This is a genomic window from Ruegeria sp. BF6 (genome assembly GCF_056538665.1).
Map to the genome: position 1 here is coordinate 54,923 of NZ_JBQFTN010000004.1, position 56,678 is coordinate 111,600.

At 60.3% G+C, this 56,678-nt stretch carries 55 protein-coding genes (2 of these 55 running past the window's edge); 31 read left to right on the plus strand and 24 right to left on the minus strand.

The window, feature by feature from the left end; genetic code table 11:
- Positions 1-2,241, plus strand: the 3' portion of a protein-coding gene (locus tag ACR0IM_RS12875; RefSeq protein ID WP_480682158.1) for an ABC transporter permease. Its footprint begins 288 nt before the window's first position; only the last 2,241 of its 2,529 coding nucleotides appear in the window; its start codon lies beyond the left edge, outside the window; the stop codon is at positions 2,239-2,241.
- 2 nt (positions 2,242-2,243) lie between these two features.
- On the opposite strand, the gene ACR0IM_RS12880 is transcribed toward ACR0IM_RS12875, so the two are convergent.
- Positions 2,244-2,690, minus strand: coding sequence for an RrF2 family transcriptional regulator (locus tag ACR0IM_RS12880; protein WP_480682159.1), 447 nt, complete (start codon positions 2,688-2,690; stop codon positions 2,244-2,246).
- Between the two features lie 95 nt (positions 2,691-2,785).
- Here ACR0IM_RS12880 and ACR0IM_RS12885 point away from each other — a divergent pair, with 95 nt between their 5' ends.
- Complete coding sequence (locus ACR0IM_RS12885; protein WP_480596398.1) at positions 2,786-3,355, plus strand: gamma-glutamylcyclotransferase family protein; 570 nt, start codon at positions 2,786-2,788, stop codon at positions 3,353-3,355.
- Between the two features lie 54 nt (positions 3,356-3,409).
- Here ACR0IM_RS12885 and gltX read toward each other — a convergent pair whose 3' ends face one another.
- Positions 3,410-4,735, minus strand: coding sequence for a glutamate--tRNA ligase (gene gltX / locus ACR0IM_RS12890; RefSeq protein ID WP_480682160.1), 1,326 nt, complete (start codon positions 4,733-4,735; stop codon positions 3,410-3,412).
- A gap of 60 nt (positions 4,736-4,795) precedes the next feature.
- Positions 4,796-5,230: a DUF1801 domain-containing protein gene (locus ACR0IM_RS12895; RefSeq protein WP_480682161.1), complete on the minus strand. Its 435-nt coding sequence runs from the start codon at positions 5,228-5,230 to the stop codon at positions 4,796-4,798.
- Positions 5,231-5,346: 116 nt separating this feature from the next.
- Here ACR0IM_RS12895 and ACR0IM_RS12900 point away from each other — a divergent pair, with 116 nt between their 5' ends.
- Positions 5,347-6,279: an MBL fold metallo-hydrolase gene (locus tag ACR0IM_RS12900; RefSeq protein ID WP_480641840.1), complete on the plus strand. Its 933-nt coding sequence runs from the start codon at positions 5,347-5,349 to the stop codon at positions 6,277-6,279.
- A 4-nt stretch (positions 6,280-6,283) separates the two neighbouring features.
- On the opposite strand, the gene ACR0IM_RS12905 is transcribed toward ACR0IM_RS12900, so the two are convergent.
- From ACR0IM_RS12905 to ACR0IM_RS12915, 3 genes are all read right to left on the minus strand, one after another.
- Positions 6,284-7,612 (minus strand): NAD(P)/FAD-dependent oxidoreductase, encoded by a 1,329-nt coding sequence (locus ACR0IM_RS12905; protein ID WP_480641839.1) that lies wholly within the window; start codon positions 7,610-7,612, stop codon positions 6,284-6,286.
- A 160-nt stretch (positions 7,613-7,772) separates the two neighbouring features.
- Positions 7,773-8,006: a hypothetical protein gene (locus ACR0IM_RS12910; protein WP_480596387.1), complete on the minus strand. Its 234-nt coding sequence runs from the start codon at positions 8,004-8,006 to the stop codon at positions 7,773-7,775.
- A 314-nt stretch (positions 8,007-8,320) separates the two neighbouring features.
- The gene (locus ACR0IM_RS12915) at positions 8,321-9,979 is read right to left on the minus strand and encodes an NAD+ synthase (protein ID WP_480682162.1); all 1,659 of its coding nucleotides are present in this window, start codon (positions 9,977-9,979) and stop codon (positions 8,321-8,323) included.
- 145 nt (positions 9,980-10,124) lie between these two features.
- Between ACR0IM_RS12915 and ACR0IM_RS12920 the strand changes: the two genes are divergently transcribed.
- Complete coding sequence (locus ACR0IM_RS12920) at positions 10,125-11,573, plus strand: MORN repeat-containing protein (RefSeq protein ID WP_480682163.1); 1,449 nt, start codon at positions 10,125-10,127, stop codon at positions 11,571-11,573.
- A gap of 10 nt (positions 11,574-11,583) precedes the next feature.
- Here the strand turns inward: ACR0IM_RS12920 and ACR0IM_RS12925 are convergent, their stop codons facing one another.
- Positions 11,584-12,249 (minus strand): SDR family NAD(P)-dependent oxidoreductase, encoded by a 666-nt coding sequence (locus tag ACR0IM_RS12925; RefSeq protein ID WP_480682164.1) that lies wholly within the window; start codon positions 12,247-12,249, stop codon positions 11,584-11,586.
- Positions 12,250-12,537: 288 nt separating this feature from the next.
- On the opposite strand from ACR0IM_RS12925, the gene ACR0IM_RS12930 reads away from it, so the two are divergent.
- Entirely contained in the window at positions 12,538-14,112 is a 1,575-nt protein-coding gene (locus ACR0IM_RS12930; RefSeq protein ID WP_480596377.1) for a 2-isopropylmalate synthase, read from the plus strand.
- A gap of 162 nt (positions 14,113-14,274) precedes the next feature.
- Here ACR0IM_RS12930 and ACR0IM_RS12935 read toward each other — a convergent pair whose 3' ends face one another.
- A complete protein-coding gene (locus ACR0IM_RS12935; RefSeq protein ID WP_480682165.1) occupies positions 14,275-15,066 on the minus strand; it encodes a 23S rRNA (adenine(2030)-N(6))-methyltransferase RlmJ in 792 nt (263 codons plus the stop codon).
- 155 nt (positions 15,067-15,221) lie between these two features.
- Here ACR0IM_RS12935 and ACR0IM_RS12940 point away from each other — a divergent pair, with 155 nt between their 5' ends.
- The 6 genes from ACR0IM_RS12940 to ACR0IM_RS12965 are packed head-to-tail and all read left to right on the plus strand — an operon-like array spanning position 15,222 to position 21,788.
- Positions 15,222-16,268 (plus strand): rod shape-determining protein, encoded by a 1,047-nt coding sequence (locus ACR0IM_RS12940; protein WP_039523195.1) that lies wholly within the window; start codon positions 15,222-15,224, stop codon positions 16,266-16,268.
- A 58-nt stretch (positions 16,269-16,326) separates the two neighbouring features.
- A complete protein-coding gene (mreC, locus tag ACR0IM_RS12945; RefSeq protein ID WP_480592943.1) occupies positions 16,327-17,229 on the plus strand; it encodes a rod shape-determining protein MreC in 903 nt (300 codons plus the stop codon).
- A complete protein-coding gene (locus ACR0IM_RS12950) occupies positions 17,222-17,758 on the plus strand; it encodes a rod shape-determining protein MreD (protein WP_480592941.1) in 537 nt (178 codons plus the stop codon). Before mreC ends, ACR0IM_RS12950 begins: the two co-directional genes overlap by 8 nt.
- On the plus strand, positions 17,755-19,704 hold the full coding sequence (gene mrdA, locus ACR0IM_RS12955) for a penicillin-binding protein 2 (protein ID WP_480592938.1): 1,950 nt from the start codon (positions 17,755-17,757) through the stop codon (positions 19,702-19,704). The genes ACR0IM_RS12950 and mrdA overlap by 4 nt, the downstream gene beginning before the upstream one ends.
- A complete protein-coding gene (rodA, locus tag ACR0IM_RS12960) occupies positions 19,701-20,840 on the plus strand; it encodes a rod shape-determining protein RodA (protein WP_480592936.1) in 1,140 nt (379 codons plus the stop codon). Before mrdA ends, rodA begins: the two co-directional genes overlap by 4 nt.
- Positions 20,841-20,855: 15 nt before the next feature.
- On the plus strand, positions 20,856-21,788 hold the full coding sequence (locus tag ACR0IM_RS12965; RefSeq protein WP_480682166.1) for a 2-hydroxyacid dehydrogenase: 933 nt from the start codon (positions 20,856-20,858) through the stop codon (positions 21,786-21,788).
- Here ACR0IM_RS12965 and ACR0IM_RS12970 read toward each other — a convergent pair.
- The 6 genes from ACR0IM_RS12970 to ACR0IM_RS12995 all read right to left on the minus strand — a co-directional run bounded on the left by ACR0IM_RS12970 (position 21,785) and on the right by ACR0IM_RS12995 (position 28,325).
- Positions 21,785-23,800 carry a M3 family metallopeptidase gene (locus ACR0IM_RS12970; protein ID WP_480682167.1) on the minus strand — a complete coding sequence of 672 codons (2,016 nt, stop codon included), beginning with the start codon at positions 23,798-23,800 and terminating at the stop codon, positions 21,785-21,787. The genes ACR0IM_RS12965 and ACR0IM_RS12970 overlap by 4 nt on opposite strands.
- 57 nt (positions 23,801-23,857) lie before the next feature.
- Positions 23,858-24,904: a HesA/MoeB/ThiF family protein gene (locus tag ACR0IM_RS12975; RefSeq protein WP_480682168.1), complete on the minus strand. Its 1,047-nt coding sequence runs from the start codon at positions 24,902-24,904 to the stop codon at positions 23,858-23,860.
- Positions 24,904-25,359, minus strand: a complete 456-nt coding sequence (gene dut / locus ACR0IM_RS12980) for a dUTP diphosphatase (RefSeq protein ID WP_480682170.1) — start codon at positions 25,357-25,359, stop codon at positions 24,904-24,906. The genes ACR0IM_RS12975 and dut overlap by 1 nt, the downstream gene beginning before the upstream one ends.
- A 15-nt stretch (positions 25,360-25,374) precedes the next feature.
- Entirely contained in the window at positions 25,375-26,571 is a 1,197-nt protein-coding gene (coaBC, locus tag ACR0IM_RS12985; protein ID WP_480682171.1) for a bifunctional phosphopantothenoylcysteine decarboxylase/phosphopantothenate--cysteine ligase CoaBC, read from the minus strand.
- A gap of 63 nt (positions 26,572-26,634) precedes the next feature.
- Positions 26,635-27,450 carry a ChaN family lipoprotein gene (locus ACR0IM_RS12990; RefSeq protein WP_480641829.1) on the minus strand — a complete coding sequence of 272 codons (816 nt, stop codon included), beginning with the start codon at positions 27,448-27,450 and terminating at the stop codon, positions 26,635-26,637.
- Entirely contained in the window at positions 27,447-28,325 is an 879-nt protein-coding gene (locus ACR0IM_RS12995; RefSeq protein ID WP_480592920.1) for an RNA polymerase factor sigma-32, read from the minus strand. The genes ACR0IM_RS12990 and ACR0IM_RS12995 overlap by 4 nt, the downstream gene beginning before the upstream one ends.
- Before the next feature lie 100 nt (positions 28,326-28,425).
- On the opposite strand from ACR0IM_RS12995, the gene cobU reads away from it, so the two are divergent.
- From cobU to ACR0IM_RS13015, 4 genes are read left to right on the plus strand one after another with little or no spacing between them, the layout of a single operon-like run.
- On the plus strand, positions 28,426-28,947 hold the full coding sequence (cobU, locus tag ACR0IM_RS13000) for a bifunctional adenosylcobinamide kinase/adenosylcobinamide-phosphate guanylyltransferase (RefSeq protein WP_480641828.1): 522 nt from the start codon (positions 28,426-28,428) through the stop codon (positions 28,945-28,947).
- Entirely contained in the window at positions 28,944-29,522 is a 579-nt protein-coding gene (locus tag ACR0IM_RS13005; RefSeq protein WP_480682172.1) for a histidine phosphatase family protein, read from the plus strand. Before cobU ends, ACR0IM_RS13005 begins: the two co-directional genes overlap by 4 nt.
- A 58-nt stretch (positions 29,523-29,580) precedes the next feature.
- Entirely contained in the window at positions 29,581-30,465 is an 885-nt protein-coding gene (locus ACR0IM_RS13010; protein WP_480641878.1) for a glutathione S-transferase, read from the plus strand.
- 45 nt (positions 30,466-30,510) lie between these two features.
- On the plus strand, positions 30,511-32,025 hold the full coding sequence (locus tag ACR0IM_RS13015; RefSeq protein ID WP_480682173.1) for a YifB family Mg chelatase-like AAA ATPase: 1,515 nt from the start codon (positions 30,511-30,513) through the stop codon (positions 32,023-32,025).
- On the opposite strand, the gene gshB is transcribed toward ACR0IM_RS13015, so the two are convergent.
- The 3 genes from gshB to rsmI all read right to left on the minus strand — a co-directional run bounded on the left by gshB (position 32,022) and on the right by rsmI (position 34,246).
- Positions 32,022-32,954, minus strand: a complete 933-nt coding sequence (gshB, locus tag ACR0IM_RS13020; protein WP_480682174.1) for a glutathione synthase — start codon at positions 32,952-32,954, stop codon at positions 32,022-32,024. The two genes, ACR0IM_RS13015 and gshB, sit on opposite strands and share 4 nt — an antisense overlap.
- 61 nt (positions 32,955-33,015) lie before the next feature.
- A complete protein-coding gene (locus tag ACR0IM_RS13025; protein ID WP_480682175.1) occupies positions 33,016-33,387 on the minus strand; it encodes a YraN family protein in 372 nt (123 codons plus the stop codon).
- A gap of 1 nt (position 33,388) precedes the next feature.
- Positions 33,389-34,246 carry a 16S rRNA (cytidine(1402)-2'-O)-methyltransferase gene (gene rsmI / locus ACR0IM_RS13030; protein WP_480682176.1) on the minus strand — a complete coding sequence of 286 codons (858 nt, stop codon included), beginning with the start codon at positions 34,244-34,246 and terminating at the stop codon, positions 33,389-33,391.
- A gap of 88 nt (positions 34,247-34,334) precedes the next feature.
- Here rsmI and ACR0IM_RS13035 point away from each other — a divergent pair, with 88 nt between their 5' ends.
- Genes ACR0IM_RS13035 through murJ form a run of 3 tightly spaced genes read left to right on the plus strand, consistent with a single transcriptional unit; the run spans position 34,335 to position 39,824 of the window.
- Entirely contained in the window at positions 34,335-35,507 is a 1,173-nt protein-coding gene (locus tag ACR0IM_RS13035; RefSeq protein ID WP_480592906.1) for a penicillin-binding protein activator, read from the plus strand.
- A complete protein-coding gene (locus ACR0IM_RS13040; RefSeq protein WP_480592904.1) occupies positions 35,467-38,286 on the plus strand; it encodes a [protein-PII] uridylyltransferase in 2,820 nt (939 codons plus the stop codon). Before ACR0IM_RS13035 ends, ACR0IM_RS13040 begins: the two co-directional genes overlap by 41 nt.
- Complete coding sequence (gene murJ, locus ACR0IM_RS13045; protein WP_480682177.1) at positions 38,283-39,824, plus strand: murein biosynthesis integral membrane protein MurJ; 1,542 nt, start codon at positions 38,283-38,285, stop codon at positions 39,822-39,824. The genes ACR0IM_RS13040 and murJ overlap by 4 nt, the downstream gene beginning before the upstream one ends.
- Here the strand turns inward: murJ and ACR0IM_RS13050 are convergent, their stop codons facing one another.
- On the minus strand, positions 39,825-40,511 hold the full coding sequence (locus ACR0IM_RS13050) for a rhomboid family intramembrane serine protease (RefSeq protein ID WP_480682178.1): 687 nt from the start codon (positions 40,509-40,511) through the stop codon (positions 39,825-39,827).
- An 86-nt stretch (positions 40,512-40,597) separates the two neighbouring features.
- Here ACR0IM_RS13050 and trpS point away from each other — a divergent pair, with 86 nt between their 5' ends.
- The 13 genes from trpS to ACR0IM_RS13115 all read left to right on the plus strand — a co-directional run bounded on the left by trpS (position 40,598) and on the right by ACR0IM_RS13115 (position 52,200).
- Positions 40,598-41,626 (plus strand): tryptophan--tRNA ligase, encoded by a 1,029-nt coding sequence (trpS, locus tag ACR0IM_RS13055; protein ID WP_480592898.1) that lies wholly within the window; start codon positions 40,598-40,600, stop codon positions 41,624-41,626.
- A gap of 59 nt (positions 41,627-41,685) precedes the next feature.
- On the plus strand, positions 41,686-42,549 hold the full coding sequence (locus ACR0IM_RS13060) for a branched-chain amino acid aminotransferase (protein ID WP_480592896.1): 864 nt from the start codon (positions 41,686-41,688) through the stop codon (positions 42,547-42,549).
- Between the two features lie 61 nt (positions 42,550-42,610).
- The gene (locus tag ACR0IM_RS13065) at positions 42,611-43,066 is read left to right on the plus strand and encodes a universal stress protein (protein WP_480592894.1); all 456 of its coding nucleotides are present in this window, start codon (positions 42,611-42,613) and stop codon (positions 43,064-43,066) included.
- Positions 43,067-43,075: 9 nt separating this feature from the next.
- Complete coding sequence (locus ACR0IM_RS13070) at positions 43,076-43,669, plus strand: DsbA family protein (protein WP_480682179.1); 594 nt, start codon at positions 43,076-43,078, stop codon at positions 43,667-43,669.
- Between the two features lie 69 nt (positions 43,670-43,738).
- Positions 43,739-44,302: a NifU family protein gene (locus ACR0IM_RS13075; protein WP_480592889.1), complete on the plus strand. Its 564-nt coding sequence runs from the start codon at positions 43,739-43,741 to the stop codon at positions 44,300-44,302.
- Positions 44,292-44,876 (plus strand): tRNA (adenosine(37)-N6)-threonylcarbamoyltransferase complex dimerization subunit type 1 TsaB, encoded by a 585-nt coding sequence (gene tsaB / locus ACR0IM_RS13080; protein WP_480682180.1) that lies wholly within the window; start codon positions 44,292-44,294, stop codon positions 44,874-44,876. The genes ACR0IM_RS13075 and tsaB overlap by 11 nt, the downstream gene beginning before the upstream one ends.
- Positions 44,873-45,286 (plus strand): GNAT family N-acetyltransferase, encoded by a 414-nt coding sequence (locus tag ACR0IM_RS13085; RefSeq protein WP_480641817.1) that lies wholly within the window; start codon positions 44,873-44,875, stop codon positions 45,284-45,286. The genes tsaB and ACR0IM_RS13085 overlap by 4 nt, the downstream gene beginning before the upstream one ends.
- 159 nt (positions 45,287-45,445) lie before the next feature.
- Complete coding sequence (locus ACR0IM_RS13090; protein WP_480592883.1) at positions 45,446-46,444, plus strand: BMP family lipoprotein; 999 nt, start codon at positions 45,446-45,448, stop codon at positions 46,442-46,444.
- Positions 46,445-46,529: 85 nt separating this feature from the next.
- The gene (locus ACR0IM_RS13095; RefSeq protein ID WP_480641816.1) at positions 46,530-48,059 is read left to right on the plus strand and encodes an ABC transporter ATP-binding protein; all 1,530 of its coding nucleotides are present in this window, start codon (positions 46,530-46,532) and stop codon (positions 48,057-48,059) included.
- Position 48,060: 1 nt separating this feature from the next.
- Positions 48,061-49,155, plus strand: a complete 1,095-nt coding sequence (locus ACR0IM_RS13100; protein ID WP_480641815.1) for an ABC transporter permease — start codon at positions 48,061-48,063, stop codon at positions 49,153-49,155.
- The gene (locus ACR0IM_RS13105) at positions 49,155-50,165 is read left to right on the plus strand and encodes an ABC transporter permease (RefSeq protein WP_480592877.1); all 1,011 of its coding nucleotides are present in this window, start codon (positions 49,155-49,157) and stop codon (positions 50,163-50,165) included. The genes ACR0IM_RS13100 and ACR0IM_RS13105 overlap by 1 nt, the downstream gene beginning before the upstream one ends.
- Before the next feature lie 344 nt (positions 50,166-50,509).
- Entirely contained in the window at positions 50,510-51,430 is a 921-nt protein-coding gene (locus ACR0IM_RS13110) for a sulfite exporter TauE/SafE family protein (RefSeq protein WP_480592875.1), read from the plus strand.
- 2 nt (positions 51,431-51,432) lie between these two features.
- A complete protein-coding gene (locus ACR0IM_RS13115) occupies positions 51,433-52,200 on the plus strand; it encodes a TIGR02186 family protein (RefSeq protein WP_480592873.1) in 768 nt (255 codons plus the stop codon).
- 3 nt (positions 52,201-52,203) lie between these two features.
- Here the strand turns inward: ACR0IM_RS13115 and ACR0IM_RS13120 are convergent, their stop codons facing one another.
- The 6 genes from ACR0IM_RS13120 to ccrA form a co-directional block, all read right to left on the minus strand.
- Positions 52,204-52,932 carry an SDR family oxidoreductase gene (locus ACR0IM_RS13120; RefSeq protein WP_480641814.1) on the minus strand — a complete coding sequence of 243 codons (729 nt, stop codon included), beginning with the start codon at positions 52,930-52,932 and terminating at the stop codon, positions 52,204-52,206.
- Positions 52,929-54,461, minus strand: a complete 1,533-nt coding sequence (locus ACR0IM_RS13125; protein ID WP_480641813.1) for an ATP-dependent DNA helicase — start codon at positions 54,459-54,461, stop codon at positions 52,929-52,931. Before ACR0IM_RS13125 ends, ACR0IM_RS13120 begins: the two co-directional genes overlap by 4 nt.
- A 60-nt stretch (positions 54,462-54,521) precedes the next feature.
- Entirely contained in the window at positions 54,522-55,160 is a 639-nt protein-coding gene (locus ACR0IM_RS13130; RefSeq protein ID WP_480592867.1) for an acyl-homoserine-lactone synthase, read from the minus strand.
- 84 nt (positions 55,161-55,244) lie between these two features.
- Positions 55,245-55,964, minus strand: coding sequence for a helix-turn-helix transcriptional regulator (locus ACR0IM_RS13135; protein ID WP_480682181.1), 720 nt, complete (start codon positions 55,962-55,964; stop codon positions 55,245-55,247).
- A complete protein-coding gene (locus tag ACR0IM_RS13140; RefSeq protein ID WP_480592863.1) occupies positions 55,903-56,121 on the minus strand; it encodes a hypothetical protein in 219 nt (72 codons plus the stop codon). Before ACR0IM_RS13140 ends, ACR0IM_RS13135 begins: the two co-directional genes overlap by 62 nt.
- Before the next feature lie 205 nt (positions 56,122-56,326).
- On the minus strand, positions 56,327-56,678 hold the 3' end of the coding sequence (gene ccrA, locus ACR0IM_RS13145; RefSeq protein WP_480592861.1) for a crotonyl-CoA carboxylase/reductase. 935 nt of this gene lie beyond the right edge of the window; only the last 352 of its 1,287 coding nucleotides appear in the window; the start codon falls outside the window, past its right edge; the stop codon is at positions 56,327-56,329.

Here is a 56,678-nt window from a genome sequence, read left to right on the forward strand (position 1 = left end):
GTGCGTCGGGGGGGCAAAACCCAGCGTGCCCTGACGCAGGTGAAAGCCGTGGACGCGGCCTATCCGTTGTTGGGAACAGCAAACCTGAAGCCTGACCAATCGCTTTCCGCCGCATTGGACGGCCAGCAGGGCCTGCCCGGAGCGGTCATGGATCCGGTGCTGATGGACCGGCTGGGTCTGTCCATCGGAGACCGTTTTGCACTTGGCACGCAGGATTTCGTGCTGACGGCAGCATTGATGCATGAACCGGACGGCGCCGCGGACGGCTTTGGATTGGGGCCGCGCACTCTGGTCCGGACCCAGGATTTGCAGGCATCCGGCCTGCTGGCGCCGGGGACGTTGTTTGCCACCAAATACCGGCTGAAGCTGCCGCCGGGAACCGACCTCGAAACCCTGTCCGCCGCGGCCAGAAGTAGTTTCGACGGCACCGGAATGCGCTGGACCGATGCCCGCAACGGCGCGCCGGGGATTGCCGAGTTTGTCACGCGTCTCAGCGCCTTTCTGGTTCTGGTCGGCCTGTCCGGTCTAGCTGTTGGCGGCATAGGCGTGTCCGCTGCCGTACGCGCCTATCTGGCGCAAAAGACCGAGACAATTGCAACGCTGCGCACGTTGGGCGCGGATCGCGCGACGATCTTTCAGACATATATGATACAAATAGGGGTATTGTCAGGGCTCGGCATCGCGTTTGGGATTGCTCTGGGGGCGGCTTTACCGCTGCTGCTGGCCCCTCTGATCGAGGCCCGCCTGCCCGTCCCTGCCGTTTTCACGCTCTATCCCCGCCCTCTGGCCGAGGCTGCACTGTACGGAATGCTGACTGCGTTCCTGTTCACCCTCTGGCCCCTCGCCCGAACCGAGGAGGTTCGCGCCGCGACTCTGTTCCGCGACGCGCTATCATCGGCGCGCGCTCTTCCGCGCACTGCCTTCGTGGTCGCAACTGCCTTCGGATTGGCACTGCTGATCGCGTCTGCCGCTTGGTTCAGCGGCTCGATTCGCCTGACGCTCTGGACAAGCGCCGGGCTGGTCGGCGCGCTGCTGCTGCTGTCCTTTTCCGCGCTTGCGATCCGCAAACTGGCGCGCATCAGCACCAAGGCGGCTCGGGGTCGCCCCGCCATGCGATGGGCTTTGTCGGCGATCTCAGACCCGCGAGAGGGGGCTGCTTCGGTCGTGCTCTCGTTGGGGCTGGGTCTTTCGGTGCTTGCCGCTGTTGGCCAGATCGACGGAACCCTTCGAAATGCGATCTCGGGCAATCTGCCTGACGTGGCCCCGTCTTATTTCTTTGTCGACATTCAAAAAGACCAGATGCCCGGCTTTACCGAACGGCTGGACTCTGACCCCGCTGTCCGCCGCATCGAAAGCGCTCCAATGCTGCGCGGCATCATCACCCAGATCAATGGGCTGCCCGCGCGCGACGTCGCTGGCGATCACTGGGTTCTGGATGGTGATCGGGGCGTGACCTATTCCGCCACACCGCCCAAAAACGCCCGCATCACCGCGGGCGCATGGTGGCCCCAGGATTACTCAGGCATGCCGCAAGTCAGTTTCGCCGCGGAAGAAGCCGAAGAAATGGGTCTGGACCTTGGCGACGAATTGACCGTGAACATTCTGGGCCGCGACATCACCGCCGAAATCACTTCTTTCCGCGAGGTCGATTTTTCGACCGCTGGCATGGGGTTCATCATGTCGATGAGTCCCTCCGCCCTTGCCGGGGCGCCGCACAGTTTCATCGCCACGGTCTATGCCGAAGAACAGGCCGAAGCCGGCATCCTGCGCGATCTGGCGGGCCAGTTTCCTAACATAACCGCAATCCGGGTGCGCGACGCGATTGACCGCGTCTCGAGCCTGCTGACCGGGTTGGCCGCCGCGACTTCTTACGGAGCGGGGATATCCTTGTTGACCGGATTTCTTGTTCTGATCGGGGCCGCCGCCGCAGGAGAAACCGCGCGTCGTTACGAATCCGCGATCCTGAAAACACTGGGCGCGGATCGGCGACGCATATTGATCAGCTTTGCTCTACGCTCAGTCCTGCTGGGTGCAGCGGCCGGGGGCGTTGCCCTGCTGACCGGCATTCTGGGGGGGTGGGCGGTTGCCACCTACATCTTCGACATCAGTTTCTCGGTCATCTGGACTTCAGCGCTGAGCATCGTTCTGGCCGGCATTCTGGTGACCCTTGGCGCGGGGCTAGCCTTTGCCCTGCGCCCTCTGGCCGCACGTCCGGCCCGCATCCTGCGGGCCAGCGACTGATCTCAACGCACGCAGGCGACCGGTTGCAGGATTTGCAGCAACTGGTCGTTGTCGCACACAAGCGAGTCCAGTGTGATTTCGTCCAGCGAAGCATAGAACACCTCGGCCGCGTCTTGCAGCGCAAGCCGCAATCGGCAGGCATCCGTCAGGGGACAGGTGTTGTCGGCATCGGCAAAGCACTCGGCGATTGGCAAGTTACCTTCGACATGGCGAAACACCGAGCCGATCCGAATCTGATCGGCCGGACGCGCCAAAGACATGCCACCGTTGCGACCACGTTGAGTACTGAGGTAGTTCAGCTGGCTCAATTGGTTGATCACCTGCGCTAGGTGGTTTTCCGATATGTTGCACACATCGGCGATCTCGGCCTTTGTAACCAGCCGATCCTGATGCGCCGCGCAATACATCAGCAAGCGCACCGCGATATTTGTCCTTTTGGTAATCCTCATCGAGACCTCCCAAATTTCAAGATGCGATCTTATTGCATGTCCGACAAAAAAGCGGTTTGACATACATCAATCGCTCAAGAAGGACCTGACGGCGCATGGCAGACCCTTATTTCTTTGGCTATGGTAGCCTCGTGAACCTAGCGACGCACGATTTCCCCGACCCACATCCTGCGCGGCTGATGGGGTGGCGACGCGCCTGGCGACACACCGACCTACGCCCAGTAGCCTTTCTGACTGCAATCCCGGACCCTGAGTCCGAGATCGAAGGGATGATCGCCCATGTCCCGAAAAACGACTGGGTGGCGCTGGACGAGCGGGAATGGGCCTATGACCGGGTTCCCGCGACCCAAGCTGTCACACATCCTTTGACCCACGAGGTCGAAATCGCCGTTTACGCGGTACCGCAGGGCCGCCACGCCGTGCCCAGCAATCGTCATCCGCTGCTGCTCAGCTATATCGACGTGGTCGTGCAAGGGTATCTGCGCACCTTTGGTGAGGACGGTGCGGACCGTTTTTTTGCCACCACCGATGGGTGGTACGCGCCGATTCTGAACGACCGGGCTGAACCTCGATACCCGCGCCACCAGCATTTGAAACCGGCCGAGACCGAATTTGTCGATGATCGGCTGCGCCGCATTTCTGCGTCGATTGTCCATACTGCATAGAAAAAAGCGGGGCTGCATATCGGCCCCGCCTTTCGGATATCAGTGCTTTCGCGCTTAGCCGCGTGCCCGGATAACCTGCAGCAACGGCAGCAGGTTCGCCATTTCCGGCCCGCGCTCCATACCCGTCAGCGCCTTACGCAGTGGCATGAACAGGCCTTTGCCCTTGCGACCCGTGGCCTCTTTCACGGCTTTGGTCCAAGTGCCCCAGGTCTCGCCATCGAAAGGCCCTTCGGGCAGCAGAGCCACGGCCTCAGAGATGAACTCACGATCCTCGTCGGCGATCAAAGGCTCTGCCCCGTCACGGCACAGCTCCCACCAACCTTTGAGGTCACCCAGAGTGGTGATGTTCTCACGCGCCATCGCCCAGAACGGCGCGGCCAGTTCTGCCGGAACGCCCGCGTCAGCGACCGCATCGGCCACGTCCGCCAGCGGCAGCGACTGCAGATGCTTGGCGGTCAGCGGGAACAAGTCCTGCACGTCAAACTTGGTTGGCGCAGCGCCAAAGCGGTTCACATCAAAGCCTTCGATCAGTTCCGCCATGTCCGAGCGCAATTCTACCGGATCGGACGAACCCAGACGCGCCATCAGGCTCAGCAGCGCCATAGGCTGCACGCCCTGTTCACGCAGATCGCGCAAGGCCAGCGTGCCCAGACGCTTGGACAATGCCTCGCCCTGCGGGCCGGTCAGCAGCGAGTGGTGCGCAAAACGCGGGCAAGTGCCGCCCAGCGCTTCGATGATCTGGATTTGCGTCGCAGTGTTGGTCACATGGTCCGAGCCGCGCACGACATCGGTTACGCCCATCTCGGTGTCGTCCACCACTGACGCGATCGTATACAGAACCTGCCCATCGCCCCGGATAAGCACCGGATCAGACACTGATGCAGCATCAATCGAGATGTCGCCCAGAATACCGTCAGTCCACTCGATCCGCTGGTGATCCAGCTTGAACCGCCAGACGCCATTGCCACGTTCAACCCGTAGGGCCTCTTTCTCGGCATCCGACAGGTTCAATGCAGCGCGGTCATAGACCGGCGGCTTGCCCATGTTCAGCTGTTTCTTGCGTTTCAGGTCCAGCTCCGTCGGCGTTTCAAACGCCTCATAGAAACGGCCCATTTCGCGCAGCTTGTCAGCGGCTTCGGCATAGCGATCCAGACGGTCCGATTGACGCTCGATCCGGTCCCAGTGCAGGCCCAGCCACTCCATATCCTGCTTGATGGCATCGACATATTCTTCTTTCGACCGCTCAGGATCGGTGTCGTCGATACGCAAGATAAACGTGCCGCCCGCTTTGCGAGCGATCAGATAGTTCATCAGGGCGGTACGCAGGTTGCCCACATGGATGTAACCGGTGGGCGACGGGGCAAAACGGGTGGTGGTCATGGAGTTCTCCTGTTGGCGCGGCTCATGTCACAGGATGGGCCAATTGTCCAGCAAGGGCGTTCAGGTCGGCTCCACCGGCCAGTGCCGCTCCAAGCCCTCAAGCCCGGCACGGATCAGCTCGGCCAGGACATCCAGATCGATATCCGCCAGCTTGTTCACGTATAGACAAGATATACCCAGCTTGTGCTTACCCAGACGGGACAGAATGTCCCCGAAATCCGCATAGCCGGGCATGATGTAAATTGACAGCGCGGACTTGCGTGGCGAAAAGCCGGTGGCAAGGAAGTCGCCCTCGCGCCCGGATTTATAGCGATAGTGATAGCGGCCATAGCCCACAATCGAGGGCCCCCACATGACGGGCTCGAACCCGGTCGTCTTGCGGAAAAGCCCGTCCAGAACCTTCCCACTTTCGGCCCTGCCGAAAGGCTGCACCCTGGATAGAAAGCTCTCGACACTCTGGTCGGTTGGAACGGTCTTATTCTCAGATCGCGGCATAAACAAAATTTAACACGCATTGTTCATCCACGCAGCCCATATCTCCGGGGTATAAACTGGCAAGAGACTCGCGCCGACCTAACTCACCTACAGGTGTTCTGACAGGGAGAACCACAATGACCATTAAACTCACACGCCGCGCCGCTTTGGGTTCTGCGGCCGCTTTGCCATTTGCCACAGCCGCGGCCCCGCTTTTGGCCGCCGGGAGCGAGACCAAGGCCAATTCATCCATTGCCAAGTCCTTTACACTGGGCGATTTCACCGTCACCACGCTGCTGGATGGAAGCCTGCCGCGTGATGGCGCCCAAGAGATTTTCGGCGGCGGTGCTTCAGATGAGGATTTCGCCAAAGTCTCGGCCGAAAACTTCATCTCCCCGGATGTAGCGCAATTCTTCTTCACGCCGACGCTGGTCAATACCGGGTCCGAGCTGGTGCTGTTCGATACCGGTTTGGGCCAAGGTGGCATTCAGGCTGCACTGGCGGATGCAGGTGTCACTCCGGATCAGATCGACGTTGTTGTCATCACCCACATGCACCCCGACCATATCGGTGGCATGACCACAGATGATGCGCCGACCTTCCCGAACGCGCGTTATGTCACCGCGTCGCCCGAGTATGATTTCTGGGCCGCACAAGAGGCCGGAAACCGGGTCGGTGATCTGGTGGCCGCCAAGGTGACACCGCTGGCCGAGAAAATGACCTTTGTCGAAGACGGCGGCGAAGTTGCGTCGGGCATCACTGCCGTCGCCGCCTATGGGCACACACCCGGTCACACGGTCTATCATCTGGAAAACAACGGTCAGCGGTTGGTGCTGACCGCTGATCTGGCGAACCACTATGTCTGGTCCTTTGCCCACCCGGAATGGGAAGTGCGCTTTGACATGGACAAGGCTGCCGCTACCGCCTCGCGGCGCAATGTGCTGGGAATGCTGGCCGCCGACAAGGTACCGATGATCGGCTATCACATGCCCTTCCCTGCAGCCGGGTTCGTCGAAAGCCGAGGTGACGGGTTCCGCTTTGTGCCGGTCAGCTACCAGATGATGGGCTAGGCCCTCAGTACCCAGGATCCGGTCGCACCTTTGAGCCATCTGAAAAGCGGGAGAGGCGGAAGGCGGCCGGATCGACGCATGGCGTCGTTTCGGCGACCAGATCGGCCATCAGGCGGCCTGCTGCCGGGCCGATGCCAAACCCATGGCCCGAAAACCCGGTTGCGATGAACATTCCCGGCATCTGATCAACCCCCGAGATCACCGGCACCGCGTCCGGCGTAACATCAATAAGGCCCGCCCAGCTTTGTACAAGCTCGGCCTGTTCCAGCATCGGGAAACCTCTGCGCGCCGCTGCCCAAGCCTGTCGCAGCGTTTTGGGCGAAGGTTCGGGATCCAGCACGCGGCAATGTTCGAACGGGGTGACATCCGTGGGTAGCCAGGTCTGGTCCTGGCTTGCTTCGATGCTCCAGCGCTTTGACAGTCGAAACCGCAGCGATCTCCATTCCTGTGCGAATGCGGGTAAGAACTGCCGCGCCAGCCGAAAACTGTCAGGTACAATGTCCACCGTGTTTTCATGGCCCGAGGCGATGGAATAACCCCCGTCTGACCGTTTACGCATGGCAAAATCATCGGACCAAAGCGCCGCTTCCGGTCCATCAGCTGGAGAGGTCCGCAGGACCGTATTCAAAACCTTCAATTGCGGTAGTTCAATCCCCGCATTCCCCGCAAACAGACGCGACCAGGCACCACCGGCCAGAACCACGAAGTCACAGGCCACGCGGCCACGCTCGGTGAATACTCCGGTGATACGACCACTCCCGGCATCGACGCTGCGGACGGCACAATTGGTCGTCAGAACAGCGCCGCGATCCCGCGCTGCCTCGGCAATTGCTGGTGCAGCCTGTTGTGGTTCGGCCCGGCCGTCCTGTGGCATGTAAAGGGCGCAATCGTAGGAAGTCTGATTGCCCGGCAGCAGGGCGTGCAACTCGGCCCCCGAAACCAGCCGCGCGCCGGTTTGCAGCCCGTCCACGTGACGCAGCCACCGTTCCAGATTGCCGCTGTCGCGTTTGCCCGAAGCACCAAACAGAATGCCCGCGCGGGTATAGCCGGTTTCCCGCCCGATGCGCTGATCCAGCCCTTGCCATAGATGCAGCGATTCGATCATCAACGGAATCTCCCGCGGGTCGCGCAACCCCAGACGGACCCATCCCCAATTGCGAGAGCTTTGCTCGCCCGCAATCTGCCCCTTTTCGCACAACAGTACCGAGGCGCCTCGTTCAGCCAACTCCAGCGCGGTCGATGCTCCGATAATGCCGCCGCCAATGACAACGACATCCACGGTTTTGGGCAGGTGCAGATCGGGTTCAACGGGGGTTGGTTTGGGGCCGGGCATCAACCGCTCTTACTTCATGGCTCGGGTCGCAATGAAGGCGTGATGCAGGCGCTCAGGCAACATGTCTTCTGCTGCGGGACCTATGTTTTTTGACAGCTGTGGCGAACACGCCAACAGGCGCGAGAAAGCTCGCACCGTCCTGTTTCAAATCGCTTGGAGTTTACGCTGCGCCGCTCAGTTCAGCCCATTTCTGACGCAAGGTTGCCGCAAGGCCAGAATCGCGAGGTTCCACTTCTTCGTCTATTTCCGCCTGTTCGGGCAGGACCGGGAAGATCGCGTTGAGTTTAGTCGCTCCCACTACGGGCTCGGGGTCTTCGCTTTCTTCTTCGCGAAGAAGATCAGCAATCGCCGAGTCCAGCTTGGCCTCGTCCAGAACCCGTGCTTCGGATTCCATCGACTTATACCTTAACGGCGGGTGAAGCGGCTTGTCATATCCCTTATACATAATAGCACCAAATCGTTAACCCAGACATTCAACACGCGTGCGCCACAGATCCATACATCGAATTGAGGTCACACCGCCCCATGTGGGGCATCAATTAAGCCAAAATGTGGCAAAAAAATGTCTCAGTTTCAAGCAGTCAGTTCCCTGAGAGCTTGAAAAATCAGAGAGTTATCTACTATTCGGAAACAATAACAAAACAACCTGGCGTAATGGGTCTGATATCGAAACGCCGTTTTGACCCAGCTTCACGATTCCCCTTCGGCTCAGTCCCGATCCCGCCAGCGGTTCACAATCGGGTAACGGCGATCCAACCAGAATGCCCGGCTGGTCAGGCGCGTTCCGGGGGCGGACTGAAAGCGCTTGTATTCGCTGATATAAATCAGGTGCTCAACCCGCCGCGCGTCTACCTCGTTGAAACCGGCGGCCACGCAATCAGCGATCGAGCCCTCCTGATCGACCAGAATATCCAGAATCGCATCCAGAATCGGGTAATCGGGCAGGCTGTCGCTGTCCTTTTGATCTTCGCGCAGTTCGGCGCTGGGGGGTTTGTCAATGACCGAGGGGCGGATCACCTCGCCCGCCGGGCCCATCATCCAGTCGCGGTGATTGGTGTTGCGCCAGCGGCAGGTCTCGAACACACGCGTTTTGTACAGGTCCTTGATCGGGTTGTAGCCACCGTTCATGTCGCCGTAGATCGTGGCATAGCCCACCGCGACCTCGGATTTGTTGCCGGTGGTCAGCAACATCTCGCCAAATTTGTTCGAGATCGCCATCAGCAACAAACCGCGCAGGCGGGATTGGATGTTTTCTTCTGTCAAATCTTCATCATGACCGGCAAACAGCGGGGCCAGAGTATCTGTCACTGCCGCCCGACTGTCCGAGATCGGCACGTAGTCGTAGTACACGCCAAGTGCTTTGGCCACGGCCTCGGCATCGTCCAATGAAGCCTGACTGGTATATTCCGAAGGCAGCATCACGCAGCGAACATTCTCGGCCCCGATAGCATCCACGGCAATAGAAGCGACCAGAGCGGAATCGACGCCGCCCGACAGACCCAGCAGAACCTTTTTGAACCCGGTCTTGCCCATGTAGTCGCGCAGGGACTGCACCATGGCGCGATAGTCCTGCTCCCATTCATCGGGCTGCGGCACGATCTCGGCCGGTACGATGCGCCAACCATCATCGCCGCGCTCCAAGTCGATATGGGTCACGGTCTCATCGAAAACCGGCATCCGGAACGCCAGTTCTCCACCTGGGTTCAGGCCGAAAGTGGCCCCGTCAAAAACCTGATCGTCCTGCCCGCCCACCATGTTGAGGTAGATCACCGGCAGACCGGTCTCGACTACGCGGGCCACCATATGATTCAGGCGTATATCGTACTTGTTGCGAAAATAGGGCGATCCGTTGGGGATCAGCAAAAACTCGGCCCCGGTTTCCTCAAGCGTTTCGGCCACATCAGGGTGCCAACTATCTTCGCAGATCGGGCTACCGATACGTGTATTTCCGACTGCGTAAGGCCCGCCCAGCGGGCCAGAGTCGTACAGGCGCACCTCATCGAACACCGTTTCATTGGGCAGATGATGCTTCAGCACCTTGCTGCCGATCCGACCGCCCTTGAGGATCAGATAGGCATTAAACAGGCTGCTATCTTCAACCCACGGCCCGCCAATCGCCACCGCCGGGCCGTCGGCGCATTGTGCGGCCAGTTCTTCGACAGCCACCATCGCCGCCCGGTGAAAGGCGGGCTTCATCACCAGATCCTGCGTGTTGTAGCCGGTGATAAACATTTCGGGGAAAGCCACCAGGTCGGCCCCGGCATCGCGCGCCTGCTTCCACGCGGCTAACGCCTTGGCGGCATTGCCTTCGATATCCCCTACGATCGGGTTGAGTTGCGCCAGAGTGATGCGGAAACGGTCGGCCATGCTGCCCTCTTGCCCTCGTCGGTCTTATTGCCATTTAGCAGATCATTGCGCGAGTGAAAGGCAAATGCGGCAAAACCCGTTGCTCTGCCCCCGCGCGTGCCGTAGTTTTGCGCAAAAGATGAAAACCGGACAGGCAGGACCGATCATGAACGCTTTCTGCATTTCTATTGCCGCATCCGCGATGGCCCTGATCGCTGCGGGTGCCGCCGCACAGAACGGTCAGGTGATCACAACGGATGATGAGGTCGGGGGCGTCTACGAGGGCACCTTTGAAAACGGCCTGCGTCACGGCACCGGCACCTACCGCCTGCCCAACGGGTTCGAATACAGCGGCGAATGGGTTGAGGGCGAAATTAAGGGAATGGGCATCGCCCGCTATGTCAACGGCTCGGTCTTTGAGGGGATGTTCGCCAAGGGCCAACCCGAAGGAAGTGGCAAGATCACCTATGCTGATGGTGGCAGCTACGAGGGCGAATGGGCAAACGGTGCGATCAATGGCACGGGTGTAGCCGTCTACGCCAATGGCGTGCGCTATGAGGGCGGCTTCCAGAACGCCCGGCATCACGGTAAAGGCGTACTGAGCGACCCGGGCGGCTACAGTTACGATGGCGATTGGGTGGATGGCGTCAAACTGGGCAAAGGCAAGGTGACTTATGCCAATGGCGGTATCTACGAAGGTGACATCCGCAACGGTCAGCGCCACGGCCAGGGCAGCCTGACCCTGCCCGACGGGATGACCTATGCCGGCGATTGGGCCGAGGATCGCATCACCGGCACCGGGCGCATGTCTTTTGTCAACGGGGACGTCTACGAGGGCGAGTTGGTCGAAGGCCGACGGCAAGGCAAGGGCAAGATGACCTATGCCAAAGGCGATGTCTACGAAGGCGACTATTCCAACGACCTGCGGCATGGTCAGGGAACCTATACCGGCACGGATGGGTTCCTCTATACCGGTGAGTGGACCGACGGCCTGCTTGAGGGGGTGGGCGAACTGACCTACCCGGACGGCTCGGTCCATGTCGGGGATTTCAAGGCCGATCTGGCCGAGGGCAAGGGCCTTATCACCTACCCGGACGGTTCGACCTACGAGGGGGATTGGATCGCCGGGGTAATCGAAGGCGAAGGTGTGTCGACCTATCCTAACGGTACCGTCTACAGAGGCCAGTTTCGAAACGCCAAGAACCATGGCAAAGGCATTCTGACCATGGCCGACGGCTCCAGCTATGAAGGAGACTGGGTGGACGGCTTGCGGCAAGGCAAGGGCATGTCCACCTACCCGGATGGCACGGTCTATTCCGGAGAGTTTCTGACCGGCAAACGCCACGGGCAGGGCGAGATCATCATGGCAAACGGGTTCACCTATTCGGGTCAATGGACCGAAGGCAAAATTACCGGAGAAGGGATCGCAACCTATCCCAACGGTGATGTCTACGAGGGCAATTTCGTGGACGCGAAACGCCATGGCGCCGGCACCGTACGCTATGCCAACGGCGAAACGGAAACCGGCGTTTGGGACAACGGCGCACTGGCGACGGCTGATGATACTGCTCCCGAAGCGGCTCCCGAGACGCCCCCGTCAAACCCGGACGGCTGAAGCAATACCGCTACCATGGCACCGGTTTTCCCGCCCAGTCGAAGAACCCGCCGGTATCGGTCGGGGTCAATTGCGCCATCACGTCCAATAAATTCGACGCGGCCTCGTCCGGGGCAACAGCAGGATATCGGCCGAGGTATTTCCGGGTGACGTCCGTTTTGACAGTACCGGGATGCAGCGCGACACAGATCGCCTGTTTGTGGGTGCGGGCCAGTTCGATTGCTGCCGTGTGAACAATCTGATTCACCGCCGCCTTTGCCGCCCGATAGCTAATCCAACCACCCAGCCGGTTATCCCCGATCGAACCCACACGAGCCGAAAGCACGGCAAAAACCGCGCGGCGGTCGCGGGGCAACAGACGTGCCGCGTGACTGAGGACCAGAGCCGGGCCCACGGCATTCAGCGCAAACTGATCCATCATTGCCTGCCCAGATACAGCGCGGACGGTCTTTTCCGGTGCAGTGCCGTTGATCTCCAATGCCCCGGACGCAACAAGGATCAGGTCGAACACTCCGGGGATCGCGCCCAGCACGCGATGCACGCCATCAGGGTTCGTCAAATCAAACCCGTCGGCTGAGCGTGACAAGCCCTTCACAGCCACCCCCTGCCCGCTCAGGCGCTGACAGACTGCCTGTCCGATGTCTCCTGATGCGCCAATGATCAGTGCTTTTTCCATGGCGAACCACCTAGCCGCCTGTCTGCGCGGATCAATGCGGCGCGGAAAAGAAACCGCTCAACTGCAGTTACGTCGCAAAATGGTCTTTTCATTCCGGGACGGCTCTGTATAACCTCGTTCCCATGATCAACCGCGCAGATATCCTTGTTGCCGACACCGCCATTCGCGGTGCGTCTCTGCGCGGCCTACTGATCCTAATCCGCCTCTGAGCGTGCCATCCGGCGCGCCCGCTCAGAGGAGGACGCCCGCGCGCCATAGGCTTTAGGACAGAAGAAGAAAGAGAATCCCATGACCAACGTGACCGACCAAGACCGCGTCTTGATCTTCGATACCACTTTGCGCGACGGCGAGCAGAGCCCCGGCGCCACCATGACCCACGCCGAAAAGCTCGAGATTGCCGAGTTGCTGGACGAAATGGGTGTCGACATCATCGAAGCCGGTTTCCCCATCGCCTCGGAAGGTGACTTCAAAGCGGTTTCGGAAATCGCTCAACGATCCAAAAACAGTCGCATCTGCGGTCTGGCCCGCGCCAATTTCGCCGATATCGACCGCTGCTGGGAGGCCGTGAAGCACGCCGGGAAGAACCGGATTCACACCTTCATCGGCACCTCTCCGCTGCACCGCGCGATTCCGAACCTGACCCAGGACGAGATGGCCGAGAAGATCCACGAGACCGTCAGCCACGCGCGCAATTTGTGCGAAAACGTGCAATGGTCGCCGATGGATGCGACTCGAACGGAATGGGATTACCTGTGCCGTGTAATCGAAATTGCGATCAAAGCCGGTGCGACCACGATCAACATTCCTGACACCGTTGGCTATACCGCTCCGGTGGAAAGCGCGGACCTGATCAAGCGCCTGATCGAGACCGTGCCCGGTGCCGATGAGGTGGTTTTTGCCACCCACTGCCACAATGACCTTGGTATGGCGACCGCAAACTCTCTGGCGGCAGTCGCAGGCGGTGCGCGCCAGATCGAGTGCACCATCAACGGTCTGGGCGAACGTGCGGGCAACACAGCGTTGGAAGAGGTCGTGATGGCTCTGCGAACCCGCAACGACATCATGCCGTGGAACACCGGCATCGACACGACAAAGATCATGCATATCTCGCGCCGGGTGGCGACGGTCTCGGGCTTCAACGTGCAGTTCAACAAGGCCATCGTCGGCAAGAACGCTTTTGCCCATGAAAGCGGCATCCATCAGGACGGCATGCTGAAGAACCGCGAAAACTTCGAAATCATGCGCCCCGAGGATATCGGCCTTTCGGGCACGTCTTTGCCGTTGGGCAAGCACTCGGGCCGCGCGGCGTTGCGCGACAAGCTCGAGACACTGGGCTACGAGGTCGGGGACAACCAGCTCAAGGATATCTTTGTTCGGTTCAAGGATCTGGCCGACCGCAAGAAAGAGGTATTCGACGACGACCTCATCGCGTTGATGTCGCTGGACGATGACGAAAGCAACGACCACCTGCAACTGGTATCGATGAAGGTCACCTGCGGCACCGGTGGTCAGGCGGAATCGACCGTCGAACTGGAAGTAGACGGCAAGGACGTCATCGCAACCGAACACGGCGACGGGCCGGTGGATGCGACGTTCAAGGCGATCCGCGTGATCTATCCGAACACCGCCCGGCTTCAGCTCTATCAGGTGCACGCGGTGACCGAAGGCACCGATGCGCAGGCCACGGTTTCGGTGCGCCTGGAAGAAGACGGCATGATCGCCACCGGTCAATCCGCCAACACCGATACGGTGGTGGCCTCGGCCAAGGCATATATCCACGCCCTGAACCGCCTGAAGGTGCGCCGCGAGAAAACCGGTCCCGGTGCCGACGCGCGTGAGATCAGCTACAAAGACCTGACCTAAAACGACGGGAAGAGGCTCCCGCACCCGCACCGGCCCGACTTCGCCGACCTTCTTGGGTTTTGGGCCCGGCAGCGCGCCGCAGGCGCGCTGCCGGGCCCAACTCGGTTGGCTGCATCTTTGATGCGGGCAAGCGAGGCGGGAGCCTTTCACCGTCTTCGAAGACTATGTATTGAGCTCTTTGAACAGCGCCGTCAGGCGAGCCATTTCATCCTCAAGCCCATAGGGCGCATTGATGATGAACATACCCGACCCCACCATGCGATGCCCCTCGCGCACAGGGTCGAACCTGACTTCGTGGCAGAAGGTTTTCGGCAAGTTCTGAGATTTCAGGGCGGAAATCATTGCACCATGTCGATTATCCGACAGAATCGGATACCACAGAGCGATTACGCCCACGTTCCATTTCCGATGCAATTTGCCGATGATACCTGGCAGACGGTCGTATTCAGATTTCACCTCGTAGCTCGGGTCGATCAGCATCGCTCCACGCCGTGGTGTCGGGGGCAGCAGAGATTGCGCCAACTCGTACCCGTCCTGCTGGTACACCTTGGCCCCATAAGCTGACATCGCCATGGCCAGCGCGGAATGTTCCTGCGGGTGCAGCTCGGCAAAATGCAGGCTGTCCTGATCTCTCAGCAAATTGGCGGCAATCAGTGGCGATCCGGGGTAGGCCTCAGCCCCATGCCTTTTCTGAACAGCGCGGATCGCCTGTTCCAGCGGATGATCCGCGTCAAACCACTTGGCCCGCTGGACGCGCCGGATGCCGGCCTCGGCCTCGCCCGTGCGCACCGCCTCTGCCGCATCCAGCTTGTACAAACCTCGGCCCGAATGGGTTTCCAGGTAGGTCAGCGGTTTGTCTTTACGGGTCAGATACTCCAGCACAATTGCCAATAAAGCGTGCTTTTGCACATCAGCCAGATTCCCAGCGTGGTAAATGTGTTGATAAGAGAGCATGTTGCCTTCTAAAGTCCCTCTCAATAAGGCGGAAAGGTGCTGATTATCGCGGAATCAGCCCTTTTACCGGGCGTGCTGGCACCCTATAAGTCATCCGTCCCGGAACCGTCGAGTCGCGGGCAGTAGAAAAACCGACATACAGGATCAGGGGAAACATGGGGATCTTTGGCAATCTGGGCGGCCTGTTCACAGCGGACATGGCTATCGACCTTGGGACGGCAAACACCCTGGTGTATGTCAAGGGGCGTGGCGTGATCCTGTCTGAGCCATCCGTGGTGGCCTACCACGTCAAGGACGGCGTGAAAAAAGTTCTGGCCGTTGGCGAAGACGCCAAGCTGATGCTGGGCCGAACCCCCGGTTCGATCGAAGCGATCCGCCCAATGCGTGAAGGTGTGATTGCCGATTTCGACACGGCCGAAGAGATGATCAAGCATTTCATCCGCAAGGTGCATAAACGCTCGACCTTTTCGAAACCCAAAATCATCGTCTGCGTTCCCCATGGCGCAACCCCGGTCGAGAAACGTGCGATCCGTCAATCGGTTCTGTCCGCTGGCGCCCGTCGCGCGGGTCTTATTGCTGAACCTATCGCTGCGGCCATTGGCGCAGGGATGCCAATCACCGATCCGACCGGGAACATGGTCGTCGATATCGGCGGCGGCACCACCGAGGTTGCGGTTCTGTCGCTGGGCGACATCGTATATGCCCGCTCGGTCCGCGTTGGTGGCGACCGGATGGACGAGGCCATCATCTCATACCTGCGTCGTCAGCAGAACTTGCTGGTGGGTGAATCGACTGCTGAACGCATCAAGACCACCATCGGCACCGCGCGTATGCCCGACGATGGCCGTGGTCAGTCGATGCATATCCGTGGCCGCGACCTGCTGAACGGTGTGCCGAAGGAAATCGAGATCAGCCAGGCCCAGGTGGCCGAGGCGCTGTCTGAACCTGTCCAGCAGATTTGCGAGGCGGTGATGACCGCGCTGGAAACCACTCCGCCCGATCTGGCTGCGGATATCGTGGACCGGGGCGTGATGCTGACTGGCGGCGGTGCGCTGCTGGGCGATCTGGATCTGGCGCTGCGCGAACAGACCGGTCTGGCCGTGTCGATTGCCGACGAAAGCCTGAACTGTGTGGCATTGGGCACCGGCAAGGCCTTGGAATACGAAAAACAACTGCGCCACGCGATTGACTACGAAAGCTAAGGCGCGCACCCTTTGCAGATAGGGTAAACTCGGCACGAGCAGCACGGGAAGGAGTCCTGTGGCAAAAGACCGATCACAGCGCGATGAATACACCACCCCCCTGCGCCGCTTGCTGTTGGGGATCGTGGTGCTGTGCCTGCTGGGGATCTTTCTGGTCTGGCGTATCGACAGCCCGCGGGTGGAACGGTTCCGCGCCCAGGTCGTCGACCGGGTCGTGCCGTCGATGGAATGGGCCATGGTACCGGTCACCGCTGTGGTCAACCTGGCCCGCGATTTCCAAAGCTATCAACGCCTGAGCGAACAGAACCAGGAATTACGCAGCGAGTTGCGCCTGATGCGGGCCTGGAAAGAGGCCGCGCTGCAGCTTGAGCAGGAAAACGCCCGGCTGCTGGATCTGAACAACGTTCGGCTCGATCCACGCTTGACCTATATCACCGGGGTTGTGATGGCCGACAGCGGCTCTCCGTTCCGGCAGTCAGTTCTGCTGAATGTCGGCGAGCGGGACGGCATCACCGATGGCTGGGCCACGATGGACGGAATCGGCGTGGTCGGACGGATCTCGGGTGTGGGCCCGGACACGGCGCGGGTGATCCTGATGACAGATGCCTCCAGCGCGATCCCGGCGACCATTCAACCTTCGGGCCAGACCGCCCTGATCACGGGTGACAATACTCCGGCCCCCGCCGTCGAGTTTCTTGAAAACCGCGAACTGGTCCGCCCTGGCGACCGCGTCGTGACCTCGGGCGATGGCGGAGTGTTTCCGGCCGGGTTGCTAATCGGACAGATCACGGCCGATCCCGGAGGCCGTCTGCGGGTGCGTCTGTCGGCGGATTTCGAACGGCTCGAATTCTTGCGGGTGCTACGATATCAATCGGCGCCTACCATTCGGGACCCGGGCAGCATCGTTGGCCCCACACAGCCTGAAGCAGCTCTGCCGCCGGTGGAGGTTGGCGATGGATAGTCAGACTTCACAGCTTTGGTCCAAGCGTGTCCTGTACCTGTTTCTGGCCGCGCTGATCCTGTTTTTGCACCTGTTGCCTCTGGATACAAAACCGAACCGCTGGCCGTTTCCGGACTTGTTGATTGCCCTGACCTTCGCCTGGGTGCTTCGGCGGCCTGAATTCGTGCCGATCTTGTTGGTCGCAATCGTGATGCTGATGGCGGATCTGTTGCTGCAACGTCCGCCCGGCCTGCTGGCGGCGCTGGTGGTTCTGGGGGCCGCTTATCTGCACTCGGCCGCGTTTGGCTTGCGGGACTCGGGATTTGTCGGCGAATGGTCAACCGTTGCCGTGGTAATCACAGCTGTTTTTACGCTGAACCGCGTCATTCTTGCTATTCTGTCAGTGCAACAGGCAGCATTGGGGCCGGTGGTGATCCAAGTGGTTCTGACAATTGCGGTTTATCCACTGATTGTTCTGCTCAGCCAGAACGGATTCGGTGTGCGGCGCAAATCCACGGCTGAAACCGGCGCATTGGGAGCGCGCGCATGAAGCAACGCAAACCCAAAGCCCAAGGCCTTGCCTATAAACGCCTGCCGCGCAGAGCGCTGGTTTTGGGTGGATTGCAAGCCGTCTTTATCGGCGGGCTAGCCGCCCGGATGCGATTCATGCAGGTGGATCAGGCCGACGAATACCGCCTGCTGGCCGAGGAAAACCGGATCAATATCCGCCTGATCCCACCGACCCGGGGCCGAATCTATGACCGGAACGGAGAGATTATCAGCCAGAACTCGCCATCGTACCGGATCGTCATGGTGCGCGAGGATGCGGGCGATGTGGACGAGGTGATCGCCAAACTGTCCCAGTTGATCCCCCTGACCGAGGACGAGATCGACCGGGCCAAGACCGAAATGCACCGCTCGGCCCCGTTTCTGCCGGTGACACTGGCCGATCAGGTCACATGGGAAGATATCTCGAAGGTTGCCGTCAACGCCCCTGCGCTGCCCGGCGTGATCCCCGAAGTCGGGCAGACCCGGCAATATCCCCGATATGAAGATTTCGCCCATGTGGTCGGCTATGTCGGCCCGGTCAGTGACTATGATCTGAGCCAGATCGAAGACCCCGAGCCCGTGTTGCGCATTCCCCGATTTCAGATCGGCAAGGTCGGGCTGGAAGCCAAACAGGAAATCACCCTGCGCGGCAAGGCCGGGGCCAAGCGGGTCGAGGTCAACGCCACCGGTCGCGTGATGCGCGAACTGGACCGTCAGGAAGGTACCGCCGGGGCGGATCTGCAACTTTCGGTGGACGCCAACCTGCAACAATACGCGCAGGCGCGGCTGGCCGGTGAAAGCGCCGCTGCCGTGGTGATCGACTGTGAAAGCGGCGATATCCGCGCCATCAGTTCGGCGCCAAGTTTCGATCCGAATCTGTTCGTGCGCGGCATCTCGGTCGCCGATTACCGAGCATTGACCCAGGACAATTATCGCCCTCTGTCGAACAAGACGGTGCAGGGCACCTACCCCCCAGGGTCGACCTTCAAGATGATCACCGCCATGGCCGCGCTTGAAGCCGGTGTAATCGGGCCCTCGAACACCGTTTACTGCCCCGGCCACCTGAAGGTGGGCAGCCGCCGTTTCCACTGCTGGAAACGGGGCGGGCATGGAACGGTTGACCTGGAAACCTCGCTGAAACGCAGTTGCGATGTTTATTACTACGACGTGGCGCTGCGGGTGGGAATCGACAAAATCTCGGACATGGCGCGCACCTTCGGGCTGGGCGTAAAGCACGATATCCCGATGTCTGCCGTAGCCGCGGGGCTGGCGCCGAACCAGGAATGGAAACAGCGTGTGCACGGGCAGGACTGGTTGGTGGGTGACACCGCGAATGCCTCGATCGGTCAGGGTTTCATGCTGGCCTCGCCATTGCAACTGGCGGTGATGACGGCGCGTATTGCGACTGGTCGCGCGGTGAAGCCAAGGCTGGTGCGCTCGGTGAACGGGATTGAACAGCCCTCGGGCGCGGGGGAACCTTTAGCGGTGAACCGCAACAATCTGGAGCAAGTGCGTCAGGCGATGTTCTCGGTCTCGAACGACCGGCGCGGCACTGCCTATCGCAGCCGCATCATCGCGGATGAGTTCCGCATGGCGGGCAAGACCGGCACCAGCCAGGTGCGCAACATCACCAAAGCCGAACGTGCCGCGGGAGTGATCCGCAACGAAGACCTGCCGTGGGAACGCCGAGACCACGCGCTGTTCGTTAGCTTTGCGCCGTATGACAATCCGAAATACGCCGTGGCCGTCGTGGTGGAACATGGCGGCGGTGGCTCGAAAGCGGCTGCCCCGGTGGCCCGCGATATCATGTTGCAGGCGCTCTACAACGGAACGCCCCCGCTCGAGGCTTATCCGACCGCCGATCGGGACGGCATCAAGGAACAGCAAAAACGGCTGGAAGGCGACCGTCGCCCCAAAGCGCGACCGTCCGAAAAGGACCGCGCATGAGCTATCTTGAGTACGCCGTCAAATCCACGCCCTCGGGGTTCCGCAAATTCCTGTACATGAACTGGGCGCTGACCCTGCTCTTGATCAGCGTGGCCAGCACCGGGTTCCTGATGCTGTATTCCGTGGCGGGTGGATCGTGGACCCCATGGGCCGAACCGCAAATGGAACGCTTTGGGCTGGGTCTGGCCGTCATGTTCATCATCGCACTGGTTCCCATCTGGTTCTGGCGCAACATGTCAGTGCTCGCCTATATCGTATCGATCCTTCTGCTTATCTATGTGGAACTGTTTGGTACGGTCGGCATGGGCGCCCAGCGCTGGATCGACCTGAAATTCATGCGGCTGCAACCCTCGGAACTAATGAAAGTGACGCTGGTGATGCTGCTGGCGGCCTATTACGACTGGTTGCCCTCGCACAGGACCTCGCGGCCTGTCTGGGTGATCATCCCGGTCCTGCTGATCCTGATCCCGACCTTTCTGGTGCTGCGCCAGCCTGACCTTGGCACTTCGATCCTGCTGTTGGCGGCGGGCGGCGGGCTGATGTTCCTGGCCGGGGTACACTGGGCGTATTTCGCAGCCGTCATCGCGGCGGTGGTGGGCCTGATTGCCACGGTATTCAACAGCCGAGGGACCGATTGGCAGCTACTCAAAGATTACCAGTTCCGCCGGATCGACACCTTCCTCGACCCCTCGACCGATCCGTTGGGGGCGGGGTATCATATCACCCAATCCAAGATCGCACTGGGATCGGGAGGCTGGAACGGGCGCGGGTTCATGCAGGGCACCCAGTCCCGTCTGAACTTCCTGCCCGAGAAACACACCGATTTCATTTTCACTACTTTGGCCGAGGAGTTCGGTTTTGTCGGGGGCATCACCCTGCTGACCCTCTATGGCCTGATACTGGTCTTCTGTCTGGTTACCGCGCTTTCAACCAAGGACCGGTTCTCGTCTCTGGTGACGCTGGGCATCGCGTTGAACTTCTTCCTGTTCTTTGCCGTCAACATGTCGATGGTGATGGGCCTGGCCCCGGTTGTGGGTGTGCCGCTGCCGATGGTCAGCTATGGCGGCTCAGCAATGCTGGTTCTGATGGCCGCCTTCGGCATCGTCCAAAGCGCCCATATTCACCGCCCCCGCTGATCTGAAAGGCCTGCTATGCCCGTGAACATCCTGTTTTCCGCGCGCCCTGCCCTGTGGCCTGTTTACGAACCACTGCTGACCAAGTACCTGACACAGGTCAGGCTGGACTTTCGCCTTGCCACCGAATTCGAACCGGACCAGGTGGACTATATCGTCTATGCCCCGAACGCAGGCCTGCTGGATTTCACCCCCTACGCGCGATTGAAGGCCGTGCTCAGCCTCTGGGCCGGGGTCGAGAAGATCGCGGGCAATGGGACCCTGACCGTCCCGCTGGCGCGGATGGTGGATCACGGCCTGACGCAAGGCATGACGGAATGGGTCGTCGGCCACGTGCTGCGATATCACCTTGGAATGGATCAGCATATCATCGCTCAGGATGGTGTCTGGGCACCTGACGCACCGCCTTTGGCCACCGAACGCCGGATTTGCATTCTGGGGCTTGGCGCGTTGGGCGAGGCTGCGGCTCGCGCTTTGTCCGCGTTGAACTTTGACGTCACCGGCTGGAGCCGCTCAGCCAAAGAGATTGCTGGCGTCACATGCCTGTATGGCGACGATGGGTTGCGCGTTGCGCTTTCACGGGCAGAGATCGTGGTTCTGCTGCTGCCGGACACGCCCGCTACGGTAAATACCCTGAATGCCGAAAACCTGGCCCTGCTGCCCAAAGGCGCACGCATCATCAACCCGGGCCGGGGGCCACTGATTGATGACGACGCCCTGTTGGACGCGCTGAACTCCGGTCAGGTCGGCCACGCCACGCTGGATGTGTTCCGGGTCGAACCGTTGCCTGCGGATCATCCCTATTGGGCGCATCCGAATGTGACGGTGACCCCGCACATCGCCTCGGAGACGCGGCCGGTGACAGCGGCGCAAGTGATTTGTGAGAACATCCGCCGCGGTGAGGAAGGCAAACCTTTCCTGCACCTCGTCGATCGCGACTTGGGGTACTAGGGCGCGATCAAACCACGCCCTTTCAACAAAGCCTCAACCCCCGGCAACCGGCCACGGAAGGCGAGGTATAGCTCCTCGGCCTCACGTGAGCCACCAGTGGACAAGATGTTTGCCTCTAACGCTTTGGCTCGTTCCGGGTCGAATGCGCCGCCCGCCTCTTCGAACGCCGCAAACGCGTCGGCATCCATCACCTCGGACCACATATAGCTGTAATAGCCCGAGCTATAGCCATCGCCCGCAAATACATGCGAAAAGTGCGGCGTCGCATGACGCATTCCGATTGCGTGTGGCATCCCAATCTCGGCCAGCACCTCGGCCTGTTTCGCCATCGGATCGGTCGGAGCCGCACCGTCATGGAACGCAAGATCGACCAGCGCCGAGGCGACGTATTCCACCGTTTGGAACCCCTGATCGAAATTAGCTGCCTTCAGCAGTTTATCCAGCATCTCCTGCGGCATTGCTTCTCCGGTCTCGGCATGGGTCGCGAACTCGGCCAGAACCTCGGGGACCTCCAGCCAGTGTTCGTAAAGTTGGCTGGGCAGTTCTACGAAATCCCGCGCAACCGACGTACCCGAGATGCTTTCATAGGTCACATTTGACAGCATCTGGTGCAGGGCATGGCCAAATTCATGGAACAACGTGCGCGCATCGTCATAAGACAACAGTGCCGGATCGCCCTTGGCGAAATTGCAGACATTGATCACGACCGGCGCCTGCATCTTGGGGAACTTTGCCTGCGACCGCATCGCGCTGCACCACGCGCCCGAGCGTTTCGATCCCCGCGCGAAGTAATCGCCGATGAACACTGCTATATGCCGCCCATTGCGCGTAACCTCCCACGCCCGGCAATCGGGGTGATAGAGCGGTACATCCAGCGGTGCGAATTCCAGTCCGAACAGGCGATTGGCGCAGGCAAAGGACGCCTCGATCATACGGTCCAATTGCAGATAGGGCTTCAGCGCCGCCTCATCCAGATCATGCTCGGCCTTGCGGCGTTTCTCGGCGTAGTAGCGCCAGTCCCAAGCCTCCAGCGGACCATTGACGCCGTCTTCCTGCATCATCTGCGTCAGGATTTTGGCGTCCGCATCGGCACGGGTCTTGGCCGGCTCCCACACCTGCATCAGCAGATCCCGGACCTTGTCCGGTGTGCGGGCCATCTCCGTTTCCAGCTTGTAAGCCGCGAAACTGTCATAGCCCAGCAGCTCGGCCCGTTCCTCGCGCAGCTGCAGGATTTCGGCGGCGCTCTCGCGGTTGTCAGTCTCTTTGCCGTTAGCACCCCGTGCGGTCCAGGCGCGATAGGCCTTTTCCCGCAGATCGCGGCGGGGTGAGAATTGCAGGAACGGTACGATCAGGGACCGCGACAGGGTTACCACCGGTCCCGCCGCGCCCTTTTCCTGCCCTGCGGCACGGGCGGCATCCACCACGAAACCCGGCAGACCTTCCAGATCACCCTCTGACAGGTCCATGAACCAATCGCGTTCATCAGCCAGCAGATTTTGAGTAAAGGAGGTCCCCAGCGAGGCCAGCCGCGCCTTGATCTCTTGCATCCGGGCGTCCTTATCGCCCTCAAGCGCCGCACCGGACCGTACGAACCCCCGATGGGTCAGCATCAGAACCCGCGCCTGCTCGTCGGTCAGGTTCAGTTCGTCCTTGCGCGCCCACAGATCGGCCACGCGCTGAAACAGCGCCTTGTTCGACGAAATCCCCGAGAAATGGGCCGCCAGCTTGGGTGAGAATTCACGCTGCAACTTCTCGCGCGCCGGGTTGCTGTCCGCCCCGACGACGGTGAAGAACACCGACAGAACCTTGTCCATTTCCTCACCCGCGGCTTCGAGAGCCTCGATCGTGTTGGCAAAGGTGGGGGTGTCCGGGTTACCCGCAATCGCGTCGATCTGAGCGTTATGGGCCTGCATCGCCTTATCCAGAGCGGGAGCGAAATCGTCATCCGCAATTTCGGCAAATGGTGCGATTTCAAACGGTGTGGTCCAGTCGGACAGGATCGGATTGGTCATGCGTGTCTCCTTTGACCACAGAGTTAGGAACGGCAGGCCGGATGATCCAGAGCGGGGTTACGCCCCCGAGCCACAAATCGGACAATCGGCACGGCGCGACAGGGTGATCTTGCGGCTTTCGCCATAAAGCGCGTCATATATCAGCATCTCGCCGCGCAGGGCCTGCCCGGCCCCGGTGAGCACCTTGATTGCCTCAACCGCCATCATCGAACCGACCACGCCGGGCAAGGGGCCAATCACACCCGCCTCGGCGCAGGAGGGCGCCAAGCCGGGGGCCGGTGCCTCGGGGAAAATGCACTGATAGCAGGGCGCATCATTGGCGGGGTCAAAGACACTCAGTTGTCCTTCCCATTGCGACAATGCGCCCGAAATAAGGGGTTTGCCCAATGCTGTCGCGGTGCGGTTGGCCAGATAGCGGCTTTCAAAATTGTCGGTGCCATCAAGGATCAGATCGAAATCGGCGAAAAGATCATGAGCGATCTCATGGGTCAGGCGACGGTGATAGGGAAGAACCGTGACATTGGGGTTCTGCGCCTCCATCGCCTGCTGCGCCGAAAAGACTTTGGGCATCCCGATATCGGCGTCGCGATGAATCACCTGCCGTTGCAGGTTGGCGTTTTCAACCTCATCATCGTCGATCACGCCGATGGTACCCACTCCGGCAGCAGCGAGGTATTGCAACGCAGGCGCGCCTAGGCCCCCGGCGCCAATGACCAGCACACGGGCCTTTTTCATCTTTTTTTGACCGGGTCCGCCCAGTTCTCGCAGGACGATGTGGCGGGCGTAACGTTCCAGTTCGATCTCAGAGAATTGGTCGGATGGCATCGTGGGCTCCTTGGTGGCGGCAGGTGCTGCGCGGTTTCTCAGCGCTTTCAGAAACCTTCCGTAAACCAGAACCAGAATGGCCGCGCCACCCAAGATCAGCCACAGCGCCGCAGAGCCGCCAGTCGCCTCACGCAACGGATTACCATCTGGCAGAACCAGCTGGGCTGTAATCACGCCCAGCAGCAGAACCCCGACCGAGGTCATGCGAGCCGCCCTGGACACTCCGGCCAGATAGCCGATCCCCCAGAGACCCGCAGCCAGAATCAGGACCAGCAGCATCAGCCGCGCCCGGTCGAGCCGAAGCCACCTGCGCCGCGGATTGTGTCGCTGAGCGCCTCCACCGGCTCGAACGCGGCCTGCACTACGGGGGCAACCACCAGTTGGGCAATGCGCTCACCATGGGTGACTTCGAACGTCTCTTGCCCGGCGTTCAGGACGATCACGCCGAGCGGGCCGCGATAGTCACTGTCAATCGTCCCCGGAGTGTTGGGCAGGGTGATGCCGTGTTTCAGCGCCAGACCCGAGCGAGGACGCACCTGAACCTCAAAGCCCTTCGGAATCTCGATCCGCAAGCCCGTTGGCACCAAAGCGCGCTGGCCGGGTTCCAGCGTGATCGAGGCCCCGTCCGGCAGATTCGCCCGCACATCCGCCCCGGCTGCCCCGGAGGTTTCATAAGATGGCAGCGGGACTGACGGATCAGACCCTTCCTCTCGGATCACACGAATAGCAACCATCACTGCTCCTTTGGTTTAGCTGGTCAACGCGTCGGCGATCTTTCGTGCCAGACGCTTGGCCACTTCATCCTTGCCCATGCGCGGCCATTCCTCGGCGCCGTCGTCTGAAATCAGGATCACCGCATTCTCGGACCCGCCCATGATCCCCGTCGCCGGGCTGACATCATTGGCTACGATCCAGTCACAGCCCTTGCGCCCTCGTTTGGCGGTGGCGTGTTCGACCACATTGTCGGTTTCAGCCGCGAACCCAACGACCAGCGCGGGGCGGCCTGCGTCCATATGCGAGACACGCTTCAGGATGTCCGGATTTTCGGCAAACTCCAGCACGGGCAATCCGTCGCGGCTTTTTTTCAGTTTCTTGTCCGAGGCACTGGCCACGCGCCAGTCGGCAACAGCCGCCGCAAACACACCCGCATCGACAGGTAGCGCCGCATCAACCGCGTCGGACATCTGTTGCGCGGTTTCCACCGGCACAACTTGAACCCCGTCTGGCGGCGGTACATCTGCAGGGCCGGTTACAAACACCACCTCAGCCCCCAGCGCAGCCAGCGCACGGGCGACCGCCGCGCCCTGCGCCCCGGACGAGCGGTTGGCGATATATCGTACCGGGTCGATGGGTTCATGCGTCGGCCCCGAGGTTACAAGCACGCGTTTGCCGTTCAGCGGGCCGTCACCCAGCTCCGTCTCGATCGCCGCGACGATCTCCAGCGGTTCCGACATACGGCCAGGGCCGAATTCGCCGCAAGCCATGTCGCCCTCGTTCGGGCCGACAAAACGGACGCCATCCGCTTGCAGTTGTTTCAAGTTGCGCTGCGTGGCGGGATGATCCCACATCCGCACATTCATCGCTGGTGCACAAAGAACCGGCGTATCGGTCGCCATCAGCAGGGTCGAGGCCAGGTCATTGGCCAGCCCCCCGGCCATCTTCGCCATCAAATCAGCAGTCGCCGGGGCCACAACGATCAGATCAGCCGAACGGGACAATTGAATATGCCCCATCTCGGCCTCATCCGTCAGGTCGAACAGGTCGCGATAGACTTTCTCTCCAGCCAAGGCAGACACCGACAGAGGCGTCACGAATTCCTCGGCCGCACGGGTCAGCACGGGTTTCACAGACGCGCCACGTTCCCTCAGGCGCCGGATCAGATCCAGCGACTTATAAGCCGCGATCCCGCCACCGATGATCAGCAGAATGCGTTTCGATGCCAGCATGTTGTGCCCTTCTCGTCCCGGTCGGCCCAGACATTAGGCAAGCGGGCCGGACAGTTCCAGCGGTTAATTGGATGTTTGAAACGCCAAGCAAGGGTCTTCGCGCTCAACACTTGGGCTATCGATCACGGCATCGAATTCCCCATTCACCAACCCGTCCTCGGACTGGCCCAGCACGAACACTTTCAATCCAGGGCGCATTCGAGACAGAAAGGTCGGAATGCCCCGGTCCTTGCGAGCGTGGCCGTTGCCCGTAATCACCGCGACCGGTCCGCCGGTCTCATCCGTCGCGCGCAGGATGGCACGGGTCAACACCGCATCGCGCAGCCTTTGAATGGCGACCAACTGCGGCAAAGCGCTTTCCGGGATCGCATTGCAATGAGCGGCCAGTTGATCGGCCTCTCGCGCGGCCTGTTCGTCAGCCGGTAGCGGAACGGTCAGACCAAACCGCGCCGCATCCGCCCCCAAGGCCGTGGCTGCGCCCCGCTCCATCGCCGCACGGGCGGCTGTACGCGGGACCATTGCGCCATAAACCGGCGCGTCCGAGGCCTGAAACACCGGGTAATACATGCTGAGCGGCGGCCAGCCGGATTCGATCCACTTTAGAATACGCGCGAGCTCCTCGGGGTCGGATACAGCCTTGTCCGCAAGGCGCTGCGCGCCTTCCTCGGTCACCATTTCCCATACAACGGCTGATGGGTTTATGGCCTTCAACGCCTCGGCCTGAACAACGTGGTGCTGAGGGTTGTCGTGAACCTCACCCAGAATCACCACGTCCGCTTCAGTCATCGCGGCCAGAACATCATACGGTATCAGATTTTCGGCATGGCCAGGTCGGGCCATAACCACAAGTGCACAAAGCAGAATCGCAAGCTGTCTCATGCGATGAAGTGTTGCACCTCACGCGATTGAGCTTCAAGGTTCTTGCGCATTTTCACGAAGGCCGCGGCCTCAAGCTGACGTACACGTTCCTTGGACAGGCCAAGCTCCTGCCCCAGACTTTCCAGCGTACGGGACGGTTCACGCAGCTTGCGTTCGCGCACGATAAAGCGTTCGCGATCGTTCAGTGCCTGCATGGCCATCACCAGCCATTCGCGCAGCTGTTCGGTGTCATGGTTATTCTCGACCATCTCGGCGGCCTGAGCACGTTCATCTTCCAGCGCGTCGATCCACTCGCGCCCGTCCTCATCAGCCGACTGCACCGCGTTCAGCGAGAAATCGGACCCGGACAACCGGCCCTCCATCATCTCGACGTCGCGCAGAGGGACGCCGATCTCGGCGGCGATCATCTGATGCAACTGGTGGCGGTCCAAATCCATCCCCTCGGTCGCAGCTTCGCGCTCAAGGCGCGCCTGAACCCGGCGCATGTTGAAGAACAGGGATTTCTGAGACGAGGTCGATCCGGTTCGCACCATCGACCAATTGCGCATCACGTAATCCTGAATGCTGGCCTTGATCCACCAGACAGCATAGGTCGAAAAGCGCACACCGCGGTCAGGGTCGAACTTGTCGGCGGCTTTCATCAGGCCCAAACCGGCTTCCTGGATCAGATCGTTCATCGGCGCGCCATAGCGTTTAAACTTGGCCGCCATGGAAATCGCCAACCGCATATAGGCCGTGATCAGCCGGTGCAGCGCCTGTTCGTCGCGATCATCACGCCACGCATAGGCCAGTTTCAGTTCGGTCTCCGCGTCCAGCAGTTCGGCCTTCATCGCTTGCCGGGACATCGAAAAATCGTTCGCATTGTCCAGTGCCATGGAAATCTCCCCTTTTCACAGGCGCGGGCCGGACTTGCCTTGCCGACCTAGGGTCGATACGCAGAACAAAACCGGGTGGATCACATGAAAGGTAATTATAGTGTATCCGGATTTAACCTTTGTGTTGGGCGGAGCGGCCTCGGGAAAGTCGGTATTTGCCGAACAACTTGTTGTTTCATCAGGGAAAAACCGGATCTATCTCGCAACATCACAAGTGTTTGATGACGAGATGCGCGATAAGATCCGACGCCACATTGCCCAGCGGGGCGAAGGTTGGGCGACCGTGGAAGCGCCATTCGATCTGGGCCCCGTTCTGGCCGAGCTAACCCCAGACCATGTCTGTTTGATCGACTGTGCCACGATGTGGCTGACCAACCATCTGCTGGCCGAAAACGACTTGGATCGGGTACAAACGGATCTGTTGCAGGCGCTGAAATCCTGCCGCGCTACAGTTGTCATCGTCTCGAACGAGGTCGGCCATGGCATCGTCCCCGACAACACCCTGTCCCGCCGGTTCCGCGAGGCTCAGGGTCGGTTGAATATCGCGCTGGCGGCACATGCCGATCTGGCGGTGCAGGTCACCGCTGGGCTGCCTCTGGTGCTGAAAGGGCAATTGCCGTGACTCGGCTGCATCTTGTCCGCCACGGGCCGACCCATGCGAAAACCATGGTTGGCTGGTCCGACCTGCCTGCGGACCTCAGCGATCAGGCGGCAATCGCGCGGCTGCATGATCACCTTCCGGTCGAGGCTCTGGTGATCTCGTCTGACCTGTCCCGCGCCGCGGACACCGCCTCGGCCATTCAGGGCACCCGCCAGCGCCTACCGCATCACCGTGACCTGCGAGAGATTCATTTCGGCACGTGGGAACTGCGCAGTTTCAAGGAAATCGAGGCCGAAGACCCCGACCTCACCTTCGCTTATTGGGACAACCCCGGCGACGTGCGTCCGCCCAAAGGCGAAAGCTGGAATGAGGTTCGGACCCGCGTGGATGCCGTAATCGATCGGCTGATCACCGACCACACCGGGCGCGATCTGATCATCGTGGCCCATTTCGGCGTGATCTTGACGCAAGTGCAGCGCGCGCTTGGGGTTGATGCGCAAGAGACGTTCAGCCACCGGATCGACAACCTCTCGGTCACTGAAATCACCCATTTTGGCGACCGCTGGTCGGTTGGGCGGATCAATCACCTCCCGTGATTACACCCCGCACAAATCACTGATTTACGGAATGGTCCTGCTGCGCCATCGTAGCGGCATGACCTATGATTTGTTTATCGGAGACCGTCTGTTTTCCAGCTGGTCCATGCGCGGCTGGCTGATGCTGGAAAAGTTCGGCCTGCCCTATCGAAGCCACATGATCGGCCTCTATTCCGGCACCATGGTCGAGGATATGAAACCGCTGGCCCCGGCGCGCCTTGTGCCCGCCCTGCGCCTGCCTGACGGTACGGTCGTTGGTGAAAGCCTCGCGATGGCCGAGACATTGGCCGAACGGCATCCCGAGGCCGGGTTGTGGCCCGCGGCCCCCTCCGCCCGCGCAACCGCACGGTGGCTCTGCGCCGAGATGGTGGCCGGGTTCAACGCCTTGCGCGGGGAATGCCCGATGCAGTTGATGCACTGCTGGCAGGGGTTTGTCCCGTCGCCTGAGGCAGTGAGTGATCTGGAGCGGGTCGAAACCTTGTGGTCCCACGCCCGCACAGTGTCCGGTGCCAAGACTGGGCCTTTGTTCGGAAACTATTCTCTGGCCGACGTCTTCTATACTCCGGTGGCTGCGCGGATCATCGGGTATGGCCTGCCGGTCTCCGAGGCGAGCAGAGACTATTGCTTGGGCCTGTTGTCTGACCCCGCAACACGGCAATGGCGCGCCATGGGACGGACCGTAAGCTATGAGCCGTTCCCATACGACCTGAACCTGTCGACGCAGGCCTGGCCTGTCGGAGCGAGTACTGACGCGCAGGCCATGGATAACGGACCATCTCTCAACGAGTTTTGCCCCTATTCCGGCAAAGTGGTCACGCATTTTCTGGAGTTGAACGGGCAGCGTTGGGGCTTCTGTAACCGCTTCTGCCGCGACAAAACCGTCGCAGATCCGGGGGCTTGGCCAAAATTCACCGCAATGACGGACGCCGTTAACGATTCTTAAACCGCGATCATGGCAGCAACGACTTGTTAACCAAAAAGGTCGTTCATGGTCGCTCGCTCTCATACCGTCGCTTTCCAAGGGGTCGATGCCCGCCCGGTCGAGGTGCAATGCGCCGTCTCACCTGGGCTGCCCGCCTTTTCCATCGTCGGCCTGCCAGATAAGGCCGTGTCCGAGGCCCGCGACCGTATCCGCAGCGCGCTAAGCTCGATGGCCATCGCGCTGCCGTCGAAACGGATCACCATCAACCTGTCCCCTGCCGACCTGCCGAAAGAGGGCAGTCACTTCGACCTGCCCATTGCCGTGGCCTTGCTGTCCGCACTGGAGATCATACCGCCCGATGCCGCCGAAGGCGCGGTTTCTTTGGGTGAGTTATCTCTGGACGGCTCGCTGGTGCCTGTCGTAGGCGCCCTGCCCGCCGCCATGACCGCCGCCGCCGAGGATCGCACGTTGCTGTGCCCACGCGCGTCCAGCGCTGAGGCCGCGTGGGTAGATGCCACGCAAGTGATCGGTGCCGGTTCATTGGGAGAAGTGGTGCGCCATTTCTCGGGCCAGTCACCTTTGCCAGCCGCCCAACCCGGAGAAGTAAACCTTGCGCCCAGCCCCCGCGATCTGCGCGATGTGAAAGGACAGGAACGGGCCAAACGCGCGTTAGAGATCGCTGCCGCCGGGCGCCACCACCTGATAATGATCGGTACGCCTGGGTCGGGTAAATCCATGTTGGCCGCGCGTTTGACTGGTATCCTGCCACCACTAACCCCGACCGAAGCATTGGAAACCTCAATGATCCAATCCCTGTGCGGGTTGTTGGATGAAGGCGGCATCAGCCGCACCCGCCCGTTTCGCGAGCCGCACCACACAGCCTCGATGGCCGCTATCGTCGGGGGCGGCAAAGGGGCGAAACCGGGGGAAATCTCACTCGCTCATAATGGCGTTCTGTTCATGGACGAATTCCCCGAGTTCCCGCGCACCGTCCTGGAAACCCTTCGACAACCGATTGAAACAGGCGAGGTCATGGTCGCCCGCGCCAATGCTCATGTGAAATATCCTTGCCGGTTCATGTTGGTGGCTGCCGCCAACCCGTGCAAGTGCGGATACCTGACCGACCCGGCCCGCGCCTGTTCGCGCGCGCCTGTGTGTGGCGAAGATTATCTGGGGCGGATTTCCGGCCCGTTGATGGACCGGTTCGATCTGCGGATCGAGGTGCCTCCGGTGGGGTTCACCGATCTCGACCTGCCACCATCAGGCGACAGCTCGGCCATCGTTGCCGCACGGGTCGATGCCGCGCGTGCCATTCAGGCGGAGCGGTTCCGCGAGACAGCGGGAACCCGCCAGAACGCAGATGTAGAGGGTAACGTGCTGGAGGAAATCGCCTCCCCTGATGCCGAAGGCAAAGAACTATTGCTGAAAGCGGCCGAACGGTTCGGCCTATCCGCCCGCGCATTTCACCGCATCCTGCGCGTGGCGCGCACGATCGCCGATCTGGATGGCGAATCGAATGTCCGTCGCCCCCACGTCGCCGAGGCGCTGAGCTTTCGCATCAGTGCCAAGGTCGCGTCTTAAAGCTTGGCCTCGATCGCCTGCCAGATCTTTTCGGCGATGTTCACGCCGTCAAACCGCTCAAGCTCCTGAATACCTGTCGGAGAGGTCACGTTGATCTCGGTCAGGTAGTCGCCGATCACGTCAATCCCGACAAAGACCTGCCCTTTTTCCTTCAGCAGAGGTCCAATCGCGGCGCAAATCTCAAGATCCCGTTCAGACAGGCCGATCTTTTCCGGCCTGCCGCCGACATGCATGTTCGAGCGTGTTTCACCCTTGGCTGGCACACGGTTGATCGCGCCGACAGGCTCTCCATCAACCAGGATCACCCGTTTGTCGCCATTGCTGACATCAGGCAGAAATTTCTGAACAATCAGCGGCTCGCGCGAGAACCCGGTGAACAATTCGTGCAGCGAGGTCAGATTGCGGTCATTCGCATCCAGCCGGAACACGCCCGCACCGCCATTGCCATAAAGCGGCTTGAGGATGACATCGCCATGCTTTTCCTTGAACGCCTTGATGGTCTGAAGGTCGCGCGCAATCGTGGTCGGCGGTGTCAGGTCGGGAAAATCCAAAACCAGCAGTTTTTCGGGGTAGTTACGCACCCAGAACGGATCATTGATCACCAGCGCCTGACCTTTCAGGCGATCCAGCAGGTGGGTCGACGTGATGTAGTGCATGTCGAACGGCGGGTCCTGACGCAGCCAGATCACGTCGAAATCTGCCAGATCAACCTCACGTTCCGAACCGAGCTCAGCCGGGTTACCTGCCACGCGCTGAACGGTCATGTCATGACCGCGCGCGGTGATCCGCCCTTGCTGATAGGCCAGCTGGTCGGGCCCGTAGAAAAACAGCGTGTGCCCGCGCGCCTGTGCCTCTTCGGCCAGACGGAATGAGCTGTCTGCATTGATATCCACGGCCCCGATCGGGTCCATCTGAAAGGCGATTTTCATGGCGTGTCCCTCAATTTTACGCCCGATACATGGCCCAGCGGGGCCATGGGTTCAATGGGGATCAGGCCTGACCAAAGGCGTTTTCGATGATTTGAACAGCCCCCGAGGCGTCCACCAACGCGGCGTCGAACCGGGCATTGGTCAGTTGCCCGCGCGGTTCAGTTTCCAGAAACTGAGCGGCCGAGGCGTAAATCCGGTTCATCTGGCGACGGTTGATCCTGGCTGCGGCCATCTCAAAACTGCTGCTTTTCTTGACTTCGATGAAAACGACGCCCTCTGCGTTGCGGGCGATCAGGTCGATCTCACCCCCAGCGCTTCGCCAACGACGATACGCGATTGAAAACCCGCGCCGCTCATAGTCGGATGCAACCTGCTGCTCTGCCGCCTGTCCGGCGTGATAGGAAACCGAACTTCGAACGGATCGCGCGGTCATGTCATCCCTTTCCCAGTTTCAGGGCCTTCTGGTAAATCGGACGCCGCGGCAGCTTGTACATTTCAGACACCAGATCCGCCGCGTCCCGAACCGAATGGGTCTCCAGAGCCCGTTTCAGAGCCTCTTCTACGTCGGAATCGTTAACAGTTTCCGAATGTCCGCGATCCACAAGCAGGACGATCTCACCTTTGATCGTTTGCCCTTGCAGGTCTGCCGCCAATTCACCCAAAGACCCGCGCCGAACCTCTTCGAACTTCTTGGTCAGTTCGCGGCACATCGCGGCGGGGCGGTTTTCCCCCATTACCTCGGCCAGATCTGAAAGACAGGCCGCGACGCGTTTTGGCGACTCGTAGAACACCAGCGTTCCGGGCACGTCGCGCAGCGCCTCGATACGCGATCGGCGGGCACCAGAGGCGTTGGGCAGAAACCCAGCAAAAAAGAACGCATCCGTCGGCAAACCTGCCAAAGTCAGAGCCATCAAAGCTGCCGACGGCCCCGGCGCACAGGTCACCACATGACCGGCCTCGGCCGCCTGCCGCCCCAGATCATATCCTGGGTCGGCGATCAGCGGCATTCCGGCCTCGGACGCGTATGCGACTGATTTTCCTTCGCTCAGCGCGTTTAAGATTTTTCCGCGAGCGCCCGCGCCGCTGTGGTCGTGATAGGCCAGAATGCGCCGTCCATCCAAGGGAACACCGTGAATTTCCATCAACCGGCGCAGGCTGCGGGTATCCTCAGCCGCGATCATATCTGCCGAGGCCAGCACATCCAGCGCTCTGAGCGTGATATCGCGTGCCGTACCGATTGGAGTGGCAACAAAATACAGGCCGGCGCCCAATCTGACTTTTTGGAAATTCAAAGCTGGACCCTCACAGCGTGACGTTTATTATCGCGGCGTAATAGATAGGTGGCACCCCAAGCCGCCGGGACAGGGAGTTTTCATTCAGATGTTTACCGTTTGCAAGCCCGTTCGCAAGCTGGCGCGCACCGCCGCCGTTCTGGCAACTGCCGCCTTTCTGGCCGCCTGTGACGTCAGCACCATTGGCGGCGGACCATCGATCAACACATCCGAACCTGTCCCTGTCGCCCTGCTGGTACCCGCCGGATCGGGTCAGTCTGGCGACGCAGCACTGGCGCGCAGCCTTGAAAACGCAGCCCGACTGGCGATGGCCGACCTGCAGAACGTCAAAATCGATCTGCGTGTCTATGATACCCGTGGCAGCTCGAACACAGCCGCAGAGGTTGCGCAGCGCGCGGTCGCCGACGGAGCCAAGATCATTCTGGGGCCGGTCTATGCGCAGGCGGCGAATTCCGCTGGCCTGGCGGTGCTGAACAATAACGTCAATGTGCTGTCCTTCTCAAACAACACAAGCATTGCCGGCGGCAACGTGTTCGTCCTTGGTCCAACCTTTGACAACACGGCCAATCGGCTGGTCAGCTTCGCCGGGTCGCAGGGAAAGAACAATATGGTCATCGTCCACAGCAACGATGCTGCAGGCCAGCTGGGCCAAAGCGCCATTGCCAATGCTCTCGGCAGCAGCCGCGTAAACAATGCCGGTTCGGTCGGCTACGACCGGTCACAGCAGGGTGTCATCAGCGCGGTGCCAAATGTCAAAGCCACAGTGGACGCGTCGGGCGCTGATTCCCTATTTCTGACAGCAACCACAGCTGGCGCTCTGCCGCTTTTCACTCAATTGCTGCCCGAAGCGGGTGTTTCCCAGGCAAATACACAGTTTATCGGCCTGACACGCTGGGATATCCCTCCGCAGACACTGGACTTGCCCGGCGTACAAGGCGGTTGGTTCGCATTGCCTGACCCGTCCAAGGCGCAGGCGTTTCGCCAGCGGTACAACAACACTTATGGCGAAGCCCCTCACCCGATCAGCGGTCTGGCCTATGACGGCATCGCGGCCATTGCTGCGCTGGTCAGCCAGGGTAAATCCAACGCACTGACCGCGTCGGCATTGACACAGAACGCCGGTTTCCAGGGCGTTGGCGGCATCTTCCGCCTGCGCCCGAACGGTACGAATGAACGCGGTCTGGCTGTCGCCACGATCCAGAATAAACAGGTAGTAGTGATTGACCCTGCCCCACAAAGCTTCACAGGCGCCGGTTTCTGATCGACCGGGCCTGACGCTGCCCACCAAGGGTGAGCTGATTTGCCCCGCCGATGAAATATTCGACAGCGCCGCCGTCATGGCGCAGCTGTCGGAAGCCTTCGAGAAGACCTCGGACAATGCCGCCCGCAGGAATGAGACCGTGCGTATTCTGCGTGACGCTCAGAAAGCCGGGCGCCAGGCCATTGCTGATGCCTTTGCCAAACGCCCTTTTGATGCGCGGCGGCTGACCCATTCCTATACCTATCTGACCGACGGCCTCGTCTGCACCGCCATGAAGGTTGCAAGCGAGGACCTGCATCCGCTGGCCACGCCGACGCAGGGGGAAAAGATCGCCGTGATGGCGGTCGGTGGTTACGGGCGCGGAGAGATGGCACCATCGTCCGATGTCGACCTGCTGTTTCTGACCCCCTACAAGATCACCGCCTGGGCCGAGAGCGTGATTGAATCCATGCTCTATATCCTTTGGGATCTGCGACTAAAGGTCGGGCATTCCTCGCGCACTATCAAAGATTGCCTGCGGTTGGGCGCGGAGGATTTCACCATCCGTACTGCCATGCTGGAACAGCGTTATCTGGCCGGGGAAAAGGAACTTGGGGTTGAACTGGAAACCCGTCTGAAGTCCGACCTGTTCAAGGGCAGCGAGCGACAATTCATCGAAGCCAAGCTGCAGGAACGCGACGAGCGCCATCTGAAACAGGGCCAGCGTTACGTGGTTGAGCCCAATGTCAAAGAGGGCAAGGGAGGGCTGCGCGATCTTCAATCCCTCTATTGGATCGCGAAATACATTTATGGTGTTCAGGATGTGGCCGAACTGGTGCCCTTGGGCCTGTTCACACCGGATGAGTTTGAAACTTTCGTAAAGGCCGAAGATTTCCTCTGGGCGGTGCGCTCTCACTTGCATCTGGTCACCGGTCGCGCAACGGAGCAGTTGACCTTTGACATGCAGGTCGAGGTTGCCGCCCGCATGGGGTACGAGGATCGCGCCGGACGCCGCGGCGTCGAAGTCTTCATGCAGCGCTATTTCCGCGAAGCCACGCGGGTGGGTGAGCTGACGCGCATCTTCCTGACCAAGCTGGAAGCGACCCATGTGAAGAGCGCGCCGTTGCTGGAGCGTATCTTTCGCCGCCGTCCCCGTGTGAAGGCGGGCTATACCGTCGTGCATGGTCGTCTGGACGTAGCCGATCCCGAGACGTTTCTGGCTGACAAGTTGAATCTGCTGCGCCTGTTCGAAGAGGGCCTGCGGACGGGCATGTTGATCCACCCGGATGCGATGCGTTTGGTCAGCGCCAACCTGAACCTGATCGACGAAGAGATGCGCGAAAACAAGGAAGCGCGGCGTATCTTCCTTGATCTGATGCTAAAACACGGCAACCCCGAACGCGCCTTGCGGCGGATGAACGAACTGGGCGTCCTCTCGGCCTTCCTGCCTGAGTTCGAGCACATCGTGGCGATGATGCAGTTCAATATGTATCACAGCTATACAGTCGATGAACATACGATCCAGTGCATCGTCAACCTGAACCAAATCGAACGCGGAGAGTTGGTGGAATCCCTGCCTCTGGCTTCGTCGATCCTGAAGGGCGGGGTCAATCGCAAGGTTCTGTATGTCGCTTTGCTACTACATGATATCGCCAAAGGACGGCCTGAGGATCACTCGATCCTTGGCGCGCAGATCGCCCGCAAGGTTGCGCCCCGGCTGGGTTTGAACAAGGCGGATTCGGAAACCGTAGAATGGCTGGTGCGTTATCACCTGCTGATGTCGGACATGGCGCAGAAACGCGACATCTCGGACCCGCGCACGGTGCGCGATTTCGCCAAGGCGGTGAAGACGGTCAAGCGGTTAGACCTGCTGACGGTATTGACGGTCTGCGATATTCGCGGCGTCGGACCAAATACATGGAACAACTGGAAGGCCACCCTGCTGCGCGCCCTGCACGCCGAAACCAAGCGCGCGCTGGAAACCGGGATGGAAGACCTCAACCGCGCCAATCGCGGCACCGAGGCCAAGAAGGCCCTGCGCGCTGAACTGGTCGAATGGTCCAAAGCCGACCTCAAGGCAGAGACCGGGCGACATTATCCGCCGTATTGGCAGGGTCTGAACCTGTCGACTCATGTAGAATTTGCCGAGATGCTGCGGTCACTGGAACACAGCGGCAACCCCGGTGAGATGGAAATTCGTCTGCATCCCGACGAAGACCGCGACGCTACCCGCGCCTGTTTCGCGATGGGTGATCATCCTGGAATCTTTGCGCGGATCGCCGGGGCTCTGGCGCTGGTCGGGGCGAATGTTGTGGACGCCCGCAGCTATACCACCAAGGACGGCTACGTAACCGATGCGTTCTGGATTCAGGATGCCGAGGGCCATCCGTTCGAAGCCAGCCGCCTGCCGCGCCTGACCCAGATGATCCACAAGACGCTGAAAGGCGAGGTTGTTGCCCGCGACGCGCTGAAATCGCGCGACAAGATCAAGAAACGCGAGCGCGCATTCAACGTGCCGACCCATGTCACCTTCGACAATGACGGGTCCGAGATTTACACCATTATCGAGGTCGACACCCGCGACCGTCCCGGCCTGCTGTACGACCTGACGCGCACGCTGGCTGACGCCAATGTCTATATCGCCAATGCGGTGATCGCGACCTATGGCGAGCAGGTAGTGGACACGTTTTACGTCAAGGACATGTTTGGGCTGAAATACCATTCGGAAAGCAAGCAGCGCACGCTTGAGGGCAAGCTGCGCAAAGCCATCACCGAAGGCGCCGAGCGCGCGGCCTCATGAAGCAGATCCGGCTGTTTTCAGGCCTGTTTACGGTCGGTTTCTGGACGCTGGCCAGCCGGGTTCTTGGGTTCCTGCGGGAAATCCTGCTGACCGCCTTTATCGGGCCGGGTCCGGTGATGGATGCCTTTGTCGCCGCCTTCCGCCTGCCCAACATGTTCCGCCGTTTCTTTGCCGAGGGCGCGTTCAACGCGGCCTTTGTGCCGATGTTTTCAAAACGGCTGGAGGGGGATGAAAACGCCGAAGGATTTGCGCAGGACGCGTTCAACCTGCTGGCTGTGTCCGTTCTGGCTCTGGTCGGGCTAGCGATGGTATTCATGCCCGCTTTGGTCTGGATCACTGCCGAGGGATTCCACGGGGATGAACGGTTCGATCTGGCGGTGGACTACGGGTATGTGGTTTTCCCCTATATCCTGTTCATGTCGCTGGCAGCGCTGTTTTCCGGTGTTCTGAATGCCACCGGACGCTTTGCCGCCGCCGCCGCCGCGCCAGTTCTGCTGAACATCTTTGCCTGTGCAGCCCTTATCACCTCAGCGGCGATGGGCGGCGAGGTGATACGATGGCTGATCTCCGTCATCCCGCTGGCCGGCATCGCGCAACTGGCGCTGGTCTGGATCGCCACCGAACGAGCGGGCATTCGCATTCGCCCGGGCTTGCCTAAACTCAGCCCCGAAATGCGCCGTATGGTTCGAATTGCCGTCCCCGCAGCGCTCGCCATGGGCGTCACGCAGGTCAATCTGGTGGTGGGGCAGCTTGTGGCCTCGAAAACTGAAAAGGCGGTTAGCTGGCTGTTTGCGGCGGACCGGCTGTATCAATTGCCTCTGGGCGTCGTGGGCATTGCCGTCGGTATCGTCCTGCTGCCCGATCTGTCGCGGCGCCTGCGGGCAGGAGACAAGGACGGCGCACGCAACGCCTTTTCCCGTGCTGGCGAATTCACCCTGCTACTGACCATCCCCTCGACCGTGGCCTTTGTTGTTCTGCCCAACCCAATCGTCTCGGTCCTGTTCGAGCGCGGTCAGTTCAGCGCCGAGGACACAACGGCCACAGCGCTGGCGGTGGCCGTCTATGGCATCGGCCTGCCCGCCTTCATGCTGCAAAAGCTGCTGCAACCTCTTTTTTTCGCGCGCGAGGATACGCGGAGTCCGTTCCACTATGCCATCTTCGCAATGATCGTGAATGCCGGTCTCGCCTTCGGTCTTTATCCGCTGGTCGGCTGGATCGCACCCGCGATTGCGGCCTCGGCTGCGGGTTGGGCCATGGTCGGTCTACTGATCCTCGGCGCACGACGCATGGGCGAAGAGGCGCGGTTCGATGACCGGTTCAAACACCGGGCATGGCGCATCGTGGCAGCGTCATTGGGGATGGGCGTTGTGCTTTACGCCGCCATCCACCTGTTCGGCTGGACCTTCGACCTGCCCGGATGGCGGTATCTGGCGTTGATTGTCCTGATCAAAGTTGCAGCCGCTTCCTATTTCTTCCTCGGCCACCTGTTCGGCGCCTTTGAAGTATCCGAGTTCAAAAAGGCTCTGCGCCGGTCGTGATCAGTCGCGGCGAATGCGCCGAACGATCCGCGCCCAACCGCCCGGGGCCAGAAAGAAAGAAAGTCCAAAGCCTGTAGCAAACCCGCCCAGATCAGCCACCCAATCCGAGGTGCCACCGAAGAGCAGACCAAACACCAGTTGGATACCCATCAATGCCGCGATCAGGCCAAAGGCCCGGTGTTGGTTTTCCCCGACCAGTGACAGCTTGCGCCACAGCAACCATGTGAACGCGCCGATCAAGCCGTAAACCGGCGGGAATCCTCCGACCAAAGGATAGCTAGGGTCCAGCAGCAGCGCATAGGCCAGCGCTCCGCCGATGCCAGACAACACAAATACCACCAGCATTTGGAACCCACCAAAGACCTCGGCCACCATCTTGCCCATCGCCAGCAGAAAGACACAGACAAAGACAGCCTGAGTGAAGCTGCCCGAAACGAACGGGTAGGTTACGAAACGAACAACATGTTCGAACGGCCAGCGCCCGTTCTCAACCATCCAGTCGAAGATATCGGGCGAAAACGAATAGCTCTGCAACGCATCCAGACGCCATCCCACAGCCGACGGCCCTCCGATCAAGCCGCGAGAACCCAGGGTAAAGGCCAGTTCCACTCCCATAATGAACAGCACCAACGCCACCACCACGGGCGGCAGGGGGTTCACGGCGGGTGTAAAATTCTCACTGCTCATTGGGCTGGCCTTTCGCGGCGGTTGACGTCCCTTGGCCTCATGGGTAAGCGACGGAGGCTTATTTTTCCAGACGGGAGTTCCCTTCGATGACCGAAACCAAGTTCACGCCGCGCGTGTTTTCCGGCATCCAGCCATCGGGAAACCTGCACCTAGGCAACTATCTGGGTGCGCTGAAGCGGTTCGTGGATATGCAGGGGCCTGAGTTCGAGACCATCTATTGCATGGTCGACCTGCACGCGATCACTGTCTGGCAAGACCCGGCCCGTTTGCGTGAAAAGACGCGCGAGGTCTGTGCGGGCTTCATCGCTGCCGGCCTGGACCCCGAAAAATCAATCCTGTTCAACCAAAGCCAGGTGGCCGAGCACACGCAACTGGCCTGGATTTTCAACTGCGTCGCCCGCATGGGCTGGATGCAGCGAATGACGCAGTTCAAGGACAAGGCGGGCAAGAACGCGCAGAACGCGTCGCTTGGACTGTTTGCCTATCCGGCTCTGATGGCGGCGGACATTCTGACCTATCGCGCAACGCATGTGCCGGTCGGTGAGGACCAGAAACAGCATCTGGAGTTGACCCGCGACATCGCGATCAAGTTCAACCATGACTATGGTGTCGATTTCTTCCCAGTGACCGAGCCGGTGATCGGTGGCCCGGCGCCGCGGGTGATGAACCTGCGCGACGGCACCCGCAAGATGTCATCCTCGGATCCGTCCGACATGACCCGCATCAACATGACCGACGATGCTGACGCCATCGCCAAGAAAATCCGCAAGGCCAAGACCGACCCGGACGCCCTCCCCTCGGAACTCGACGGCCTGTCGGAACGTCCCGAGGCACGCAATCTGGTGAACATCTTTGCCGCGCTCAGCGACCAGACAGCCGAACAGGTTCTGGCCGAGGTGGGTGGCAAACAGTTCGGCGAGTTCAAGCCGATGCTGGCCGACCTGGCGGTCTCGAAACTGGCGCCGATCTCGACCGAAATGGCCCGCCTGATGGGCGAAGAGGCTGAGATCGACCAGATTCTGGCCAAAGGTGCAGAAAAGGCGCGGGCGATTGCAGCCCCGATCCTGCAGCAGACCTACGAAATCGTGGGCATGGTCGGCGCAAAACAGCGCTGATTGCTCTGGACGTTACCTCAGCGCCTTCCTAGGTTTGCCGCAAAGCTTGGGAGGGCGTAATGGCAGTCGGCAAGAACATCCGCACCTATTTCGAAGGTCAGTGGCATGACGGGAACGCCCCGATCATGCGGGCTGCAGATCATGGCTCATGGCTGGGATCGTCGGTCTTTGACGGCGCGCGTTACTTCGAAGGCATGGCCCCGGACCTTGAGGCGCATTGCGACCGCGTGAACCGATCCGCCGAGGCGCTGATGCTGACGCCCTCGGTGACGACCGAACAAATGGTCGAGATCGTCCGCGAGGGGCTGGAAGCTTTCGGCCCGGAATCCGCCGTTTACATCCGCCCGATGTATTGGGGCATCGACGGCGACGCGACCGCCATCGTTCCGCTGGAAAACAGCACCGGCTTTGCAATCTGTCTGGAAGAGATTCCAATGGCCCCCGAAACTGCCGCGGCCACGCTGGGGTACACGCGGTTCCGCCGTCCGGTGCTGGAATCCTCGGTCGTGAACGCCAAGGCCGGGTGCCTTTACCCAAATAACGCGCGGATGCTGCAAGACGTACGCTCCAAAGGATTTTCCAACGCGCTGGTTGCCGACGCTTTGGGCCATGTGGCCGAGACCGCAACCGCCAATATCTTCATGGTCAGGGATGGTGAGGTGTTCACCCCCACCCCCAACGGTACCTTTCTGGCCGGGATCACCCGCGCCCGCCATATCGCAAACCTGCGCGCCGACGGCGTAATCGTGCACGAAGCCATTCTCAGCTTTGATGATTTCCACAAGGCAGATGAGGTTTTCATGACAGGAAACATGAGCAAGATCACTCCGGTCACTGCGATTGAAGACACGCAGTATCAGGTCGGCCCCATAGCCCGCCGCGCGCGAGAGATGTATTGGGACTGGGCAGCAAGCACGCGCTAGGCTCTGGTTGCCAGCACGCATCTGGTCGGGCATGATCGGCCGAAATGAATGAGGACACTCCATGCGCAAATTTCTGGTCGTTCTGGATGACAGCCGCGAATGCCTGAACGCAATGCGCTTTGCCGCCATGCGTGCGGCCCATACCGGCGGCGGTGTGACGATCCTGTCGGTCATCCCGCCGGATGAATTCAACCACTGGATCGGCGTGGCCGAAGTCATGCGCGAAGAAGCGCGCGAGCGTATTCACGCCCATTACGAGGTGTTCGCCAAGTGGATGCGCGACAAGCAGGGCGTGGATCCGGAACTGGCGATCCGCGAAGGTGACCCGGTTGCGCAGATCATCGAACACGTCCAGTCAGACCCCGAGATCGGGGTGCTTGTTCTGGGCGCGGGTGTCGAAAAGAAGGGCCCCGGCCCGCTGGTGACGCAGCTGACCAAAAACTCAGGCAGTCTGCCGATCCCTATCACTATTGTTCCCGGCGATCTGAGCAAGGAAAAGCTGGAAGAAATCACCTAAGGCCCGCTCATGCCCCGCAACATCCAGTTCTGGTTCGAATTCGCCTCGACCTATTCCTATCTGAGCGCGGTTCGGATCGAGGATTTGGCGGCCCAGCACGGGATCTCGGTCGAATGGCACCCGTTCCTGCTCGGCCCTATTTTTGCAGCGCAAGGCTGGGACAATTCCCCGTTCAACATTTACCCGGCCAAAGGGCGCTATATGTGGCGTGATATGGAACGGTTGTCGGCTCGGCGCGGCCTACGGTTCACACGGCCTGATCCCTTTCCGCAGAATGGCCTTAAGGCCGCGCGGCTTGTGTTGTCGATCGACGCCCAACCCCAAAGGGCCGCGTTTGTTCGTGCCGTTTATGCTGCGGAATTTGTCGATGGCCTGAACATCTCGGACGACGATGTGCTGGTTGATTGCCTGTCACAGGCCAGCCTGCCTGCGGAAACGCTGACCCGCTGTCACGACCCGGACATCAAGGCTGCCTTGATTAAACAAACGAAAACGGCTCAGACCAACGGGATTTTCGGAGCCCCCAGCTTTCTGGTGGGAGATGAGCTGTTCTGGGGCGATGACCGGCTGGATGAGGCCATGCAACTAGCCACTGAAATTTAGAATGGTTCCAAATCTTGACTTCCCCGGCGCGGGCCCGCATATCAGTCACAACTGAAACGGAGCCGTGACATGTTCATCCAGACCGAATCCACGCCGAACCCTGCAACGCTGAAATTTCTGCCGGGCCAGATCGTTCTGGAGGCCGGAACCGCAGACTTTCCCACGGCGGAGGCCGGGGAGAGATCGCCCCTGGCCAAGCGCATTTTCGCAGTCAGTGGTGTGACCGGCGTATTCTTGGGCAATGACTTCGTAACCGTGACTAAATCTGACGACGTTCAGTGGGATCACATCAAACCCGCCATTCTGGGCGCCGTGATGGAGCATTTCCAATCCGGTCAGCCGGTTCTGGGCTCGGACGCACAGGCCGCTTCGGGCCACGCCGAACACACCGGTGAGGACGCAGAGATCGTCAATCAGATCAAAGACCTGCTGGACAGTCGCGTGCGCCCGGCGGTGGCTCAGGATGGTGGGGACATCACCTTCCACGGGTTCGACCGGGGCGTGGTCTACCTGCACATGCAGGGTGCTTGCGCAGGCTGCCCTTCCTCGACCCTGACATTGAAAATGGGGATCGAGAACCTGCTGCGCCACTATATCCCAGAGGTGACCGAGGTGCGCCCCGTTGCCGTCTGATCCGCTGATTCTGGCGTTTGACACATCGGCCGCGCATTGCGCGGCCGCTTTGTTGCGGGGTGACAGCATCCTCGTGTCACGCACCGAATCCATGTCACGCGGTCAGGCCGAGCGGTTGATGCCCCTGCTGGAGGAAGTTCTGGCCGAAGCGGGCTGCTCGTGGCGCGACCTGACGGCCATCGGTGTTGGGATTGGGCCGGGGAATTTCACCGGCATCCGTATCTCGGTCTCTGCCGCACGGGGGTTGGCGCTGGGGCTTGGCATCCCGGCCGTGGGCGTTTCGGGCTTCGATGCACTAACTGAGGTCGGAGACGGGCTGCCCGCAATCCGCGCCCCGCGCGAACAGGTCTATGTCGCGCTGCCCGGGCAAGACCCGGCCCTGATGGCGCAGGATCAGGCAGAATCACTCGGGGCCCTGATCCTGAACGACGACGCGGACGCGCAGGTGCGGGCTATCGCCCAGCTGGCGGCACGAAACTGGCAGCGCGTTACGACGCCCCCAGCCCCGCTTTACGTACGGCCTGCGGATGCGGCCCCGTCGAAAGACACGCCTCCGGTTTTGCTGGACGGATGACCCCGCAGGACCTGGCCCATACCCACGCCGCGGCCTTTACCCAATCGCGCCCCTGGACGGATCGGGAATTCGCCGATCTTTTGGATAACCGGTTTACCCATACTGTTGGTAATGCTGTATCTTTTGCTTTGTTCCAGGTCATCGCGGATGAAGCAGAATTGCTGACGATTGCCACCCATCCCAGCCGTCAACGGCAGGGTCTGGCATTGAAGTCCATGCAGGCATGGCACGCGACGGCCCGAAATCTGGGCGCAACCCGCGCCTTTCTGGACGTTGCGGCAGACAACGACCCTGCTATCGCCTTGTACAAGCGGTGCGGATACACGCCCTGTGGACTGCGCAAGGGCTATTATCTGCGCGAAAAAACAGGAAAAATCGACGCGATCGTCATGGAATGCAACCTTGTTTGAAGCCCAAGGCTGCTTTTTTTCGACCATCCGGTCAAAAATCAGTTGACCGGACCGGTTGCAAACGCCCTTAATTCCCGCCATCACAACAGTTATGCTCGCTCACAGTGGGTAAACGGGACTATCTTGGCCCCAACCGACAATAACAAACGGGAGTATGAAATGACCCTGATGAAATCCTTGATGGGCGCTGCCGCCGCCGTCGCGTTGACTGCTGGCGCGGCTTTGGCCGAACCGGCCCTGATCTTTGACCTTGGCGGTAAATTCGACAAGTCGTTCAACGAGGCCGCGCATAACGGTGCGTCACGTTGGGCCGAAGAAACCGGCGGCACCTACCGTGAGATCGAACTGCAGTCCGAAGCCCAGCGCGAGCAGGCCCTGCGCCGCTTTGCCGAAGCCGGTCTGAGCCCGATCATCACCATGGGTTTCGCAATGGCCGATCCGCTCAGCACGGTTGTCGGCGACTATCCCGACACGAAATTTGTCGTGGTAGACGTGAACTGGTTGGACGCACCGAACCTGCGTCAGGTTGGCTTTGCCGAGCATGAAGGCTCTTATCTTGTCGGCATGATGGCCGCCATGGCCTCGGAATCCGGCACAATCGGTTTCATCGGCGGTATGGATGTCCCGCTGATCCGCCATTTCGGCTGCGGCTATGCGCAAGGTGCCAAGGCTGTGAACCCGGATATCAACGTGGTTGCAAACATGACCGGCACCACTCCGGCCGCATGGAATGACCCGGTGAAAGGGTCCGAGTTGACCAAAGCGCAGATCAGCCAAGGTGCTGACGTAGTCTATGCTGCCGCTGGCGGCACGGGCGTTGGTGTTCTGCAAACCGCAGCCGACGAAGGCATCCTGTCGATCGGCGTGGACAGCAACCAGAACCACCTGCACCCGGGCAAGGTTCTGACCTCGATGCTGAAACGCGTTGACGTCGCCGTTTACGACGCGATGAATGCAGGTGATGATCTGGAAACCGGCGTGTTTGCCATGGGTCTGGCCGAAGAAGGTGTTGGCGTAGCGATAGACGACAACAACGCCGCGCTGGTTTCGGACGAGATGAAAGCAGCCGTTGAAAAAGCCCGTCAGGACATCATCGACGGTAACGTGAGTGTTGTCAGCTATTACGAGAACGATAGCTGCCCGGCACTGCAGTTTTGATATCGGGCGGGGCGGGGGTGACCTCCGCCTCGCATCCACTCTGCTGCGCGGCCCGCGCGGCCCTTCGGCAATCTGAGGACAAGACATGACCGTCCCCGCCATTGAGCTCAAAGGGATTTCCAAAGCCTTTGGGCCGGTTCAGGCCAACAAAGACATTTCCATCAGCGTCGCCCCCGGCACGATCCACGGGATCATCGGTGAAAACGGTGCCGGCAAATCCACGCTGATGAGCATTCTCTACGGCTTCTACAAAGCCGACAAAGGTGAGATCTGGATCAACGGCACCAAGACCGACATCCCTGACAGTCAGGCGGCGATTGCCGCGGGCATCGGGATGGTATTCCAGCACTTCAAACTGGTCGAGAATTTTACCGTTCTGGAGAACATCGTTCTGGGCGCCGAAGACGGTGGGTTGTTGGCCCCGTCTCTGGCCAAGGCCCGCAAAGAGCTGAAAGAACTGGAAGAAGAATACGAGCTGTTCGTCGACCCCGACAAACGCATCGACGAGATCGGCGTGGGGATGCAGCAGCGGGTCGAGATCCTGAAGGCGTTGTACCGCAAGGCCGAGATTCTGATCCTCGACGAACCCACCGGCGTGCTGACCCCGGCCGAGGCGGATCAGCTGTTCCGCATCCTCGACCGGCTGCGGGCCGAAGGTAAAACGATCATCGTGATCACGCATAAACTGCGTGAGATCATGGAAAACACCGACACTGTTTCGGTCATGCGGCGCGGCCAGATGACCGCAACGGTAAAAACCGCTGAGACCAGCCCCGAAGAACTGGCCGAGTTGATGGTGGGCCGCAAGGTCTTGCTTCAGGTCGACAAGGTACCTGCAAAACCGGGCAAACCCATTCTGGAAGTCGAAAATCTGCGCGTCTTCGATTCAGCAAGTGTCGAGCGGGTCAAGGGCATCGATCTGACCGTGCGGGCCGGGGAAATTGTCGGCATTGCCGGTGTCGCGGGGAACGGTCAATCCGAACTGCTCGAAGTTCTGGGCGGAATGCGCCCCGGCCAGGGTTCGATCAAGCTGAACGGTGCGCCGCTGGCCCTTACCGGACATGGATCTGATGGGCAGGCCCGACGCGCGCAACACATCGCACACGTCCCCGAGGACCGCCAGCGCGAAGGCCTGATCATGGACTTCCACGCGTGGGAGAACGTGGCTTTCGGCTATCACCGCGACCCGGCTTACAAACGTGGCGTCTTCATGGACAATGCCGCCCTGCGTGCCGATACCGAAGCCAAGATCGAGAAATTCGACGTGCGCCCGCCTAATGGCTGGCTGACCGCCAAAAGTTTCTCGGGTGGGAACCAGCAGAAAATTGTCGTCGCGCGCGAGATTGAGCGGAACCCCGACCTGTTGCTGGTCGGCCAGCCCACCCGCGGCGTGGATATCGGCGCGATCGAGTTCATTCACAAACAGATCGTCGCCCTGCGCGATCAGGGCAAAGCGATCCTGCTGGTCTCGGTCGAGCTTGAGGAGATCTTCTCGCTGTCCGACCGGATCGCGGTGATGTTTGACGGACATATCATGGGCGAGCGTCTGCCTCATGAGACGGATGAAAAAGAACTGGGCCTGTTGATGGCCGGTGTTGCGGGAGAGGCGGCGTAACATGGAAAAAATGCCCAAATGGGCCGATGTCGTCCTGATCCCCCTGATCAGCCTGATACTGGCCACGATCCTTTCAGCGCTGGTTATCCTCGCCATCGGCGAAAACCCGGTCGAGGCGGTGAACCTGATGGTCACCGGCGCGTTGGGGTCAACATATGGCTGGGGCTATACGCTCTATTACGCGACCAACTTCATGTTCACGGGGCTGGCGGTGGCCGTGGCTTTCCACGCCCGGTTGTTCAATATCGGTGGCGAAGGTCAGGCGATGCTGGGCGGGCTTGGTGTTGCCATGGCCTGCTTGTACATCCCGTGGCCGCATTGGAGCATTGCCTTGCTGGGCGCCGGGCTTGCTGCGGCCCTGTTTGGTGCAGCTTGGGCCGCGATCCCAGCCTATCTGCAAGCCAAGCGCGGCAGTCATATCGTGATCACCACGATCATGTTCAACTTCATCGCCGCCGCCTTCCTGAACTACATGCTGGTCAACGTGATGCGCCCGCAGGGCTCGCAAGACCCCGCGACGGCACGCTTTCCCGAAGCCGTGCATCTGCCGACTTTCCAGTCGATGTTCTCGACCGCTGAAAACATTGTCTTCCGCGGTGCCCCTGCGAATATCTCTTTCTTCGTAGCTGTTCTGGCCTGTATCGTTGTCTGGGCGCTGATCTGGCGCACGCGACTGGGCTATGAAATCCGTGCTTACGGCCATTCCGAAACCGGAGCCGTCTATGCAGGCATTTCACCCGTTCGCATCACCATTGTGGCGATGCTGATCTCGGGCGCGCTGGCCGGTTTGATGGCAATCAACAACGTCATGGGCGAGGCGGAACGATTGGTTCTGAACTCCACCGAAGGCGCAGGTTTTATCGGCATCGCCGTGGCGCTGATGGGGCGGTCACATCCCTTCGGCGTGTTCCTGGCCGCGCTTCTGTTCGGGTTCTTGTACCAAGGTGGCGCCGAGCTGGCCTTGTGGACGTCGATCCCGCGTGAGCTGATCGTGGTCATTCAGGCGCTGGTGATCCTGTTCACCGGAGCGTTGGACAACATGGTCAGGATGCCGCTTGAAAAGCTGTTCCTGAGCCTTCGGAAGGAGGCAAAGTGATGGAGTTCTTCGTTACACTCATCCAGGTTCTCGATTCAACGATCCGCCTGGCCACGCCGCTACTGCTTGCCTGTCTGGCCGGGTTGTATTCCGAACGTGCGGGCATTTTCGACATCGGTCTTGAAGGCAAGATGCTGATGTCGGCTTTCTTCTCGGCAGCAATTGCCGCTGTGACTGGGTCGGTTTGGCTGGGCCTGCTGGCAGGTATCGCATCCTCACTGGTTCTGTCCGGATTGCATGGGCTGGCCTCGATCACCTTCAGGGGCAATCAGTTGATTTCGGGTGTTGCGATCAACTTCCTTGCATCTGGCCTTACCGTGTTGATCGCACAAAGTTGGTTCAAGCAGGGCGGGCGTACGCCTTCTCTCTTCGGCGGAGCTCGATTCGAATCCGCAGAGTTCCCTTATGCAATCGGTCCCGAAGATGCTGAACTGACTGGGCAACCGGTTTCTGAACTGATGTCTGACGCCAATTCAGTTCACATGGTGTACTCCGAGTTGTTATCCGGCCATTCCATCTTGGTCTATGTGGCGTTTCTTATGGTGCCGCTGACGTGGTGGATTCTGTACCGGACCCGGTTCGGGCTGCGGCTACGTGCGGTTGGTGAAAACCCGGCGGCCGTAGATACCGCCGGTGTCTCAGTCGTCGGCCTGCGTTTTGCTGCCGTCGCCATCTGCGGCGTGCTGTGCGGGATCGCTGGGGCCTATCTTGCCACAGCCCTGCAGGCCGGGTTTGTCAAAGAAATGACCGCTGGACGTGGGTTCATCGCTCTGGCCGCGCTGATCTTCGCGAAATGGCGACCATGGCATGCGATGGGGGCCTGTCTTCTGTTCGGTCTGCTGCAGGCGATCGCGCTGCGGTTCCAGAACATCGATCTGGGCGGGGTGGTCATTCCAGTGCAGGTCATGGACGCTCTGCCCTATATCCTGACCGTGGTCATTCTGGCCGGGTTCGTCGGCAAAGCCGTTCCGCCGCGCGCCGGGGGCGAGCCTTATGTGAAAGAGCGCTGACAGGTCCAGTTCCGAACTCCTGTCGGTCCAGTTCGCCGCAGTGCCGCATGCAGAGTTGATTTTGCATGCGGCAACCGCTTTAAAAGGGTATGAGTGTGTTTCCTGTGATAGCCGAGATCGGACTTTCCCATATCAGGGTGCCGGAAACACAAGAACGCCCGCTTTTCGGGCTTGTTCGCATTCTTCAGCCAAATCGGAGTACCGGGTGCCTGCCCAGACGTTCGATATTCGCCATGTGGCAGTGGGGTTTGTCCCCGACGCGCCGCATAAACGCCTCACCCAAATGGTTTGAGACTGTCCGAGTCACCCAATGCGGCACGGCCGACCTCATCCGGTAATTCCAAATGCAGATTTACCTTCCAATCGCCGAAGTCTCCGTCAATGCCTTCCTGCTTTTGGGGCTGGGTGGGATGGTCGGTGTCCTGTCTGGCATGTTCGGCGTGGGCGGCGGGTTCCTGATGACGCCGCTATTGTTCTTCATCGGTATCCCCCCTGCCGTCGCCGTCGCGACGGAAGCCAACCAGATCGTCGCTTCTTCCTTTTCCGGTGTATTAGCACATTTCCGACGCAAGACAGTGGACCTGAAAATGGGCACAGTCCTGTTAACCGGAGGATTAATAGGCGCCGCCCTCGGGGTGGTGGTGTTCAACTACCTCAAGAGCCTGGGCCAGGTCGATCTGCTGGTCACCCTTTGTTACGTCGTCTTCCTCGGCGTGGTTGGCAGCCTGATGTTCATCGAAAGCCTGCGTGCGCTGCGCAAGGCGAAAAAGGGCGGCGGAGCCCCTGTGAAACGACGACAGCGTGGTTGGGTCCATGCGATGCCGTTCAAGATGCGCTTTCGCACATCGGGCCTCTATATCTCGGTCATCCCCCCGGTGATGGTCGGGCTGTGCGTCGGCGTTCTGTCGGCGATCATGGGGGTCGGCGGCGGCTTTATCATGGTACCTGCGATGATCTATCTGCTGGGGATGCCCACCAAGGTCGTGGTCGGTACTTCGCTGTTTCAGATCATCTTCGTGACGGCCTTCACCACCATGCTGCACGCCACCACGAACTATACGGTCGATATCGTTCTGGCGGTTTTGCTGTTGGTCGGAGGTGTCGTCGGGGCGCAGATCGGCACGGTGATCGGCGCGCGAATGCCGGCCGAGCAGCTGCGGGTTCTTCTGGCGGCTTTGGTTCTGGTGGTCTGTGGCAAGCTGGCGCTGGACCTGCTGATTGAACCATCCGAGCTTTACTCGCTTGGCAGCGAAGGGGGCCACTGATCATGCTGAAACGCCTGATTGCCCTGCTGATCCTGTGCTGCACCCCTGCCCTTGCAGTTGATGAGCAGGTTGTTCTGGGTCTCAGCCAGGATCGCGTCGCCATCACCGCGACCTTTGACGGCTCGGAAATCCTGATCTTTGGCGCCGTCAAACGGGAAACCCCCATTCCACCCGGTCCGCCGCTTGAAGTGATCGTGGCCGTGGCCGGGCCGTCCAGTCCGGTGATGGTCCGACGCAAGGACCGCAAACTGGGGATTTGGGTCAATACCGACAGCGTTCTGGTCGACCTCGCGCCCAGCTTTTACGCGGTTGCCACCAGCGGGTTGCTGGAAGATATCCTCTCGGATACCGAGGATCTGCGCTACCGCATCTCAATCGAGCGGGCTATCCGCTCGGTCGGGGCGGCGATGCATATCCGCGGCGCGCAGTCATTCGCTGACGCCGTGGTGCGCATCCGCGAGGATGAGGGGCTGTATTCGATCCGTGAAAAAACCGTGGCGGTGGACGAACAGACCCTGTTCCGTACCTCGATCGCAATGCCCGCCGACCTGACCGAGGGCGACTACAAGGCGCGTATCTTCCTGACCCGCGGCAAAGAAGTCGTCTCGCAGTTTGAGACCACAATCGATGTGCGCAAGGTGGGGTTGGAGAGGTTCCTCTACAACCTGTCCCGCCAGCAACCGGTCTGGTACGGGCTGATGTCGCTGGTCATCGCGATTGCGGCCGGTTGGGGCGCGTCCACCGCGTTCCGACTGTTGCGCGAGAATTAAAGCCTACCCGCGACCGATATAGGGCATCGTCGTGGCCATTACGGTCATGAACTGCACATTGGCCTCGGGCGGCAGGCTGGCCATATGCAGCACCGAGCGCGCGGCGTCCCCGACGGCCATGGTCGGGTCGGGCTGCTGTCCGGCCTCGACGGCTGCATCCACCAACCCCTGCACCATCTGTGTGCGGGCATTGCCGATATCGATCTGACCACAGGCAATCCCGAACGGTCGCCCATCCAGAGACAGGCTGCGGGTCAGGCCGGTGATGGCGTGTTTCGTGGCCGAATAATGCACCGAGTTTGGACGCGGCACATAAGCAGCAATCGAGCCGTTATTGATGATGCGCCCGCCTTGCGGCGACTGGTGGCGCATGATCCGAAACGCCTCGCGCGCGCTCAGGAACATGCCGTTCAGGTTGACGTTGACGCTTTGATACCAGTCCTCCAGCGCGATTTCGTCAATGGTGCCACCGGACGCAAAAATACCGGCATTGTTGAACAGCACGTCGAGACGACCAGTCTTGTCCTGAAAGGTTTTAAACGCGGCCTGAACCGCATCCGCGTTGGTCACATCCGCAATCAAAGGGATGGCGTTATCGCGGCCCGTGGCCATCTGGTGCAGCTTGTCCGCACTGCGCGCCAGAAGACCAACCGTCCACCTCTCGGCCAGAAACAATTCCGCCGTGGCGCGCCCGATGCCCGAGCTTGCGCCGGTTACGATGATGGTGCTCATGTCTCTTCGGCCTCCAGTGTCAGCGATGCCGCCGGAACGGCGCGCAGGTCGTCCACGCGCAGCGGATGGGTGGGTTTGGCCAGACGGTTCCGCACCACCCATATCAGACGCTCCTGTGCGCGGGTGATCGCCACATAGGCCAAGCGCTTCCACAGCGGTTGCCCGGCCTCGGTCCGGCCCATGCGCGCAGCGGCGTAAATATCAGGCGCAAAGACCTGAACCGTGTCCCACTGTGAGCCCTGCGCCTTATGAATGGTCACCGCCGCGCCATGCAGAAAGGTCGCGCCCATGCGCGCGGCGAAGGGGATGAAGGGCTCTTCCTCATCCGGTTTCTCAATCTTGACGATGGAGGCGGCGCTGACCTGCGGGTCTTCAGCCCCCATCACGTGCAGGCGCGAGAATCCCGGCTTGCGCCCCGGCCCCAGATAGATCACCTGAGCGCCCTTGATCAGCCCGCGCGCCTCAAGGTCCAGACGTTTCTTGCGGTGCTTCAGCGGCAGCTCGATGCCGTCGCAGATCAGCGGCTCGCCCTCCAGCAACTCGGTATCCGGCGCGCCGTGGACGTGCCGGAACGCCTGGATCAGACGAATACGAGTGGCGTTACGCCAGACCAGCACTGGGCTGCGGGCCATCAGGTCGACCTCGACCCGCTGCCCCCAGATCACTCGGTCATCCTGACGAGCGGTCTGTTCGACCAGTCTTTCGAAATCCTCAAACCCCATCTGCGGATCGGCCAGCGCGTGGGCAAGGTCTAGAATCGGGTTGTCCGCCTCTTGCCGGTGAACCCGGTGCAGGATTTGTTTGCGTGGTTCCGGTAGGGCCTCAAACACCATGCTGCCGGATTGATTGACCGGCGCCAGCTGTGCCGGGTCGCCAAACAGCAGCAGGGTTGGAAAGATCTCCTGCAGGTCCTCGAACTGCCGGTCATCCAGCATCGAGGCTTCGTCCACAAACCCGATATCCAACGGTTCATCCCGACGTTTCCAGCCGGTGATGAAATCCGACCCGCGCAAACCCGCGGCAGCCAACGCACCGGGGATGGACTTGTTGTTCTGATAAAAGGTGGCGGCGCGGTCCAGCGCCTCATCGGTCAGCCCCTCAATCTCAGGGCGTTCGTCATTGCCCGCCAGCCATTCAGCGATGCGCTCATATTCCGGGTCATAAACCGGCGTGTAGAGTATGCGGTGAATCGTCGTCGCGGGAACACCACGCAAGCGTAACACGCTGGCCGCCTTGTTAGTGGGCGCCAGAATCGCCAGGCTGCGCTTTTCCTTCGCCTTGCGGCTCTCGAAATCGCCCGAGACGATCTGCACTCCGGTTTCGGCCAGCGCCTTGTACAGTTCGGCCAGCAACAGGGTTTTACCCGACCCCGCCTTGCCGATCACCGCCATGACACCGGATTTCCCCGCTCCCGGCAGCTTCAGCAGAGCGTCATCATCCAGGTCAACACCGGCCGATCGCAGCATCTCGGCGATGCTGTCATAGGCGGCGGCCTGGTCTTCGGAAAAGGTAACGGGGGGCATAGACATGGCGCGACCCTACAGGGACGCGCCAGCTATCACCAGAGAGGGATTAAGGATTTCGCGCGGTCAGGCCGACAGGGCGAACCGGTGCTGTCGGCCGGTGCCAAAAGCGGTCTTGAACCACAGGCGGGACAGCTCGCGAGGGATACCTGCACGTTCTGCGACACGGTTGCAATCCGCGGCGGAATACGGCCAAAGCCCGACTGAAATCTGGTCACGCCCCTTCCCTTCGGTGCCGAGAACAATGGGCGAAGATCCGATCAGCCGGTAAATCCGGATCATCCGTGCATCGAAAACGCCCGCAATATGGGTCAGACCGAACCCTTCCATCATTTCACCACCGCTGAGCATGATCGCACCCGCCGTATGCGGGCTGGCTGTTCGGGACAGGCAAAACCGGGTCACCTCCCAGATCAGAGGGCTGTGGATCGGTTTGCCCCCGGTCAGGTGGCCAAAGACCTCATTCACCATTACAGGTCCGGTCGTAGGCAGAACACGCATGGACCCACCGTGGCGGCCATCCTCTTCTTCCCAGATGACGTACAAAGGGTTCAAGTCGTCATACTGATCCCGCTCCTCTCCTTTATCGTTGACCTGGACGTCCCAGCCCAGCCGGGTCTTGAACTGATCCGCGCGGTCTCGGAACATTCCGTCGGCCAGGTCCGGAAACTTGTGAAGCTCGTCAGCAAACAGATAACGCAACATGACTTTTTTCCCCTTGTCGTCCTGTGCAGGAACGAAGGGGGTACAAAGTCACGGTTAATTTCCCGTTTGTGGGGCGTGCACCTGTTAAACCACTATTAATCCCCGGCTCAGCGCCGTGGCGATGGCGTGGGTGGTGTTCTGCGCCCCAAGCTTGGCGCGGGCGCTTTCGATGTAAACACGCAGCGTATGCTCAGAAATTGACAGCGAATGGGCTACCTGAGCACGGCTGTAGCCCAGCGCCAGCAGGGTCATCGCGTCCACCTCTCGCGGTGACAGGCCACGGGACGAGTCGGGCTGACGGTCACTTTCGAATTCCAGTGCTTTGCGGTTGAAGTAATGCGCGATCAAAATCAACTCGCGGCCATGACGGTCGATGAATCCTTTCCAGGTTTCATCACTGCAGGAATGGTTCACCGTGAACAGGGCAAATTGCCCTTTCGGCCCGCGGATCGGGATCGAATATCCCTGATTGCCGACGCCGTGGCTTTGCGCGTCCATCAAGAAGGCCTTGGCCACCTTGCCGGACCAGTCCAGGGTTTTCCAATCGACCGGATGAAACCGCTGAAAGCAGCCCAGAATGACAGGGTCTATGCGGTGATAGTTCTTTTCCAGATATCGCTCAGCCCAGGCATCGGGATAGGTCGTATAGCCGTACTGTTCCCCGGCGCCATCGACCCAATGGTAAATGAGATGTTCGACCTTCAGCCTGTCGCGCAATCGGATGGCGACATTGCTTAACTCATCAAGCGTGCTGGTGTTTTCCAAGTCCTCCAGGACCTGGCTCATATCGAGTTTTGTTCCCATCTGCGGGCGTCCGTACCTCAGCCTTCATGGACGCGATCTCGGCTGCGGCAACCAGCTTAGTGTCGTCCAGTTGCTCGGCCAGCGCGATCAAACCATTCTCAACAGCGAAGGCGTTGAGGTCCGACAACACGTCCAGTATCCACTCATTGTGCGCCATCAGGGTCGCTCCGAAACGGTTAACGAAGGGTTAACACAACCATAACATGTGCGTTGTTTTTTAGCCTATTCACTGGTTTCTACTCCCCAAAAAAAGCGAAGCTAGAATCGGTAACTCGCTGAAAAGAATAAATCTATTCAAAAAAAGCGGCGCCCGCGAACCGATAAGTCGATTCGCGGGCGCCAGAGATTTATTTGCGTGCGATTCAACCGCGAGCGTCCAGAACCTCTTCCAGAGTGCGCATTCCGGTCTGCGGCGCCTGAACCAGGACCGACATGTTGCCCGGCTTATGCTCGTTGCGCAGCATCTTCATGTGCGCCTCGGGCAGATCATTCCAGGTGAACACTTCCGACATGCAGGGGTCCAGACGGCGCTCGACCATCAGCTGGTTGGCTGCCGCGGCCTGTTTCAGATGAGCAAAGTGCGATCCTTGCAGGCGCTTCTGGTGCATCCACATGTAACGGACGTCGAAGGTCAGGTTATAGCCGGTGGTACCAGCGCAGATCACAACCATGCCGCCCTTTTTCACCACGAAGGTCGAGACCGGAAAAGTGCTT

Coding starts and splice junctions, on each gene's coding strand:
- ACR0IM_RS12880 (WP_480682159.1), bottom strand. CDS start 2,690: ATGAGGATTACCAAAAGGACAAATATCGCGGTGCGCTTGCTGATGTAT.
- ACR0IM_RS12885 (WP_480596398.1), top strand. CDS start 2,786: ATGGCAGACCCTTATTTCTTTGGCTATGGTAGCCTCGTGAACCTAGCG.
- gltX (WP_480682160.1), bottom strand. CDS start 4,735: ATGACCACCACCCGTTTTGCCCCGTCGCCCACCGGTTACATCCATGTG.
- ACR0IM_RS12895 (WP_480682161.1), bottom strand. CDS start 5,230: ATGCCGCGATCTGAGAATAAGACCGTTCCAACCGACCAGAGTGTCGAG.
- ACR0IM_RS12900 (WP_480641840.1), top strand. CDS start 5,347: ATGACCATTAAACTCACACGCCGCGCCGCTTTGGGTTCTGCGGCCGCT.
- ACR0IM_RS12905 (WP_480641839.1), bottom strand. CDS start 7,612: ATGCCCGGCCCCAAACCAACCCCCGTTGAACCCGATCTGCACCTGCCC.
- ACR0IM_RS12910 (WP_480596387.1), bottom strand. CDS start 8,006: ATGGAATCCGAAGCACGGGTTCTGGACGAGGCCAAGCTGGACTCGGCG.
- ACR0IM_RS12915 (WP_480682162.1), bottom strand. CDS start 9,979: ATGGCCGACCGTTTCCGCATCACTCTGGCGCAACTCAACCCGATCGTA.
- ACR0IM_RS12920 (WP_480682163.1), top strand. CDS start 10,125: ATGAACGCTTTCTGCATTTCTATTGCCGCATCCGCGATGGCCCTGATC.
- ACR0IM_RS12925 (WP_480682164.1), bottom strand. CDS start 12,249: ATGGAAAAAGCACTGATCATTGGCGCATCAGGAGACATCGGACAGGCA.
- ACR0IM_RS12930 (WP_480596377.1), top strand. CDS start 12,538: ATGACCAACGTGACCGACCAAGACCGCGTCTTGATCTTCGATACCACT.
- ACR0IM_RS12935 (WP_480682165.1), bottom strand. CDS start 15,066: ATGCTCTCTTATCAACACATTTACCACGCTGGGAATCTGGCTGATGTG.
- ACR0IM_RS12940 (WP_039523195.1), top strand. CDS start 15,222: ATGGGGATCTTTGGCAATCTGGGCGGCCTGTTCACAGCGGACATGGCT.
- ACR0IM_RS12950 (WP_480592941.1), top strand. CDS start 17,222: ATGGATAGTCAGACTTCACAGCTTTGGTCCAAGCGTGTCCTGTACCTG.
- mrdA (WP_480592938.1), top strand. CDS start 17,755: ATGAAGCAACGCAAACCCAAAGCCCAAGGCCTTGCCTATAAACGCCTG.
- rodA (WP_480592936.1), top strand. CDS start 19,701: ATGAGCTATCTTGAGTACGCCGTCAAATCCACGCCCTCGGGGTTCCGC.
- ACR0IM_RS12965 (WP_480682166.1), top strand. CDS start 20,856: ATGCCCGTGAACATCCTGTTTTCCGCGCGCCCTGCCCTGTGGCCTGTT.
- ACR0IM_RS12970 (WP_480682167.1), bottom strand. CDS start 23,800: ATGACCAATCCGATCCTGTCCGACTGGACCACACCGTTTGAAATCGCA.
- ACR0IM_RS12975 (WP_480682168.1), bottom strand. CDS start 24,904: ATGCTGCTGGTCCTGATTCTGGCTGCGGGTCTCTGGGGGATCGGCTAT.
- dut (WP_480682170.1), bottom strand. CDS start 25,359: ATGGTTGCTATTCGTGTGATCCGAGAGGAAGGGTCTGATCCGTCAGTC.
- coaBC (WP_480682171.1), bottom strand. CDS start 26,571: ATGCTGGCATCGAAACGCATTCTGCTGATCATCGGTGGCGGGATCGCG.
- ACR0IM_RS12990 (WP_480641829.1), bottom strand. CDS start 27,450: ATGAGACAGCTTGCGATTCTGCTTTGTGCACTTGTGGTTATGGCCCGA.
- ACR0IM_RS12995 (WP_480592920.1), bottom strand. CDS start 28,325: ATGGCACTGGACAATGCGAACGATTTTTCGATGTCCCGGCAAGCGATG.
- ACR0IM_RS13010 (WP_480641878.1), top strand. CDS start 29,581: ATGACCTATGATTTGTTTATCGGAGACCGTCTGTTTTCCAGCTGGTCC.
- ACR0IM_RS13015 (WP_480682173.1), top strand. CDS start 30,511: ATGGTCGCTCGCTCTCATACCGTCGCTTTCCAAGGGGTCGATGCCCGC.
- gshB (WP_480682174.1), bottom strand. CDS start 32,954: ATGAAAATCGCCTTTCAGATGGACCCGATCGGGGCCGTGGATATCAAT.
- ACR0IM_RS13025 (WP_480682175.1), bottom strand. CDS start 33,387: ATGACCGCGCGATCCGTTCGAAGTTCGGTTTCCTATCACGCCGGACAG.
- ACR0IM_RS13035 (WP_480592906.1), top strand. CDS start 34,335: ATGTTTACCGTTTGCAAGCCCGTTCGCAAGCTGGCGCGCACCGCCGCC.
- murJ (WP_480682177.1), top strand. CDS start 38,283: ATGAAGCAGATCCGGCTGTTTTCAGGCCTGTTTACGGTCGGTTTCTGG.
- ACR0IM_RS13050 (WP_480682178.1), bottom strand. CDS start 40,511: ATGAGCAGTGAGAATTTTACACCCGCCGTGAACCCCCTGCCGCCCGTG.
- trpS (WP_480592898.1), top strand. CDS start 40,598: ATGACCGAAACCAAGTTCACGCCGCGCGTGTTTTCCGGCATCCAGCCA.
- ACR0IM_RS13060 (WP_480592896.1), top strand. CDS start 41,686: ATGGCAGTCGGCAAGAACATCCGCACCTATTTCGAAGGTCAGTGGCAT.
- ACR0IM_RS13065 (WP_480592894.1), top strand. CDS start 42,611: ATGCGCAAATTTCTGGTCGTTCTGGATGACAGCCGCGAATGCCTGAAC.
- ACR0IM_RS13070 (WP_480682179.1), top strand. CDS start 43,076: ATGCCCCGCAACATCCAGTTCTGGTTCGAATTCGCCTCGACCTATTCC.
- ACR0IM_RS13075 (WP_480592889.1), top strand. CDS start 43,739: ATGTTCATCCAGACCGAATCCACGCCGAACCCTGCAACGCTGAAATTT.
- ACR0IM_RS13085 (WP_480641817.1), top strand. CDS start 44,873: ATGACCCCGCAGGACCTGGCCCATACCCACGCCGCGGCCTTTACCCAA.
- ACR0IM_RS13090 (WP_480592883.1), top strand. CDS start 45,446: ATGACCCTGATGAAATCCTTGATGGGCGCTGCCGCCGCCGTCGCGTTG.
- ACR0IM_RS13095 (WP_480641816.1), top strand. CDS start 46,530: ATGACCGTCCCCGCCATTGAGCTCAAAGGGATTTCCAAAGCCTTTGGG.
- ACR0IM_RS13100 (WP_480641815.1), top strand. CDS start 48,061: ATGGAAAAAATGCCCAAATGGGCCGATGTCGTCCTGATCCCCCTGATC.
- ACR0IM_RS13105 (WP_480592877.1), top strand. CDS start 49,155: ATGGAGTTCTTCGTTACACTCATCCAGGTTCTCGATTCAACGATCCGC.
- ACR0IM_RS13110 (WP_480592875.1), top strand. CDS start 50,510: ATGCAGATTTACCTTCCAATCGCCGAAGTCTCCGTCAATGCCTTCCTG.
- ACR0IM_RS13115 (WP_480592873.1), top strand. CDS start 51,433: ATGCTGAAACGCCTGATTGCCCTGCTGATCCTGTGCTGCACCCCTGCC.
- ACR0IM_RS13120 (WP_480641814.1), bottom strand. CDS start 52,932: ATGAGCACCATCATCGTAACCGGCGCAAGCTCGGGCATCGGGCGCGCC.
- ACR0IM_RS13125 (WP_480641813.1), bottom strand. CDS start 54,461: ATGTCTATGCCCCCCGTTACCTTTTCCGAAGACCAGGCCGCCGCCTAT.
- ACR0IM_RS13130 (WP_480592867.1), bottom strand. CDS start 55,160: ATGTTGCGTTATCTGTTTGCTGACGAGCTTCACAAGTTTCCGGACCTG.
- ACR0IM_RS13135 (WP_480682181.1), bottom strand. CDS start 55,964: ATGGGAACAAAACTCGATATGAGCCAGGTCCTGGAGGACTTGGAAAAC.
- ACR0IM_RS13140 (WP_480592863.1), bottom strand. CDS start 56,121: ATGGCGCACAATGAGTGGATACTGGACGTGTTGTCGGACCTCAACGCC.